Genomic DNA, 57,671 nt, shown 5'->3' with positions numbered 1-57,671 from the left:
GTGAGTGCAGGGCGCCATATTAACGAAGCGAAGCTGAACTTTCTCGCCAAGCATTTATCCCGCAATGTCAGTTATGTGCGTACCCATGACGGCCAAATTAAGATAGTTATCCGCGATTATAATACGGACAAGCAAGCGTTATTTAATTGGTATCACGACAATAAAAGTTATCTTGGTCACCATCATATCTTAGTGATTAATGGTGAGCGCCAGAATATAACCGATAAGGTGTAGAAAATAATGAGTATAGAAGCGATAGGTTCCCGGTTAGCGACAGATCAAGTGAACTCTTTTGATAATACGACCTTATCACAAGAAGATTTTATTCGATTATTTATGGCTCAGCTTAATTTCCAAGACCCTTTAGAGCCGGTAGATAATGCGCAGTTTATGGCTCAGATGGCCCAATTTACATCAGTTGAACAGACTCGGCTGATGAATGAAAAAATGGACAGTTTGCTGACGTTGGGCTCGGTAGAGCAGGCCACCGGACTGCTGGGGCAACATGTAGAAGTGACAGGTATAGGGGGAAATTCTATCGGGACCGTAAAGGCGATTGAATATACCGCTCAAGGCGCAAGACTGACAGTTGATACCGGAAATGAACAATTTCTGAAAGGGGTTTCGATTGCCAATGTCCGTGTCATCACCGCAGAATGAGAACACAACTATGTTTCAGTCTTTTTATAATGGATTATCCGGGCTTTTAAGTTTCTCTAAAGGTCTCAACCAGATTTCAAACAATGTATCCAATATGAACACACCAGGGTTTAAAGCCAAAGACGTGTTCTATTCCAGTGTCAGCAGCGATAGCGGGACATATATCAGTGGCGACACGATTCGTTCCAAGCCGGGCGATATTCGTCGGACGGGGAACGCAACCAATGTTGCCATTGACGGCAATGGGTATTTCATTCTCCGGGGTGAAGGCAAAACCTATTACACGCGTGCAGGGCAGTTTACATTCAATAAAAATAACATTTTAGTCGATGAAACATCCGGATATGCCGTTGCCGGTATTGATGCCAGCGGACGCCTGATTGACATCGATATTAATGCTTATCGATTCCTGCCACCGGAAGCAACAACCGCGATCAAGATGAGCGGTAATATCTCGTCGGATACCCAGTCTTATGCGATTTCTGGTGTCCCTGCCTTTAATCAGTTAGGCGAAAATTTAGGATATAACATCGAGTTTTCTGATCGGTTGGCATTAACCCGGACCGAAAAAGATGCCAATAATAATGACATTGAAATTCCCACCGGTGAAATCAGCTGGACCGTGACGGTTAAAAACAGTCAGGGGGATGTGGTGGCAACCGGTCAGGTGCGTTACGACGCGGAAGGCCGAATCATGTCTGGTTTCGACTCAATTTCAATCGACAATGGTGGTCAGGAGCCCATTGTGCTTGATTTTTCCGGGACGACGGGATTTTCAGCCGGGGATACTTCGGATATGTCAGCATTGGTCAAAGACGGACATGCATTAACCGGCTTAGCCAAAGTCCGGTTTACTGAAACCGGAAAATTAGAACTGACTTATGCCAATGCGGAGAAAAAAACAGTTTTTCAATTGGCATTGGCGAATGTTAACTCTCCTCAGGTACTGCGTCAGGAAAATGGTGCGCTGTTTTCTGTTTTGGATGAACAGGAAATGACGATTGAGCGTCCGGGCAGTGGTGTTATGGGAAAAATTGTGGGTGACAGTATTGAACTGGCTAACGTTGATTTATCTGAAGAGTTTGCCGAAATGATGATTGTACAACGCGGTTATCAGAGTAGCTCGAAGGTATTAAGTATTGCCAATGAAATGATTGAAACACTTTATAACTCAACCCGTTAAGAACGAAATATGAGACCGGTCAGATTTTCAAATCCGAAAGAACTTTCTTTCTTGCAAGAGATGGTAGGCAATATTTTCAGACAGTGGTCCTCAACCTGGGCTTCTTTGTCTGATGTGCCAGTAGGTCTTCCCCGAGGGAAGCAGATTGATGATATCGATGCTCAGCCGCAGTGGTTAAGTTGTCGGATTGGGCGGGGGCGGGTATTTATTGCGCTTTCTGAATCCTATTTAGCGGAGCTGGCGACATTCATTTTGGGCGCAGACATTTCGGAACCAGAACGGCAGATGGTGTTAATTGAGCGATTATTACTCAGTGCTTATCAGGAATTTCTGAGTGAATTATCTCGTGAGTTATATCCATCGGAGGTGATTGATTTTTGTCAGGACAAGGAACCGGTTTTAGATATTTCAGGATTGAAAACCGGTGGATATCATTTTGAAAATCGCTTGCTGAACCTTGTGATTGAAAGTTCGGTTCTGGAGGTTTCTCCTGTCGCTGAATATCACTCAGGGTCAAGAAAAGAATTAGTATCTAGAAAAGAATCGCTGAGAAATATCAAGGTGACCGTCGAAGCTTATTTACCAGCCTCTCGGTTGAATCTTTCAGATATTTTAAAGATGAAAAAAGGCAGTGTGCTGATTACGGACAGTAAAATTGGTAGTGAATTGAATATCAAAATCAATGAACAACCGGTTCATGAAGGCCGACTCGGCAAGAGTCAAGAATATACGGCATTAAAGATTATCAAATAGGCGAATAATGATGAGTGATGTAGCTTCAGTTCAACATGCAATGCGTGACGTGGTTTATGAAGAAATCAAAGATGAAACGCATAAAAGTGCACCGGTTTGGAAAACCAGTGTCATTGAAGATGTGGAAGTGGATGTCGAAATTAAGGTCGGAACAGTAACGGTTAAAATAGACGAGCTTTTTTCTTGGAAGAAAGGCAGCGTCATTCAGCTGAATAATTACATTAATAGTCCGGTCGATATTGTGCTGAATAAAAAGACCATCGGCAAAGGGCTGCTGGTCGCTTGTGGTGACTATTATGGTGTCGAAATCATCGATATTTTGGAGTAGTTGCCATGGTCGAAAATGGTCAGGAAGACGTCAGTCAGTTGGTATTTAAAAGTGCGGGCGATTATCACTTTACGCCACTGCTGATTCTGATTGTTATTTTACTGGTGGGGATTGCATGGTTGTTTCTGTTTAAAAGAAACTGGTTGGCGAAAGCCTTGCCGGTAAAACCACACAACGCCAAGCTAAGTACACTCGAGATAAAAAGAGTCACACCAGAGACAACAGTTATTGTCATGGAAAAAGACGGACGTGAATTCACCATTGTTGAATCTAAACATCATATACAACTGATAACTGATGAAAATAATAAAAATAAACATGATCAAATTTAACTGGAAGATATTTGCTGTTTTTGCATTGGTGTTTTTTTCATCACTTTCATTGGCAGCAAATCAAATAACAACCAGTCCTTCAGCATCTTTGACCGGGAATCTTTTTTCATCACTCGATCAGGATTGGCGAGCACCGGTTAAATATATGGTGATCGTGACCAGCCTGTCGTTTATTCCGGCTGCGGTCATTGCATCGACGTCTTTTGCCCGCATCATTATTGTGCTTTCCATGTTAAGAATGGCACTGGGACTCCAATCGACACCACCGAATGTCGTTATTGTTTTGCTGTCACTATTTTTGACCTTTTTTTCCATGTCCCCCGTTTTCAATCATGTCTACAGTCAGGCCATCACGCCGTATTTAAATGAAACTCAGTCATTGGAACAATCAGTCACCGTTGGTGCCGATGAGTTGAAACGCTTCATGATTGCCCATACCGATGAAGATACATTTAATATGTTGATTGACGCAACAAAAGGGACGCCACCGGATAATCTCTCTGACGTATCTTATATGACGCTGTTACCTGCGTTTATGTTGAGCGAAATAAAAGTGGCATTTCAGATCGGGTTTATTCTGTTCATTCCTTTTATTCTGATTGATTTGATTGTGGCAAGTATATTGATGGGGTTAGGGATGATCATGTTGCCACCGATGACCATTTCAATGCCGATTAAAATACTGGTTTTTGTGTTGGCAGACGGTTGGGCGCTGTTATCAAGTGCCCTGATTAGTAGTGTTTATCAATAGTCGTTGATGAGTCATGTCCGAATCTAATAAAGATACGACCGATATTGTTTTTCTCTATTCTGGCTGGCTCAGAAGAATCGTGAAAAATTTCTATCTTAAATACTATGCACCTGGTGTAGAGTTCAATGACTTTATTCAGTATGGCTCGCTTGGTTTAATTGAGTCGGCCAAGCATTTCGATCAACAGGCATCCGCTAAATTTACCAGTTTTGCTTACCTACGCGTTAAAGGAACCATTCTCAATAATATCTATAAATTTTCAGATTCTGGCAGCTTACTTCATTGGCGATATCGCTTGAATCAGGAGCGGTTAGATAGTTTTCAACAGGAGCAGCCACTGACGGATCTGGAAAGCTACGCTGAGCTTGTCATTGAACTGGCATTTTCGAGTTATCTTGATGAAGAGCAGGAGAATATTTTTTCTGAGGACATCTCTGACGACGGATACCGTCTGTATCAGCAAGATGAAGCCTTGGATATGATCCGCGAATTTATTGAACTCCTTCCGTATCAGCAACGCAAAATTATGACTTTGCATTATTTTCAGTTTGTTTCATTTACGGATATAGCTGAATTAATGCAGGTTAGTAAAGCAAGGGTTTCTCAGTTACATGCAAAGTCAATTCTGGCAATGAAACAGAGATTAGAGAGTGAGAATTTGTATGACTTTTAAGAGAGAGTCTTAGGATGAGCCATGCGGTTGTCGCCACTGTCGCTGATGATATCAGTCGGATCGACTATTTTATACGCTACCATTTGTCTGTTGGGTTTGAACGGATTTATCTCTATTTTGATGACCCTCAAGACCCTGCGATTTATGTTGCGCAGCTCTATCCTCAGGTTTATGTCCAGGTGATGGATGAAGCGTGGAGACAACAATCGATCCTGTTTTTATCTCAGTTCAATCCTTCTGACGCTGCGGCTTATGAAGATGAAGTGATGATCCGACAGGAAACAAATGTTCGGCTGACCATCGAACTGGCAAGAAAAGAGCAAATGCAATGGCTGGTTCATATTGATTCTGATGAGCTTTTCTATACCCGGGAAATTCATATTCAGGCTCATTTTGAGAAGCTTAATCAGAAACAGATTAAAAATGTTATTTATCGTAATCTCGAAGCTCTGATCCATTCCCGGCCGAATACCAAGCCATTCAATCGTCGTATTTATTTTAAGAAAAACTATTTTAAAAATAACGTCTGGGAGTTTTCATCTCAGCAGCGAGAATTTCTGCAAGCACATCAGATCAAACCCGAGTATTACTTCCACTTTTATCAGAACGGTAAGTCGGCTGTGCATCTTTCGGCTGAGATCACGATCGACAGCGTGCACTTTTTTAATACGGAACAAGAGCCGACAGCCGAGTGGCATCAGGATGATACCTGTATTCTTCATTTTCCATGCCCGACACTCGACTCTTTTATCAAAAAATATGAGCGGTTGGGGGATTTTTCCGATCTATGGCGTGGTGAGCCAAGAGCCGGAGATTTTATTAGTCTGCTCCACCTACAAGCCAGAGATACTTATTTGTCGGGCGATAAAGCCTTATTAGCCACGTTATTTGAGCAGAAAATTGCGCTGGATGATGTCAACTTGATTCATGCGCTCGAAGATCATGACTTGCTGTGTCAGATTGATGATGTCGAGCACAAAGTTTATCCCGGAGATTACCTGATTAGTCAGGGCTCCCAACAGCGAGCACCGCTCTTGCAGGCCTGTATTCAAGCCATTACATCGCTTGAACCGCGTGACCTCATGAAACGGATTCAGCATGACTTCTGTCAGCGGTTTCAACGCTTGTGTGAGATTGCTGAAACACTATGTGGTGAATGTGCGCCCCAATTGATCTCCGATGGTTTGCATGTGATCCTGACAAAAGCCGCTCAAGGGCAGTGGAGAGAAGCAACATCACATCATGATCTGCGACAGAACTATTACATCGGTGGCTCGGTTTATCTCGATTTTATTGTTAATCACGAGACGGTTTTATTTGCCAATATCGATTATCTACACCAACTGGGCGTGAATTATATTCAGGTGTACCGGGTTCCGGGCAGTGATGGGGTTGCACCGCAATTATTGACTCAGGCCGTTGCCTATTGTCATCAATACCAGATGTGTCTCTGTTTATGTTTGGAACTTGCAGACATGACGACTACGCCACCGATGGTACGATTCACCACCATCTGTGATGAGGTGTTTGCTGCACTTGCACATCAGCCGGACTGGGTTCAGTTGACAGTGCATCAAGAAGATGCACTGTCGTCGCTATATGGTGAACTCATACATCTTTTGGCTGAAATTTATCAGCCCGGGACATCGGTGATCTGGCATGAGCACGCGATCCCCCGTATTTTCCAGTCACCGACCGGGGTGTCATTACCGGTTCATCACCGCCCCGGCTTAACCGCTGCGTTATGGTATTCACTGATGTCGATGGAGACTTCGCTCCTTCAGGCGCAGACCCGGCAGTTCCCATTGCTTGATCGTCATGCGGCATGGCTGAATCAGGTCAATGATAGTCATGGCATCGTGTGGACTTTCAATGATCGTCTGATTGCAGAGACGCAAGAGCAAGATGTCGAGGCGTTTTACCGTAAGGTTCATCACTTTTATCTCAATCGGCATGATCAATATTTTCCGATTGGATGTGAGTCATTTCAGCGGCATTTGTTGGGATCTACCGCTTCTCTGGCTGGTCTGCTGAAGGCTGTTAACACCCATAATCCGGCCGGTATCGAACGCAGCATACAACGGATTCTGTTGATGTATGCCGTGACCTTTTCTATCGGCGGGTTACCCGTATTATTGCTCGGCGATGAGTCTTTTCCCTATCAGGTGTCTGAGCGATGTCGTTATCAGGCAGAGGATATACACCATGTTTATGACTTCTATCGGCAGTGTAACGATGAGGATTGCACTTCGAAAGCCGTCGCAACGAGCCATACTTCAAACAGACTATACACAGGTCTGAACCAACTAATTCAGGCGAGAAAGTCATTGGCTGAGTTATCCGGTCATGACGTTGATTTTGTGACAAGTCTGGATAAGAGCCATCTTATCTTTCTCAGAAAATCTCAGAAAAATACGTTTCTATTTTTAGGTAATTTTTCGCCAATCAAAAAACGGCTCAGATTGGATCAGTCACACCATGAGCTCATGTCTGCCTTGTGGATGGATATGTTGCAGAATCATGATCAATTCATGCATCTTCCGTCGCACTTGGAACCTTATCAATATTATTGGTTACGCTTCAGTCAATCATAAAATTATTACGGAGAACCCATCATGCAAGATAATACGATGTTACTGGATACAGAGGAACTGATTGCTTTATCCCGCAGTGCTCTTTTAAAAGAAGACTACGATTGTGCGCTGACAAAATTAAAATTAGTTGTGCGTCAGGAACAATTTCCGATTGAGGTTTATTCATTACTTGGCCGTGTTTATGCAGCTTTAGAGTTATTTGATAAATCGGTTGCTGCATTTCAGGAATTTTTGACCCGTCGCCCTGAGGTCGTGCCTGAGCGGTTTCACTTGGGGATGGTTTATCGCAATATGGGAGAGAATACCAAGGCGATACAAGTCTGGGATGAAGTCCTTGAACAAGCACCTATGTTTCCGCCTGCGCTTTATAACAAAGGGTTGTACTATTTGGATGAAGGCAATAAAGAAGAAGCGATCGAATTATTTAACTATATTATCGATCATGTTGATCCGGATGATAGTCATGTGGAAATGGCAAACTATATGTTATCGTCGATGAGTTTATCTGCCTAAACGATTATTTGGGGGATTTATCCCCCAATAATTGTTCGAGAAAATCAGCACTGTGATTGTGATTTAATATCATTTGCGTGACTTTACTGGTAATTTTATGCAGGGTTTCCGCATTGAGTTGATTCCCAAGCGGGTGAGACGCGATAATCCGCCGGTTCAGTTGCTCTACCGCCGCAGCGGGGTCGTGTTTGAATTGTTCTCGAATGGCCTCAATGGCCTTGGGATCCAACGCGTTATTCTCAGCCGTGACTTGTGGTGCCGATTCGACTTTGGTCACCGGTTTGGATGAGGTTGTTTTGGTCGTTGTCCCGATATTGCGCGCTCCCGAGGTTGGGCGCTGGATCTTGGTCATTTGCGATTTATCTTCTATTTATCTTCGATAAGCATTCAGGAAAAAGTCATTATTGACCATGCTTTGCGGTGGCTCCGCCGCAATGTTTTGTTGAGTTACGGCAGAATCCGAAAGCATGTGTGTTTGCTCTGGCATATGCTCGATTGCTTCAATAATATCTTCAATATCATGTCGAATCGGGCTATTTTCATCGAGTTCAATCCCTTGCTTAAATGATGTAATGGCTTGCTCTTTTTGATTATTTTGTACCAGAATGAACCCCTGAGAATATTGTTTGATAAATGCCGGTGCATCTGAGTTCATAATATATTCAAATTGGCTGCATCCTTCAGTGGATAAATATAAAGCGAGTTGTGATAACCCTAACTGAAAACGCGCCATATAGAATTGGGGATCTTGACTGACTGATTTTTTGAGACATTCAACGGCTTCTTCAAACATACCCAACGTTGTATAAGTTGAGCCGAGTAAAAATAAACCATGTTGATGTTGTGGATCCCGGTGAATAAGCTCTTTCAAATATCTGAGTGTAACGTCGGTATTTTTTTGTCTGGCAGCATCGACTGCAACGTGAAATAGTTCTTTATTCGTGATGTTTGACAGCATGTCACTCACCCCTCAATTTATCATCCTCGGATTATACATCCTATTGAGTTAAATATATAAAATATTCTCTGAAGCGGTGCGCTGAATCACGTGATAGGGCCGTGTGGAAATATAATTATTCCGTTCTATTCAAACTGCTTTGCATCGGCACGTCTCACAGAATCCGCATGTTTAAAATAATACGGTATTTGCTGTGAGAATTGCCTGCCCTCTTGACTAATAGGAGAGTGGTTAGGTTTTGAAAACACTAAAACTCTGACTTAAGGATTGGCTGTCTTGCAGCAGTCTCTGACTGGTGTTGCCAATATCCTGTGCGCTTTCGGTGATTTGTCGGCTGTGCTCGGCTAAATTGGTTATGTTATGACTGATATCCTGACTTGCCGAAGATTGCTGCTGACAGGCTGCTGCAATATTTTCGTTGAGAGCCTGAATGGTATGGATTTGCTCATTGATGTCATTGAGCATCTCTTGTGCTTTACGGGTTTCTTGTTGCGTTTCGAGTGACTGTTGTTTGGTTTGAGCCATGGACGAACTTAAATGACTTGCTCGTTTCTGCAAGGCCGTAATGATTTCTTCAATTTCATCGGTACTCTTTTGCGTTCGGGTTGCAAGGGTTCGCACTTCGTCAGCGACGACGGCAAATCCTCGCCCTTGTTCACCTGCGCGAGCGGCTTCAATCGCGGCATTGAGTGCCAGCAGATTTGTCTGTTCAGCGACCCCCCGAATGACGTTCAATACTTCACCGACGTTATCCGCATCTTTAGTCAGATATTGGGTATTTTGTTCGGTTTCAGTCAGTAATTCAGACAAGGAGGTCATATATTGGGAGGCGTTGATGAGAACTTGACTACTCTCTTGGCTCTTTTGACGGGCAATTTGAGCGGAGCGGGCTGCTTCATCTGCCGCTGTTGCAACATCTTGCGTGCTTGACTGCAACTGGTTCATTGCAGAGGCCACGGAATTGGCTGCTTGTAATTGCTGTTCCGATTTTTTGATAGACTGTTCGGCAACCGCGTTGAGGTCTGTTGCGGAATGAGTGAGGTGACTCGAAATCGGAGTGATGTTTTGGATCGCGTCACGAATTTTAATCGTAAACCGGTTGAATGCTGCGGCAATCTGAGAGAATTCGTCTTTACCATTGACGGGGAGCTGGCGGGTTAAATCACCTTCTCCCTGAGAAATATCATCCAGAGCTTGACGGGTTGTATCGCAGGGGCGCGTGATACTGCGGATGATCAATGCTGATAATACGCTCAGGATCAACACAATCAACAATCCAGACCACAAAGCCATTGTTGTTCTCTCTGCAACCAGTTGTTCGACATCATCCACATAAATCCCTGAACCGATGATCCATCCCCAAGGTTTGAATAGTTTTATGTAAGAGACCTTTGCTACATCGGTCTCTGAACCGGGTTTGGGCCACATGTAATGGACTACGCCACCGCCTTGATTCTTGGCAACTTGCACCATCTCTAAAAAGAGCGCTTTTCCGGTCGGATCTTTGGCCTGAGAAAGGTTTTTGCCATCCAGCTGCGGTTTAAAGGGATGCATGATCATTGTGGGAGTGAGGTCGTTGATCCAGAAGTAATCATTTTTGCCATAGCGAAGATGTTTGATGGCTTGTTGTGCTTGTTGTTGTGCGACTTGACGGGTCAGCGTTCCCTCAGTTTCTAATTGGTGATAGTAAGAGAGCAAGCTATAAGTGCTTTCAATTAAATGTTGTGTCTTAATTTGCTTCTCTTCCATGAGATCATGCTTATATTCTATTAAGATTTTGGTAAATAACATCATGATTAATAAAATATTTGCGAAGAGTAGCAGATACAGGCGTGTTCTTATTTTGGTTTGGCGTAGGCTGAAAAACATAACAACAATTCCTCTCTTTATAGAAATAGTGTTCCAACTTAGGTATATCAGAAAATTGTTGTGTAAATGTAAATAAATTACTTTTTTGTTAAGCGGGTAGCGAACTGATTCACTTTGATGCATTTAAGTTGATTCAACCTCTTCACCGCGGTATCACTGGCCGTGTGTTAAAGAATTTTAAACAACTTTTTCAGGATCGGCAGTTCCACATGGCGTTTGGCCGTAATGGCATAAAAGCTTTCGATGACAGAATCTAAGGTGGCATAGCTTTTCAGGGTGCCGGCCTGAATTTCATCCTGTACCACGACTTCGGGAATCACCGCGACAGCTCCGGCATCCCGGGTCAACAGTCGCAACATCGCCATATCATCAACTTCTGCATAAGGGGTGACTGACAACCCATGTTGCTCGCAATACAAATCAAACTGAGTACGGATCTCACTGCCCGGCCCCGGTAGCAGTAATTTGGTGTGCATCAGATCTTGTGGAAATCGTAACGTCCCGAATTCCGGTGTATTGGGCCCGACCAGACAGACCCCCTGTTGTGCAATTAACTTACACCGCCATGGTGTCGTTGAGTCGGAGGCGACAGGGCGGTTGGAGAGAATCAAATCCAGCTTATGCACGCGAAGCTGTTCCAGCAGATCGTCAAAGTTAGAAGAGCACAGTGCCAGTTTGACGTTATCCCGACCAATCACCGGACGCAGAAAGTTCTCCTGAAAGTTCCGCGAAAGCGTTGCCACCGCACCAATCCGCAGCTGTTCGACGCGGTGTTGTTCACCGCTTTCCATCATCGACAGTAACTCACTGCCGAGATTAAAAATACTCTCGGCATATTCCAGCACCAGATGCCCCACATCAGTCAGTAATAACGTGCGTCCTCGGCGATGGAACAGGTTATGGCCGAGCTGTCCTTCTAATTGTTTGATCTGAGAGGAGAGGGCCGATTGAGAGACGTTGAGCTTTTGTGCGGCGCGGGTCAGATGTCCCTCTTTGGCAACAGTCCAGAAGTAGTGCAGATGATGGAAGTTGAGGTTTCTCATTTTATTGTTCACTTAAAAAGAACGGTTTGTGAATATCTATCTATTTTACATCTCATTTTACTTGCTGCAACAATACGCGCCATTCGATGAATATTTTCAGGAGAGATGGTTTGATAGATTCGACACTGGGCGGCTATTGCATTGCCGCCCTGTACGGACTCGGTTTCTTGGGCTGCCTTATTACCCGTACACATCATTGGGCGGTTGCCCGTATCACGTCACGCCTTGCATTACTCGCGAGTATCGGTGTGCCTTTGGGCTCAGGGGTGCTGACTCAAACGTTACCGCCGGCTTTATCGACCCTGATGGGGTTACTGATTACGTTACTCGGGTGGGTGATTATTGATTATGCCTCTCGTTACCTCGAAGGAGACTCCGGCCAGCGTCGCTTTGTGCGGGCGATGTTATTTACACTCGGCTCGGTCGCCTTACTGGTGCAAAGTGACAATCTGTTATTGATGATGCTGGCATGGAGTGCAAGTAGTCTCAGTCTGCATTTTTTGCTCACACATTACCGGGATCGTAAAGCGGCAAAAATCGTGGCACATAAAAAATTTCTGGTCAGCCGCATGGCCGATGTCTGTTTAATCGCTGCGTTGTTCCTGATGTATCAAACGCTGGGGAGCTTCTCGCTGCCGATACTCAATCAGCAACTTGGACAGATGACGACACTCCCACCGGAATTAAATATTGCGGCTTGCTTATTTGCTGTTGCTGCGATTCTCAAAACCGCGCAATTACCCTTGCATGGCTGGTTAATTCAGGTGATGGAGGCACCGACACCGGTGTCAGCTTTACTTCATGCCGGGGTGGTGAACATGGGCGGCTTCGTACTGATTTCGCTGGCAGCGCTGCTGAATCTTGCCCCGTTGGCACAGTCAATGTTGGTGATTGTCGGTAGTACCACGGCTTTACTGGCCGGATGGGTGATGATGACACGCATCAGTATCAAGGTGCGTCTGGCATGGTCAACCTGTGCGCAAATGGGATTTATGCTGATGGAAATCGGCCTTGGACTGTACGAACTGGCACTGCTCCATCTGATTGCCCACTCCGTTTACAAAGCGTATAGCTTTCTCAGTGCGGGAGAGGTGGTTGCTCAGACGGTGTATCGGGATTACTTCCCGCAATCGGTTCGCATTCAAGGTGTTTTCGGGTCGGTATTACTCTCTGCTGCGGTGGTTATCGGCATGCCGATGCTATGGCAGCAGTGGCTACCGAGCTTGTCGTTACCGCTTTCTGCCAGCGTGATTCTGATCTTGGGCTGTGCACCGCTGTTTTGGTGTGCAGGCAATACGGCACGAGCGGGGATGGTGAGCGGTGTGCTGCGCAGCAGCTTGGTCTTACATCTGTACCTGTTATGGCACAGCGTATTTGCGCATGTTGCACCGCCAGCCGGCCCTGAACAGACAGGATTACTTGGATTTGTCGCGGTGATCTTCGCCTTGCTCTATCTTGGTCAGATCGGGATTCGTTGTTATCCGCACAGCCGCATGGTGAAACGCCTTTATCCCTGGATCTACAACGGATTTTATCTCGATGAGATGTCTACCCGTTTCACCTTCAAAGTCTGGCCGGTAAAACTGACGCTTGAACAAGCTCAGACGCAGGTCAACCGCAAGCATTCCATCGTCGGAGAACCCGTATGACAGCATTACTTGGTGATGAACCTAAGATAACCGATACGCTGAATGCAGCGATTGAGACGGCGTGCGACAGTATTGCGCCCAACTGGCCGCTGGATCGGATGATTGCCGTGAACCCATATTGGTCATGGATTGACCGTCCTTTCTCGGAGGTGGCACATCATCTTGCCCAGTTTGCGGGCTCAGCGATGGCAATGTCGTTAGATTATTACCGCGAGCGCTGGGAAAACGGCACCATTACTCATGCGGATCTGGCGCAAGCGCTGGCATCATTCAAGTTGGCCGAAGGTTGGGATGTCGCAGCAGCAACCGCTGCATTGCAAGCGGATGATCTTCCTCCGACGCCGGCACCTTTGCTGTGCGATATGCTTGACAGCCAGCGCCACCTGAACCACGAGCCTGCGTGGTGCGATACCATCACCCATCAGATTGCTCAGTTTTGTGCCGCTTATTTCGATCAGGATCAGGCCGACTGGCACCCGCATAGTGAGGTGGGATTGTATCAAAGCTGGCGTGATACCCTGTGTCACGATCACAGCGTTGCGTTACTGATGAAAGCAGCCCATATTCCCCATCGGGCTACAGAGATGGCAACCACCCCGCGTGAGCAGATTGGTCAGGTGTTAACACTGCTGGATATTGCCCCTGAACAGTGGCAAGACTATTTGCAAGCGGTGATTTACCGGGTCAGTGGCTGGGCGGCATGGTGTGCCTATCTCAAGTGGCAGGCGCAGTTATCGCAACAAAATGACGAGACGCTGATCGATTTACTGGCAATTCGCTTAAGCTGGGAGTGGCTGGTGGATGATCAAGCACGCCATTCCGGCTCAGTCTGGCAGCGTTGGCAGCACCGTTGGCACCAGCATTTTCAGCAATATCAGCCAGAGACCATCAACCGGCGGCTGATTTGGCAACGGGCGCATGAAATCAGCTATCAGCGTCAGCTCAGCCAAGCCGTCACCCGGCCGACCCCGATGTGCACACATGCCCCGAAAGTTCAGGCGGCATTCTGTATTGATGTGCGTTCCGAAGTGATTCGGCGTCATTTGGAAGCACAAGGGGAGGATATTCACACCCTTGGATTTGCAGGATTTTTCGGTTTGCCGGTCAGTTTTACCCCGCTTGGCACCGAGATAAAACGTCCGCAGCTGCCCGGATTGCTGGCTCCGTCATTGACCATAGGCGAGAGTGTCGGCTGTGGTGAACAAGATGCGAAGCTGGCCGGGCAAAGACAGGCGGCATTGCAGCGCGAATCGGGTTGGTCGTGGTTCAATACCATGCCGGCCTCCACCTTCACACTGGTTGAAGCTCTGGGGTTAGGCTATGTCGGTAAACTGATTAAACGGGCTCTGCCGCTGCACGGACATTCGGCTAAAGCACCGGGACTGTCGGCCGCCAATGCCAACCAGCTTCGCCCGACATTACTCGCTGCTCCTGAACAACAAGTGACGCTGGCTGAAAACATATTGAAAGGGATGGGGCTCACCACCGAATTCGCGCCCATTGTCCTGTTGATCGGTCACGGCAGCGAAAGCGCTAATAATCCACACCGTGCCGGTCTGGACTGCGGTGCGTGTTGTGGTCAAACCGGGGAGGTGAATGTCCGGGCTTTGGCCCAAATGCTGAACCTGTCGAGCGTGCGTGAAGGTTTAGCGCAACGTGGTATTCAAATACCTGATTCAACCCGCTTTGTGGCCGGATTACACAACACCACCACAGAAGCGCTGTCGCTGTACGATACCGACATTTTTGATGAGCAGGTTCAACTCACGCTGCAAACATTGCAAAAGCAACTGGACGCTGCATCTCTTGCAGCGCGGATGGAGCGCGCACCACAATTAGGATTGACACATCATTCCCGGAGCACGCTCCAAAAGCGGTTCAACCGACGTGCCAATGACTGGGCTCAGACGCGGCCTGAATGGGGGCTGGTCAATAACGCGGCGTTTATTGTTGCTCCGAGACAAAGGACTCGTGGTATCAAGCTCGACGGACGAACTTTTCTCCATGAATACCACGATGAGCAGGATCCGGATGCAAGCGGTCTGGCGCAGATTATGACCGCACCGATGATCGTCACCAACTGGATTAACATGCAGTATTACGCTTCAACGGTGGATCATCACCGCTATGGCTCCGGGAATAAAACCTTACATAACGTGGTTGCAGGGAGACTGGGTGTATTTGAGGGCAACGGCGGAGATTTGCGCATCGGCCTGTCTCGTCAGTCGCTGCACGATGGTCAACAGTGGCGCCATGAGCCGTTACGCTTAACGGTGGTGATCGATGCGCCGGAAGCAGCGATTGAGTCGGTGATGAGCCGCTATCCGATGGTCAAACAACTGGTGGATAACCAGTGGCTTTATCTTGCCCGGTTTGACCAACACCAACTGGCTTTCTTCGATAATGGTGTATGGACTGTGAGAGGCCGGACATGAAAACAGAGATTCTCAACGCACAAATTCCGGCAGCGCTACAGCGTGGCGGAGAACTCTTAAAGGCCGGTCAACTGGTGGCTGTGCCGACCGAAACCGTTTACGGACTGGCGGCTGACGCCAGTAACCCGGAGGCGGTTGCGGGTTCGTGATCATCAGACTGCAATTTTATGTTGCGGGCCCGTTATCCGCCGCAGATCTCCAGCCTTATTTGCCGTTTCCGATCAGTGTGCCGCACAGCTGGTTGAGGCTGATGAGATTGGGGGCATAACAAATGAAATAAATGTCGATGTTGTGAAAATGAGCGCAATATGGTCTCGTGTGTGAGGGGGAATTTCGATATCCTGCGCTGATATCGTCACCAGTTTTACTCATATACGGGGCGTAAGTGGCAGCGCATAATACTGTATTGTCATGGGGCATTGAATTGAATGTTGCGCCTTGCTGTAAATCTATTCAGAAAAGGGGGCCAATTGAATTTTCCTACTTTGTATATATTTTCAGGCCTTCCAGCGTCTGGAAAATCAACATTGGCTAAGTTACTTTCGCGAAGAACAGGTGCAATGTATGTCCGTATCGACACGATTGAACAAGGGCTTAGAGATCTGTGTCATCTTCAGGTTGAAGGAGAAGGATACCGGTTAAGCTACAGAATTATCAGAGATAATCTCGCTCTCGGTTTAAGTGCTATTTCTGACTCATGTAATCCAATTGAATTAACGCGCAATGAGTGGCAAGCCGTCGCTGAAAGTGTTGGTGCTCAGTTCGTAAACATTGAAATTCGCTGTTCAGATACGGCAGAACATGAGTATAGGGTTAACACACGAGAGAGTGATGTGGCTAACTTAAATCTGCCCGGCTGGCTACAGGTTCAAAATCGTCACTACGAACCGTGGCGTTTGACTGACGTGATTCAAATCGACACTGCCGGTCAAACTATTGAAGAGTCGTTTGCCGAACTAGTGAAAAAATTGGGTATTTGAAAATTAGTTTCATTGATTCCCTTGCATATGGTTCTTTGTCGCTGAACGTACGGCTCTGATCGATCGGGTCAAAGAGCTTGTGCCATTGAAGCGCTTAGGGACACCACTTGAATTGGCAAAAGTAGCAGTTTTTCTCGCCTCTGATGAGTCTTCTTATATGCTCGGGTCTGAACTGCTTGTTGATGGCGGTGTCGTCCCCTTGCAGATAAACAAACGCGTTCATCGCGATATGTTAGCTGGCTTCTGCCAGCTTTTTTATATGGGGTGCTGACGCGGTGCTCACGTCACAATTAGACGTTTAATTCTTTTTGTAACCACGATTTAAATGCATTGACTCTCAGAACCCGTGAAGATGAAGGATCACTAATGACAGAATAGCGAATTCCGGGGTTTAGCCCGATATTGAATGGCTTAACTAACAGGCCTCGTTCAACAAAGTCTGCCGAAATACTTTCAGTCGCCAGACATGCGCCGTGTCCGGCGACGACTGCATTGATCGCCATATCAAAGGTACTGACTTCCATCCATTGAATCCCTTCTCTTTTTGCACTGACATTTGCAATGCGAAACCATTGCTCCCAACTAAAAGGAGCAGCGTGAAAATCAATTAACCAACAGCTCAGGAGTTGCTCTGGGCTATCGAACTTCATTGATTCCGCGAGTTGCGGAGAACAATAAGGGTAGATGTCTTCTTCAAATAGTGTCTCTTGATCTAAATCCAGATGCTTTACATTTTCATTTCCTTGCCAGATTAATACATCAGTTTCGGTGTGGCGAATATCGATTTCCTTCACGCTTTGTACCCGAATCGGGACATGTGGGAACGCCATAGTGAACTTCCACAGTCTAGGCATTAACCAACGTGTGGAGAATGAACGAGGCGCACTGACGTTCAGCATGCCTTCGAGTGGTTCATTTTGAATTCTGTTTAATCCAGTGATGATGTTTTTAAAACCGTCATTGACATGCTTTTGAAGTATTTGTCCCTTATCGGTCAGATGCATTTCACGTCCACGACGGATAAATAATTTACATCCCAGACGGTCTTCAAGTTGTCGTAGCTTTTGGCTGATGGCTGCCTGTGTGACACACAGTTCTTCAGCCGCTTTACTATAGCTTTTCAGACGAGAAGCCGATTCGAAAAAACGCAGTGCTGAAAGATAACGGAGTCGATTGTCCATAAGTTGTACTTATAGTTCCTGTAATGAATCGTTGTTCGTAACGGAAGTGATTAACATCGATAATAGCGGCATCTAACCAGTAATCAAGAGTAATACGATGCTGTTAACCGTACTTTACAAAAATAGTTTTCTTATCAAGATATTGAAATTTATATCTTTTAATATTTTTCCTGATAAGGGTAGCCATAAGATTACTGCTATGAATAATCATCTTAAAAAAGATATTGGATTATGCCCTGAAGAGCAAGATGATCACCATCACTCAAGGTTTTTATAATCTGAAATAATGGGAGAGTTAGCTTAGCTTCAGATGACAGATTCAGTGTAATGGTTGATTATAGGCGTTGGTTCATCAGTAAAGATTATAAGTGGAGATAAGCTAATGATGGATATTATTATTGATGACTTATCGAGTGATGCTGTCATTAAACTGCTCGAAGAGCACCTCGCTGATATGTACGCGACTTCCCCCCCGGAAAGTGCTCACGCTCTTGATGTCGATGGCCTTCAATCTCCTGAAATTACATTGTTTAGTTGTTGGGTTAACGATGAGTTACAAGGTTGTTTAGCAATGAAACAACTAACGCCAGAGCACATCGAACTGAAATCTATGAGAACGTCTAATACGGCCAGACGGTCTGGTATTGCGAGTCATTTACTGACACATGTTTTGAGTATTGCGAGTGAAAAGGGGTATCGGCGGGTAAGTTTAGAGACAGGGTCTCAGGCGTTTTTCAAACCAGCCAGAAATCTATACAAAAAATTTGGGTTTCGTTATTGCGGGCCTTTTGCCGATTATAAGGAAGATCCCCATAGCCGCTTTATGACAAGAGAGCTTGGTTAATCCATAAATATGTTGATATTTCATGCGCTCTATCCCTGACAGAACGCTATGAGAAGCAATGTTGGGGAAGAACCCTTCACAAGCCGCGTTATCTGCACAATGGCCTACAGCGCTCATGCTGCTGGTTAGGCTCTTTTGCTTGAGAAAGCGCTGATAGTCTCCGCTGGTAAATTGTGTGCCTGTGTTCTGTGAGCGCCAAGCACAGGTATTTAAACCCTACTATGAGCTTTCTGTTGACCAAACCACCGGAGCAGTGAAAATCAGCCAATATTGTGATAACGAATTGGTCAGGGCTTTAAAAGGGGTGATGACTGCCGGACGTGAATTAATCACCCGTGTTTTTGCGTGGCGGATTGAGTCCGGCCTTGCACCTTCTTTTAACTTGGAGTTCTGTGAATAAGTGTATTTTGCGTTAATTCATAACAGTTTTAAGTGAGTATCAATAGTCTTTAATACCAATAGGAAAAGCGAATAAATTTGAAAGTGTGATCATACTATCGCTACGCAAGTAACGCATATAGAGAAAAGTAAAATCACAGATAAGTGTGTGATTTTAGATCGTAAAAGTGCATATCTGAGTTGATTCAGTATCATATTCAGTGGTAGATCTACATAGAATATTTTACATATGGAGAGCCAATATGACCATTAGTGAGCAAATCAATACGTTTATCAAACTGAATGAAACATTTATTGCTTTAAGAATCACTGATCCGGATACAGAGGAAAGAGAGATCCTATCAAACATGCCTGATAGTTATAAGGAAATTTACTATAGCAACCATTATAATGAAATTGATGATACTTTTGATTTTACAGAATCTAACCCAGCAGCAATTAATTATCCGAATACCGAAGGAAATTATAGTTCTGATTATATTCGCATAATGGAATCACACGGTTACTACAATCTGGCTTCATTCTCATCTAAGGGGAAAAAAGAACTCAGCTGTATTGTCACTGTTCCCAAAAAACCGCATGATCCTCAACATACTTTCAATGCAATTAAAAAAGATTTAGTTAATGATATAGAAAAGATTGTCACTAACCTAAGCAAGATCGCTACTGTTTCTGATTTCAACTTTTCTACCATTACGAATGTCAATCAGTGATGTTGCGATAATTAGTAAAGTACCAATAACGAGTTTCATTGTGTCAAACTCACCATGCCACAACACGACATTGACAATCATTCCAGCAGGAATTAATAAATTGTTCATGATCGCAAGCTGAGTTACAGAAACTCGTGTTGAACCTTTATTCCAGAGATAGTAACCAATACCAGAGGCAACCACACCCAAATAAAATAGTGTCATAATTTCCGTTGGTGTGGTTGGTAACTTACTTTTATCTCCCAAAATTATGAATGCAACCAGAGAAATGAAAAATGCGCCACAATAAAAATAAGGGAAAACGGTTGATTGCTTTATTCCTGTAGAGATATTTTTCTTATATAAAACTTGTCCCATACCAAAACAAAAGTTGGCTCCTTGAATAAGAAAGAAACCTTTTAAAGTCGCCTCTTCGATGTTGGTCTGCCGGATGACGTAAGCCCCAATAACGGATATCATAACTAAAAACAAACTCTTAAGAGAGAAACCATCATAAATCAATTGATTAATAATTATTATGTATATTGGCGTAAATATAGTAAATAATAGTATGTTGCTAACACTAATAAATCGGAATGCATTAAAATAAAAACAATACATGACTCCTAACTGGATTGCACCAATAAATATGAATTTTACATGCTGTTTTGAAAAGTTATTTCTTATGAAAGGTAAAAATATCAAAAAGGAAAGAAACGTTCTAATTACAACAGATAAATAAGGGTCAACATGAGTTAACGCACTACCAATCAGTGAAAAAGAGAATGCCCAAATAAAAGTGGCAGCAATTAAGTAAGTCACGATATCCACCCCATACTTAAAGCTGTCATCGTAGCATCAATTGTTTTATTTGCTTGCAGTTTAACTCTACTATTTTTTAAATTACTCTTTACTGTATTAATTGTATATCCAGTTAAATTTGATATTTCTATCATACTTAAGCCTTCTTTTGCTAGTGATAAACAAACCAACTCCCCATAATTAGGTTTTTCTATTTGCTTGTCAGTGAACAATTTATCAATAAAGTAATCGACTGAAATGTTTATTGGAGACATTTTTATTTCAGATAAATCTTGAGATATATCATGTCTATATTTACGAATCATGAACTTTGAAAATTCAATAATACGACTATCAAGGCTATTGTTAAATTGTGGATAATGAGAACTTTTACATCCTAAAACGTAGGATACTTTTGTTGAACCAATAATACTTGACCTGGCATATACATTATGCACAGAAAATTTAGATTTAATCTTTTCAGAAAAATTCTGTTCTTTTTCATCTCTTCTCATCATAAATAAACCATGCTTCTGATTACGAATCATAGGATCTTCATAGAAAAGATTTTCATCTCTGTAAATTAACTTCATATCACAAGGAAGATTGGAAACAACTGATAAGTTTCTGGGTGTTTCAATATAGATAGAAATGTAATCCATACCTAGTTGCTGTAAGAATTCTCCATCTTTTCGAATTTCATTGTCTTTTTTTATTGAAGTTGAGTTTATTGATTTATTTGTCATGTTTAATATCACTTTTGATTGGGATGCATACCTTTAAAGTTACCTACTTTTGGGGGTTTCATATAAAGAAATAGTAACCATAATAAAATCAACAAATAGATTTAACAACGTCGCAGATAAACATAAACAACTCGTAATATTTAATCAACCGTTAATTTTATTTACATTTAAATCAATAATACTTGGCTAAATTATGAATCATGACCACTTTAAAACAAATTTAATTGACTCAGACCAGTCTGTTAAAAATTTTATGGCATCTCTTTATGAAACCTTCAGCGCTCAGCTAAAACAGCAAGATGACCCACGGGTTAAAATTGAATACTTTGGTGGGGTGATAGAAGTTCAGCTTGTCTCTTTTGACGGGGTTTATGAACGACCAAAAGCTGAGAAATAGCATCAACGTGATTACTATTCATCAATAAGGTAGTAAATCCCCCCTATTTATGGAATGTAAACCATATTAACCGTTTGATTCTATTGATAATGGATTATCTGTTATTGCGCTGTTGTACAATGCTCCTCCTATATCGATATGAACTGAATTCATACATAAACAACGTCAAATGAACTATCAAACCATTCAAATCTACAACCTGATGGCGAATGAATTTGCTCAGGTTGAAGGGGATTTTTTATCCCTGCGCGAATCGGATATCAAATCCGTGATGCCTTCCGGAATGCGCTGTTCTGATTTTCTTGAACAACTTCGCAGCGGCCATCAAGTCTTACTCACTGATACGCCATCCATCCCCTTATTGATTCGGGAGCGGGATGAGTGGGGCAATCAATACTGGCGGGTCAATCCTGTGATTGAATCCGATATCGATGTGTTGGCCCATAGAGCTTATACCGCAAGAGTTGAGTTAGTGAATCATGGCATTGGTTCATTCTATTCCGGGAGTGTGAATGCATCGGTTTATACCGAGCCTTACGTTGAGCGGGAACCCGTGAAATTATCCCTGAAAGAACGCTATGCGAAACAATGTCAGGAAAACCATCTCAATAGTGAAAAAACGTGGACCATGCTTCAGGAGCGAAAGGCACAAGAAAAAGCACAGACACAGCAATTTTCTCTGGGATGGATGCAGGTCGAGTCAACTCAATCTCAGCAGGATTTATGGGCGATTCTGTTTACTTCTGACACGACGACAACACAAAAGCAACTAGTTAAAAAGTATAATGCCCATCTGAATGAACCGATTCGTCAGGGTGAGATTGTTATACTACCGACCGCAGAGCCTAAAACCAATGCGGATAAGCAGAAACTCTCTGCGCTAGCAGATGATGCAGTCGCAGCAAGTCAGGCTTTGGCAAGATTGGATGAAGATGAAATCGCAACAGTTAACCGATATTTTGAGTTACTTGATCACTATGCTTCAAAAGTTTGGGAAGATGGTAAACCTAGTGATGCTTATGCATATACGAGTGTAGGTGTTGGTGCTATTGCTGCAAGTACAGAAAAACATTTGAAGAAAATTGGCGATATTATTCAAGAAATAAATACGTTATATGTTCAAGATGTTGCTTCGGCTAGTCGTACTAGTGGCATTCACTATGATACGTTTATCTCTAAACGGGCAAAATTGTTTAAAAAATTAGATCAATCCCTCGCTAGGTTATCAACACGAGGGATAAAGGTTCCGGTTCTACGTCAAGTGAAAAAAGCCTTGAAGCTTTCAACTCGCTCTGTCGTCCATCATGCCGATGAGATCGTCGCTGAAGGTGTTGTGCCTAATTTGGGCAAAAGGATGGCGAATATTTCTTCTGGTATTAGTGGCGCAAAATCAGTTGGATATGTAGGACTATTGTTCTCTGCTGCAAGTGGTTTGAATAATGTTCATGATGCTTGTGTAATGCAAAAAAATGGTCAATGTGGAAAAACTACTACTCGTGAAATGTTTGGTTTTTTCGGTGGTTGGGCTGGTGGTGAGCTTGGTGGTGGCACTGGTATTGTGATTGCTATAGGTATCGTCGGTGCAGCGGCATCCGCTCCTGTTCTGGCTATTGCAACAGTTGTCGGAGCTGCTGTTGGAGGACTTGTTGGCGGTACGCTTGGGAACAGTAGCGGTAAGTATATTGGGGATGTTATTTATGAGTTTGGTGAATCAGTTGTTGATATGTTCGAAGAAATTTTCTGATTCGTCGCTGGACCGCGATTAAATTTGAATGGATATATTATGAGTTTTGTATTTGCTGGCATATCTATCGTTGCACTCGTATTTATTGCTATCTGGATAGGACCTTATTTATTTTTTGGCATCAGGGCCGGATATGGAAGCCTTTCTCATATCCAGTTTTTGGACTCTCAGTTGGCGAAAGATAAAAATAAATCCCATTCTATTATTTCTTTCATGATAACGAATCGTTACAACTGGTATTGTCTGGCATTTCCATTCATTCGTCATAGAGCAACAACGACATCTAAATCTTTCTGGGTTGTGATGTGGCTGAATTCACTTTGGATTTACACGACGTTCTTCGTTTTTATATTAGGAATGTTAAAAAGAGCCTCTCTTCTTGGTTTTATGCCATAGCCTCAGTATGACAACTGCAGGAACGTCTATATACAAGGGTGTGCAAAATTTATTGTGTGTAGCAAAAACAAAAACCCGAAGCGGATTTCTCTACTTCGGGCTTTAAATTCAAATGGTTAATGAACAGTGATTAGTTCATGCCGTACTTTTTCAGTTTCTTGCGAAGTGTTCCGCGGTTGATACCCATCATGGTTGCTGCGCGGGTTTGGTTACCGCGAGTGTACTGCATGATCGTATCGAGCAGCGGCTGCTCAACTTCAGCTAGAACTAATTCGTATAATTCACTTACTTCTTGGCCATTTAACTGGGAAAGATAGTTTTTAAGAGATGCTTTAACGGAGTCACGCAGAGGCTTCTGAGTGATTTGGTCTTGTGAAGTAACGGTAGTAACGGTTAAAGCTTCTGAAGTCAGATTTTGTTCGAACATATTCGGTCTAGCTCTTCTCTTAATTTTATGATGCAACGTTATCAAAATAACCTTCGAGTGCTTCCAGCTGCAGCGGGGCTGCTTCTATGGCATTGAAGGTCCGTCGAAACCCACTTGCCTGTTCATGCTCTTTGAGATACCACCCCACATGTTTCCGTGCGATTCGTGGCCCCAGATACGCTCCGTAAAACTGATGGAGTGCTTGTACATGACCAAGCAAAATGCTTTTGACTTCCTTAACCGGAAGCGCAGGCATTGTGGTGCCGGTTTCCAAAAAATGTTGGATTTCCTGAAAAATCCAGGGTCGTCCTTGTGCCGGGCGACCAATCATTAATGCGTCAGCGCCGGTATATTCCAGTACATATTTGGCCTTTTCCGGACTATCGATGTCACCATTGGCGATCACCGGAATCGAGATGGCCTGTTTGACCGCTCTGATGCTGTCATATTCTGCCATGCCGCGATACAGACAAGCCCGGGTCCTTCCATGAAGGGCGAGTGCCTGAATGCCGCAGTCTTCGGCCAGCTTTGCGATGTGAACACAGTTCTTATGCGCTGTATCCCAACCGGTCCGTGTTTTTAGCGTCACAGGCACACGAACGGCCTGAACTACCGTGGTGAGGATATTCTCAATTAAATCCGGGTAGCGTAACAGGGCGGAACCTGCCAACTTCTTATTCACTTTCTTTGCCGGGCAACCCATGTTGATATCGATGATTTGCGCACCGTTCTCAACGCTGAATTGCGCAGCTTCTGCCATTAACTGTGGGTCGGAACCTGCGATTTGAACCGAACGAATCCCGGATTCGCCCTCATGGACCATGCGCTGTTTCGACTTTGACGTTTTCCACAATGCCGGATTGGATGACATCATTTCACTGACAGCCATGCCGGCACCATAGCGAAGACATAACTCGCGAAAAGGTCTGTCGGTGACGCCAGCCATAGGAGCAACGATCAGACTGTTCTTGAGTTGGTGGTTTCCGATTTTTAACACGTCATTACAGTTATAAGGCAGCAAGGGCGCGCATTTTACGCATTTTTTTGCGGTGTGAAAAGACTAATATTTGAGCATTTACAATTTGTTTTTGTAAATCGTCGATTTTTCAGTCAATTAGTCAGTTACATTCGCGGTGGTTATTTTTTTCGACCAGAAATTCGGCACCATTCGTTATTTTCAATAATGGGGTCGATGTCAAACTGGTTGCGATAGAAATCGGCAACATCTTCGGCCTGTGTCTCTAACACGCCGGACATCGCCAGTTGTCCACCCGGGCGAACCAGAGACTGAATCACCGGAGAAAGCTCTTTGAGCGGGCCGGCCAGAATGTTTGCCACCACGATATCTGCACTGAGATTGTCAGGTTGATTTTGCGGTAGGTAGACCTCTAGCTGGTTTTCAACACCATTGCGCTGAGCGTTATCTTTGGAAGCGAGTAAGGCTTGTGGGTCAATATCGACACCAATCACTTGCTTCGCGCCTAGCTTGATTGCTGCAATCGCCAGAATGCCGGAGCCGCAGCCGAAATCAATCACGGTTTTTCCGCTGAGATCCAACCCTTCCAGCCATTCTAAACATAAGGCGGTTGTCGGGTGTGTACCGGTGCCGAAGGCCAAGCCGGGATCAAGCATCACATTGACCGCATCCGGGTCTGGGATCTCTTTCCAGCTCGGACAGATCCACAGACGGCTACCGAATTTCATCGGGTGGAAATTATCCATCCATTCCCGTTCCCAGTCTTTGTCTTCAATCTGTTCGACTTTATAAGAGAAGCTCTCAGGCAGTAGTTGACTGGCTTTGATTTGTGCCACGATGGTATCGGTATCCGCTTCCGCATCATAGAGCGCGAGCACATCGGTATCTCCCCAGAGGCGAGTTTCTCCCGGCAGGGGTTCAAAGACGGGGGTGTCTTTCGCGTCCAGAAATGTGACGGATAACGCGCCTGTGTCTTCCATCAACATATCACCGATAGTTTCGGCGTTGTCGTTGTTGGCATTGAGTTTTATTTGAATCCAAGGCATGTGATTGACTCTTTCCGTGGGTTGAATGGCCGAGAGTGTAGCAGATATTCATGTTTTGAATAGGGCTCACCCTGAACAAAAAACCTCCCCGAAGGGAGGCTTAGACTTTTGTTCATCTGCCGAACGGATTAGTGATTGATGCCGAGTTTTTTCTCCAGATAGTGGATATTGGCACCACCATGCTGGAAGTTTTCATCATTCATAATCTTCAGTTGAAGTGGGATGTTGGTTTTGATCCCTTCAACAATCATTTCGTTGAGTGCATTCTTCATCCGCGCGATCGCGACGTCACGGTTTTCACCATAGGCGATCAGTTTACCGATCATCGAATCATAGTGCGGAGGCACGGTATAACCCGAGTAGATGTGAGATTCCCAGCGAATCCCCATACCGCCGGCTGTGTGAAAGCGCTCAATTTTACCCGGTGACGGGAGAAAACGTTCCGGATCTTCAGCATTGATACGACATTCAATCGCATGGCCGCGTAGCTTGATATCATCCTGTGTGAATGACAATGGCTGACCTGCTGCAACGCGCAGTTGCTCTTTGATCAGATCGACACCGGTGACCATTTCGGTAACAGGGTGTTCAACCTGAATCCGAGTGTTCATTTCAATGAAATAGAATTCACCGTTTTCATAGAGGAATTCGAATGTACCCGCACCGCGGTAGCCGATTTCAACACAGGCGCGTGTACAGCGTTCACCGATGTATTTACGCATTTCTTCGGTAATGCCCGGTGCCGGTGCTTCTTCGACGACTTTTTGGTGACGACGTTGCATTGAACAGTCACGTTCGCCCAAGTGGATTGCGCCACCCTGACCGTCGGCAATGACCTGAACTTCAACGTGACGTGGGTTTTCCAGGAATTTCTCCATGTAGACCATATCGTTGTTGAAAGCGGCTTTCGCTTCGGTACGGGTCATGGTGATGGACTGAATCAGTTCAGCTTCACTACGAACCACACGCATACCACGACCACCACCGCCACCGGATGCTTTAATGATCACCGGATAGCCGATGCGTTTCGCAATGGATTTATTTTTCTCGACATCATCCCCGAGTGGGCCATCTGAACCCGGTACACAAGGCACACCAGCTTTTTTCATGGAGGCGATCGCAGAGACTTTATCCCCCATCATGCGGATGGTTTCAGCTTTCGGACCGACAAAAATGAAGCCTGATTTTTCAACTTGCTCAGCAAAATCTGCATTTTCAGACAGGAAGCCGTAGCCCGGGTGAATGGCAACTGCCCCCGTGATTTCTGCTGCTGAGATAATGCGTGGAATATTTAAGTAGCTATCAATACTACGTGCCGGTCCGATACAGATGGACTCATCAGCAAGTAAGACATGTTTGAGATCCCGGTCTGCTGTGGAATGGACAGCGACCGTTTTGATACCTAGCTCTTTACAGGCGCGAAGAATACGGAGTGCAATTTCACCCCGGTTCGCGATGACAACTTTATCTAGCATAAATCTGACCTCAATTATTCAATGATAACGAGAGGCTGATCGAATTCGACAGGCTGACCGTTCTCAACAAGGATTGCTTTGACGACACCAGCTTTATCGGATTCGATTTGGTTCATCATTTTCATGGCTTCAACGATACACAGTGGTTCGCCGACAGCGACTTTCTGGCCAACTTTTACGAATGGTGCTGAATCTGGGCTCGGAGAGCTGTAGAAAGTACCGACCATTGGTGAAAGCACTTGATGACCTGTCGGTTGTGGTGCTTCTGCCGGTGCACTGGCTACTTCTGCTACCGGTGCTGCAGCAGGTGCCGGTGCAGCAACTGGCGCAGGTGCATATTGTGCATATTGGACTGGTGCCGGTGGTGCACTGTGACGGCTGATGCGTACGGATTCTTCACCTTCAGAAATTTCCAGCTCAGCAATGCCTGACTCTTCAACTAATTCGATAAGTTTTTTTATTTTACGAATATCCATTGTCTTTTCTCTTTGATCTTGTGAATAAGACAACCCGAACAACTGCCGCGGGATGTCGAGTGTTTATTTTGCCTGCAGTTTTGTGATAGCTGCCGACAACGCAAATTCATAGCCTTGAGCTCCTAAACCGCAAATCACCCCCTCTGCCTTGTCTGACAAATAAGAGTGGTGACGGAAAGGTTCGCGGGCATGAACATTAGAAAGATGTACCTCAATAAAAGGAATATTAACCCCCAAAAGCGCATCCCGCAGTGCAACACTGGTATGGGTGAATGCGGCTGGGTTGATAATGATGAAGTCAATGTTCTCGTGTGCCTGATGAATGGCTTCGATCAGTTCATACTCACGATTCGATTGCAGATGCTCTAGTTCAACACCAGCTTGGGCGGCCTGTTGACGGAGTTGATCAATGATCTGAGGCAATGTTTGAGAACCGTAATGTGCCGGTTCACGCAGGCCCAGTAAATTCAGGTTAGGACCATTTAGCACAAGAATGCGTAATTTTGTCGTCATTGTGTCGTCATCTTACTCAATAATGAGGTCTTATTTACATATTCCCATATTTTAGGTTTTTTCACACAATTTTTTTTCAAGAAAATCAAAAAACGGTGAATTGCTCCTGATTATAGCTAATTCAACACAAATGGCAGCAAATTACTGGTCTAATCACCGTTTCGGATAATGTGAAAGGGTGTTGAGCCCAAGGTTTACGCGCTTTGCGGAAAATTGATAATTATGTCGTTATCGTCTTATGACCATGAAGATCAGAAATGGTTTTGTCGAAACTACAGCAAATCGGTCTACAGAGGTACGGCACAGAGAGTCACGGTACAGACCGAACATCGGTGAGAAGAAACCATTACATTGGTTTTTTCGTGCGAGCGGAATGGTGATTTAGCGATAAAAAGGCATTGAATTCAGAAATTGTGATATGCATTCAGGTGGGTAATGTTGAGAATGGTTGGTAAACCTGATCATGTGTTGTTCTAGTCGCCTTAAAAAGTGAAGCCATCGGAGGGATGGCTTCGCGGTTCAGGACGTTCGTTTGCACTTCAGGCGGTTTTAACTGAGTGCTGCTTTTTCTGCAATCAGTTTATCCACCACACTTGGGTCAGCGAGCGTTGAGGTATCGCCCAGATTGCTGGTGTCTCCGGTGGCAATCTTACGCAGAATCCGACGCATGATTTTCCCGGAACGGGTTTTAGGCAGCGCATCGGTCCAGTGCAGTACATCCGGTGTGGCAATCGGACCAATCTCTTTACGCACCCATTCTTTGACTTCTTTATGCAGTTCAGAAGAGGGATAGATGCCATCATTGAGTGTGATATAGGCATAAATCGCCTGACCTTTGATGTCGTGTGGAATCCCGACGACAGCCGCTTCTGCAATTTTATCGAATGCCACCAGTGCGGATTCGACTTCTGCGGTCCCCATGCGGTGGCCGGAAACATTGAGGACGTCATCGACCCGTCCGGTAATCCAGTAATAGCCGTCTTCATCGCGGCGGGCACCGTCACCGGTGAAATACATTCCCTTGAAGGTGGAGAAATAGGTCTGTTCAAAGCGGTCATGATCACCGTATACCGTGCGCATTTGGCCGGGCCAGGAGTCGAGAATCACCAGATTCCCTTCGGCTGCACCGTCAATGAGATTACCGACATTATCGACCAGTGCCGGCTGAACACCGAAAAATGGTCGGGTGGCAGAGCCCGGTTTTAATTCTGTCGCACCGGGAAGCGGGGTAATCAGAATACCGCCGGTTTCTGTCTGCCACCAAGTATCGACAATCGGGGATTTTTCATTGCCGATAGTCCGATAATACCATTCCCATGCTTCCGGATTGATCGGCTCGCCCACTGACCCCATGATGCGCAAACTGTCACGTGAGGTGCCGTCGATGGCTTCATTACCTTTGGCCATCAGTGCCCGGATTGCTGTCGGTGCCGTGTAGAGAATATTCACCTGATGTTTATCGACTACCTGACTCATTCGGTTCGTGTTCGGATAGTTCGGTACGCCTTCAAATAAAATGGTTTTCGCGCCATTGGCCAGCGGGCCGTAAACCAGATAGGTGTGACCGGTGATCCAGCCGACATCCGCGGTACACCAGAAGACTTCGCCGGGCTGATAATCGAAAACATATTTAAAGGTCATGGTGGCATAAACCAGATAGCCGCCGGTGGTATGTAATACGCCTTTGGGTTTGCCCGTGGAGCCGGAGGTGTAAAGGATGAACAGCGGATCTTCTGCTTTCATCGCTTCTGCCGGGCAGTGCTCTGATGCTTTGGCTGTGGCTTCGTGCCACCAGATATCCCGGTGATCATGCCAGTCGATACTGCCGCCGGTGCGTTTGAGAACCACCACTTTGCTGATGGTTTTGACTTCAGGGTTGGTGAGGGCTTCATCGACATTCTTTTTCAGTGGTACCGCTCGTCCGCCCCGAACGCCTTCATCTGCGGTAATCACCATTTTTGCGTCGGAGTCGATAATGCGTCCCGCAAGTGCTTCCGGAGAGAACCCGCCGAAGACCACCGTATGTACCGCACCGATACGAGTACAAGCCAGCATTGCCACTGCAGCTTCCGGTACCATCGGCATATATAGACAAACGACGTCACCCTTACGGACGCCTTGATCTTTCAGTACATTGGCAAAGCGGCAGACTTCTTGATGGAGTTGATTGAAGGTGAGCGTTTTATCTTCAAGCGGGTTATCGCCTTCCCAGATGATCGCCACCTCATCGCCACGCTCCGCAAGGTGGCGGTCAATACAGTTGGCCGAGACGTTCAGGGTTCCATCTTCAAACCAGCGGATACCCACATGGCCGGTATCAAATGAGGTGTGCTTGACTTTGGTGTAAGGGGTGAACCAGTCAACGATCTGCCCGTGTTCTCCCCAGAATCCTTCGGGGTCGCTTACTGAGCGTTGGTACATTGATAAGTAAGTGTCGTTATCCGCGTGGGTATGTTCTTTAATATTGTTCTTGACCGGATAAACATGAACATCACTCATAGCTTCTTCTCCTTTTGAATGCAGGGACCGCTCCGGTTCATCATGATTGATTGGGCTTATAATAAATATTTCCGGAGGATCTGAAATTCTTGTACCCAAATATGAACTCGAACTCACCCTATCGGAGTGCTTTGAGGTTACCTAGGTGTAATAACTCTTGTTCAGATACCAAGATTGCACAATTAGACTTTAGGCTAAATGAGATCTGTGAGTAAAAAATCATTGCGATTCAAGGTGTCACACCAGTGGGGGCTCGGTTTGTTGTGAGTGGTTGCGGTGGAAAACGACAACAACATTCAGGCGGAAGAGAAAGCGGGCAGATCACCTTGAGTCAAACGGACAAACACCAACGCCGCAGAGAGTGCATCTTGTAAGGCGTCATGTTTATTTTGCAGTGGCAGATCCAAATGATGGCAAATCGCTTCCAGACTGAGGTCGCAGTAGGCATTGGGCAGCATTTTTTCCAGTTGTTCATGATAGAGCTGACTCACTTCAATCAGGCGATTCGGCAGCGGAAAACCCAGATGTTTGCGGCAGGCGATATCGAGAATGGTTTTATCATAACGGATGTGATAGCCAACCAGTGGCCGATTACCGATAAAATCCAATAGCTGGATCAGGGCTTGTGCTTCTGTCAGACCATCACTGAGATCCTGATGACGGATCTGGTGAATCCGGACTGAATCGGCATTCAGCGTTCTGGGTGCACACAGCTTCACTTCAAAGGACTGACTGGTCAGAATACGGTTGCCGATAATTTTGGTGGCGGCAATGGAAACCAGTTCTGCCTGTTGCGGATTGAGACTGGTTGTTTCGCAATCCAGTGAGACGAATTCCTGATGGTCCGGTGGTAAGAACAGGCTCCGGTAAGCGGAATCTTTGAGTTTGTAATACCAGTATCGGCGTGAGATTCGGTTCATGGGCTTATTCTCTAATCTGATAGTGGTACGACAACCACTGCTTGAATTTTTTAACAATATGCAAGCTGTGACGCAATAAGTCCCGTTCGGTGCTGTCGAGAGATTTGATGTCCAGATGATTATTGCGCTCCGGTTGTTGAAGCTGTTGAGTGAGCCGGAGCTTAAAGAAGAGTTTCAGCGCTTCACTCAGATTGTCTGCGGTCTGTTGTTCCAGCACCCGTTTTTGGGTGAGCGCTTCGATACGCTTAAAGGTATTTTGCTCTGCAATGCGGTACTCAAGGCTCAAGGCCCGGATGCCGTGGACAATCGGAAAAATCCCCCCTTGTTTGATATCCAGTCCTGATTTGGAGGATTTGACGTTGCCGAATAAGGTCAGTGGCAGGGAGAAATTCAGGGCAGGACGGGTGAAAGCTGACAAGATCAGTTCTTGGTCGGCCATCAACCCGGAGAGGTGCTCCCGAATGGGGTGCAACAGCGCCCGATTGCCGGCGACGGCCTGAGCATCTGCCATAATGGCGATATGCATAATTTGTTCTGGTTTGGCTTGAGTGACCCATTGGGAGAGAGCGGCTTGCCAGTTCCGTTGAGATTTCACCCATTGTGGATTGTTGACCATCACTTTGCCCGGGCAGACCGGATAGCCGAGTTGGAGAAGTGTATGGGTCAGTTTGTCCATCACACGCTGACAATCCGGCCAGTCGGTATCATCTTTGATGATTAACGCGTTGTCCTGATCGGTTTTAAGAATCTGTTCACCACGCCCCTCTGAACCTAAGACCAGCAGGCAGCACTGTTGTTGCATCACCGGTGGCACCGTGAGTTCAAACGCTTTTTCAATAATCTGTTCATTGATTGCGGCGATCAGTTCCATCATGAAACGGGTTCTGATGCCATTGCTGACGAGGTTTTCGACCAATTTGTGTTGTTGGTTGGAAGCGATAGTCAGCTCTTCGATACTGGATGCTCTGGCAATGCTCAGGGTCAGCACGTGGGAGTGGGTGGAAAAGGTGCTGAGAATCTGGGTCATATCCAGCATGCCCACCGCTTGGTTGCCGTCACATACCATAATCCGCTTGATCCGGTTACGGATCATCATCACCATCGCATTAAACAGAAATTCCCCGTCATTGACGTGAAATACCGGGAAGGTTGCAATTTGACCGACCGGCGTGTTGACCGGCTGCGCGTCTAATGTCACAGCATGGAGCATGTCCGTCCGGGTGACAATCGCATACGGATGCGCATGGGTGGTTTGCGTAAGTCGCACGTCGTTCTCTGGCAGTTGCACTAATGCTGCATCGCTATTGTTGTCTTTGAGCAGCCCGGCGACATCAGCGATGGTTTGTGCCGGGGTAACGATGATCGGTGGATGATAAATCGCCCGATCCACTTTGGTCAGAATAAACTCGGCGAGGTTTTGCTGCTGTTGCGCATTTTCCAGCAGAGCCTGGCGGGTGGCGAGATTACTGTCGAAATACGCGGCAAATTCGCCATTCTGATGATAAAAATCGACAAAAACCGACTTGGGTAATTGATAGACCAGTGTATCTTCCAGTGCCACGTATTGATGTTTGACCGTTCCTTCCAGCAGGGACCTGACATCAAAAATATCTTCGCTCGCATAGTGGGCAAAGACTTCCTGACCATCTTCTGAGCGCTCTTCAACCACCCCTTTGATGAGAATGTGCAGATATTGTCCACTTTCACCGCAGCGCAACAAGGTGTCCCTCGACCGAAAGTAGGCGACATCCAGCGCTGAGAGGAGTTGCTGCTGTTGCGCCGGGGTCAGGCGATCGAACGGGGGTGACTGAAGATTGAACTTATCCGGCATAGCAACCTTTCTGGGCAAGGGTATCTGCTTTAATTTTGGCTGAAATCTGATTTGCCTCCAGACGACTTTGGTCTAATGTCATCAACGATGCCTGAATGGATTGAATTGTGAGGGGAAAATATCAGACTTAGAGGAAACAGAGTGTTGAGCAATATTCCCTTTTTCTTATATGGCATTCAAAGCATAATAGGCGCGGTTAGTTACATCATCCGTCATCCGTCGCTTTTTGCATCAGTAGGTCGTTATGCTCAGTGTTTCTCCGTTCCGCTGGATTTCTCAGTATTATTTCGGTTTTTTCTTTGTCTATGGCATCTATACGCCATTTTGGGCGTTGTGGCTCAAAAGTGAGGGGGTCGCATCAACCGATATCGGTCTGATTATGGGGCTCGCATTCGGTACTCGCTGTCTGGCCAATTTACTGGTGACGCCGAGAGTCCACCGAGCTGAATGGTATGTGCCGATGTTGAGAGTGCTGACCCTATTGGCAATCGGGTTCATTGCTGTGCATATTTTTGCCGTGCAGCATTTGCTGTGGATTGCGCTGGCAACTGTCCTGTTTAATGCTTGTTTCGGGCCGATCATTCCGCTGTCGGACACGTTAGCGAATTACTACACCAATATGAAAATGCTTGATTACGGCCGCACTCGACTGTGGGGATCCGTTGCCTTTATCGTTGGTTCGCTGGTGGTCGGCTGGATTGTCGCGCATTGGGGCAATGACTGGATTCTGTATACGGCTTTATTGGGGATGAGCGTGACATTTTTAATCAGTCTGCGCGCACCCAATCCCGAACCGGTGACGCAAACAGAAACTGAGGTGGTACGTCCTAAACTAATCGAAATGCTCAGAGACAAGCATGTGATTAAGTTCTTAGTGCTGGTGTCGTTGATTCAGGGCAGTCATGCGGCTTATTACAGTTTTAGTTCCGTGTACTGGAAATCGGTCGGACATTCAGAAGAAATCATTGGTTATCTGTGGAGTTTGGGCGTCATTGCGGAGATCTGTATTTTTGCGCTCAGTCGTCGCCTGTTCGGTTTGTGGTCGATCCGTGCGATGTTTTTGCTCTCTTCCTGTGCGGTTGTCGTGCGTTGGGGATTAACGGCTTTCACCACGCAGCTTGCAGCACTGGTGTTCATTCAATTACTCCACAGCCTGACATTCGCGGTCGCACATCTGGCGACCATTCGTTACATTCAACAAGCGGTACCGGAGAGAATGATCGCATTGCAGTCGTTGTACAATGCGATTCCTCTGGGAGCGGTGATTGCGACAATGACGGCAATCAGTGGTTGGGGATTTGAGCACTGGGGCGCTCAAGTTTTCTGGGTGATGGCGCTGATGGGGGTTGCGGCGCTGTTTGTCCGGCTCGAACCGAGTGGTTCGGTGCGGCAACACCGTTTAAATTCCATGCCTGAGCAGGGGTAAGGAAAGTCTCTTTACGTCATGTAAAGAGACTTTGAGCTGCCCGTGACACGGGCAACGTTCTGGCATAGATCTAGCCTAGAGAATATCTAACCTAAAAAGCCATTCACCACATTGCACCGGGGTTATTTTAGTGTCGGCCAGAAGTCTTTATTGACCTCAATCAGGTCGTCTAAAATAGCCTTGGCCACGGAAGCACTCGGGACGGTTTTCGAGAGCGTAATGGCTTGCCACAGTTTCTGATAGGATTTTTCGATCCAAGCTTCAACGACCAGTTTTTCGACGGCAACCTGTTGGCTCATCATGCCGTGTTGGAAGGTCGGGATGGCCCCGACCCGCAGCGGTTCCGGTCCGTTACTGCCGACCAGACAAGGAATTTCAACCATCGCATCGGTGTTGAAGTTTTCAATTGAACCTTGGTTTTCCACGATCAGTAACATGCGTTCTTTGGTGTTAAAGGCTATCGCCCTTGCCAAGTCAACAATATAAGATGCGTGTTCATCGACTTCTAAGGCACATCCTGCGCCAGTTTTTTGCTCAATCACCTTACGACATTCGCCGAAGACATGTTTTTCTCTGCCTTCCATCACTTCATTGGCCCGGGTGTGTGTTGGATCGGAATGAGCAACGACCTCATCCGGGAACAGATAATATTTCAGGTAAGTGTTCGGCAACGTTTCCGTGTCGAGTGCATACACATCTTTGGCCTTGGCAAAGGTATCATTCCAACTGGCTTCAACATGTTGACCGGCTTCCGGTGTCGGTGGCACATAACCATGCTGGGCGACATAAGCTTTGAGCTTCGGCATTAAGTCTTCCCCTTGCTTATTGGTAATCGTTTTCCACCAGCCGAAGTGATTGAGCCCGTAGTACATCACCTCGAAATCTTTACGGGACGAGTAACCCAGAATATTGGCCATCCGATTCTCGATGCCGATCGGCATATCACAGATATTAAGAATTTTACTCTGAGGGCAGAGTGCCCGGGTTGCTTCTGCTACAATCGCCGCCGGATTGGAGTAGTTCAGCATCCATGCATTCGGCGAATATTGTTCCATATATTTGACCAGTTCGAGTACGCCCCCGATAGAACGCATGCCATAAGCGATGCCACCCGGTCCGCAGGTCTCTTGACCGAGTACGCCATGTCGCAGCGGAATTTTCTCATCCAGTTCGCGCATCGGATATTTGCCGACGCGAATATGTGCCATGACAAAATCAACGTCGGTAAATGCGGTTTGTGGATCTGTGGTATAGGAAAAGTCGATTTGCGGTGCTTTCTCTTGCAATAAAATTTTACAGGCTTCAGCAATGACTTCTTGCCGGGCTCCGTCATTGTCATAAAAGGTCAGACGACGAATCGGGAAGCGGTCGATGTTCTCCAGAAGCATCAGTACGATGCCGGGAGTAAAGGTGCTTCCACCACCGGCAATGACGATTGAAAACTGTTTCATGTTGATCTCCTTTTGGTCATATTTTTATGTGCTTTAAATGTGTTTGTTCATGTCTTTGTTGAGAAGCAGCGATTCTTTCAAGCTGCGCGTTTCAGATATGCAGTAGCCCCTCACACTCTTCTCTGACTTGGGGGACGCTGAGCCCGATAATAATTTGTATGGCTTTGCCGTTGCGGACGACACCGTGTGCGCCCATATCTTTGAAGATTTGATCATCGACAATCAGCATCGGATCGATGACCGTCACTCGCAGACGTGTGGCACAGTTATTGAGTTGATCGATATTCGTTTGTCCGCCAAGGGCCTCGATAAGGCGACTGGCAAGGCTGTCGGCCGGATGTGTTTCGCCACTGGTTTTCGCTTTGTAATCCGATTTTTTGTACAACTTCACTTCACTGTTTCTACCGGGCGTTTTCAGGTCGAATCGGATGATCAGCATTTTGAACAGGAAGAAATAGATGACGGTGAAACAGAGCCCGACCGATATCTGGGTCAACATGACGTAAGCATGATGGTTGTACATCGGGAGCCAGTTTTGTGAGACGATTTCGATCAGCCCGCCGCCCATATTGCCGACAACACCGAGGCTATACATGATGGCTGACATGGTGGCGGCCAGAATGGCATGAATGACGAACAGAAACGGCGCAACGAACAGGAAAGTAAACTCAAGCGGCTCGGTAATACCGACCAGAATGGATGTTAAGGTGGCCGGAATCAGCAATCCGGCGATTTTGCTTTTATTCTCTTCATCGGCTGTCATATAAATGGCAAGTGCAATCCCGACTGAACCGAACAGTTTTGAATTACCGTGCAGAGCAAAACCACCGGCGGGGAATAGCGTTTTCAACGGTAATGTCGATTGGCTGAATTCCTGAATGTGTTGTGCCCAGTTCATCATGATACCGTTTTCTACGGCAACCGGGCCGAAGATGAACGGACCGTAGATAAAGTGGTGTAATCCGGTCGGGATCAGAAGGCGTTCTAAAAATGTGTATAGCCAGACCCCCAGAGTGCCGGATGCCAGCATCAGTCCTTGCAGAGAACTGATAGCTGCCTGAATTTTCGGCCAGATCATTAATGTGGCCCATGCGCAGGGGAGCATGGCAAAGAAAGCAAGAATGGCAATGAATGCGGTTCCCTGAAAAATACCGAGATAATCCGGCAATTTGGTGTCAAAGAAACGGTTATGCAGATACGTCACCAGACTGGCGATGAATATGGCACCGACAATACTGGTATCGAGTGTTTTGATGCCGCCGATCAGGGTCAGGCCGCTGACCCCTCCGGGTGCCTGAGAAAAATCAACACCGAAGTAACTGCCCCAAACGGCTGCCATAGCTGCAATGAAGTAGTTGTAGGTCAGATAGGAGAGAAATACCACGAGGCAGGCCCGGGCATGGGCTTTTTGCGCCAAACCTATCGGCAGGGCAATGGCAAAAATCAGTGGCATGTTACGGAAGATGGTCCATCCACCTTCCTCCAGTATGTTCATCAATTGAAAAAAAGTGCTGTTGGTATCGGCAAGTGATCCCATAAAATCAGGATTTTTTAGTACGATGGACAGCCCCACAATAATCCCTGCAAAAGGGAAGAGGAGGACCGGTGTAAACATCGCTCCACCGAATCGCTGTATTTGACTTAACATGGTTTACCCTTCCAGTATGCTATCGCTGTAAAGCGAAGTATTGGTTCCCTTTATATCCTCTGAATTTGAAGTTTCAGTCTTCACCGAACAAGTGGTGAAGCGATGTGCATCGGGAGACTGGTTGGTCATCCCGCTGAAACATCAATGTTTCGGGAATATATTTTCACGTCGATTTGGATTGTTTTTTTGTTTGCCGGCGAGTTCAGAATAGAAATTAATAGTTGAGAATTATCTGTTCAGGGAATTGGAATGTGATATTTATCACTTATAAGTGTGTGGATGTTTTGTATAAGTAAACTCTGTTTATTAGACCTGTTTAGTTTTTATTTATTTTTAAAATCGAATATTTATTTTAATTTATTGATATATATTATTTTTATTTGTTTCTGTGAAATAGACAACCAAACAATAATAGGTATAAAAGTGATCTATATATTAATCGCCAATGACTTGAGAAAACGAATTAATTCTGATGAATTTTGTTTGAACCAGCCATTACCAAGAGAAGTGATGCTGGCCGAAGAATATCAGGTTTCCCGGATGACACTCCGGCGTGCAATTGATTGTTTGGTTGAGGATGGACTGATTGAGCGCCGTCACGGTAGCGGAAATTTTGTCATCGATAAAGAGGTAGCTCATGAGAATAAAGGGCTCAACAGCCTGACGGAACTGAGTCAGAAAAATAATAAATCGATAGCGAGTCAGGTACTCAGCTTTTCGATGATTCCGGCTCCGGTTAGTGTCGCTCAGCGACTCAAGATTCAACATGGTGAATTGGTCTATTACATTATTCGTGTCCGTTATCTTGATGAGCGGCCGGTGCATTATGAAGAGTCTTATCTCCCGGTTAAACTCTATCCCACTTTGTCTGTTGCTCATCTGGAAAAATCAAAATTTGATTATATTGAGAAAGAGGCAGGATTCGTCATTGAGGGAAACTATTTTACCTTTTTGCCGATTTTAACACCGGCTTCAATTGCCGCTTACCTGAAGGTCGAAGAAGGCACGCCGACAATGCAAGTCACTTCAATCAGTAATGCGCCTGATGGAACCATTCTCGACTTTTCCATTACGACTGAAAATATCCACCATTATCAGTCCACCTATTATTTCCGGAGAACCCGGTAAGCAACCAATCTATGCGGATGGGATCTCATTGGGTTGTCACCGTGCTGCAACGTCAATGATTTTCGGTATAAAATTGTTTTGATTTCAGTGATTCAGAAAATTAAGCCATCTATTCTTACTTTCTGACTTGGCGATTAAGGAGCACTTCATGCCGTCATGGATTGTCATTCCGGTTTTATTTCTTTATTTAGGACTGCTGTTCTTTATCGCTTGGTATGGTGACAAAAACCTGAACTGGCTGGCACGCTTCCGGCCTTGGATTTATAGCTTATCGATTGGGGTGTACTGTACTTCGTGGACGTTCTACGGCACAGTCGGGCAGGCAACCAATCATGCTTGGTCATTTTTACCGATTTATCTCGCCCCCATTCTCGTCTTTGTCTTTGGCTGGCGGATATTAGCCCGCCTGATGTTGATTGCTAAACGCGAACATATTACCTCCATTGCTGATTTTATCGCTGCACGTTATGGCAAATCTCAAGGGCTTGCTGTGGCTGCAACGCTGATTGCGGTTGTTGGCATTCTGCCTTATATCGCCCTGCAACTTCGTGGTGTGACGATGGGAATCCATGTCGTGACGTCAGATTTTCCTTTCCCTGAGCAGTTGACGGAAAGTCATATTTCTTGGTTTGTCGTCGTGGCACTTGCGGTGTTTACCATGTTGTTCGGGACGCGTCATATTGATAATACCGAGCACCACCGTGGGATGATGATGGCGATTGCTTTTGAATCGTTGGTCAAGCTGGTGGCTTTTTTATGGGTCGGCCTGTTTATCGTCTATATCGGTTGGCATCAGACATCATTCGATGTGAGTGATATTGTGCTCGAATCGTTCGTTACCCCGCACTGGCCGACCCTGCTCATTCATCTGGTGTTGACTATGCTGGCGATCATCTGCCTGCCGCGCCAGTTTCATACCATGGTGGTTGAGAATGAAAAACCGCAGGATCTTCATATGGCCCGGCGGATATTTCCGGTTTACCTGATTCTGATGGGGCTGTTTGTGCTGCCGATATCATGGGTCGGCAAAGGGATGATAGATGTTAGCTTGGCGGATACATTTGTGATTAGTATCCCCAAGGCGGTTGATTCTGATTTCATGGCGATGATTGCATTTTTAGGGGGAACATCGGCAGCAACCGGGATGGTGATCGTCTCAACCATTGCACTGACCATCATGGTTTCTAATGATTTGGTGGTGCCTTTTTTGCTCCGGCGGATGCGGTTTTCTCATCAGGGCCATCGTCATTTTTCCCGCTTGTTACTCAGAATCCGGCGCGGCTTGATTTTAGTTTTACTGGCTTGTGCGTGGGGATTTTATCGCGTTTTGGATGCCGTACCGTCGCTGTCTGCGATTGGATTTCTCTCTTTTGCTGCGATTGCGCAGTTTGCCCCGGCGTTGATCGGTGGGATCTACTGGCGTGACGGCAATAAAAAAGGCGTCTATGTCGGTTTGGCGGTCGGATTTTCACTCTGGCTGATTACCTTAATGGTTCAGACCCATTTATTGGCCGGTGATGCGCAGTCTAACCCGCTCATTTGGCTGATTAGTCCTCCGGAGGCGATTGCCGGTCTTGGTATATCAAGGTCCGACTGGGGGATGATCCTCAGCGTGGTGCTCAATACCCTTTGTTATTGGAATATTTCTATCATCACACGTCCGAGCCTGAGTGAGCGCTTACAGTCTGCCACATTTGTCGGTACGCCATTCCCCGATAACGAAAATATGACGCTCTACCAGAGCCGGGTGTCGGTCGCGGAACTGGAAATGCTGGTCGCCCGTTTTGTCGGGCGAGGGCGGATGAAGACGGCTTTCGAGCAATTCTGGGTGCAGCAGCACAAGCGTTATTTACCCAATCAGCAGGCACCTGCGGCCCTGATCCGTCATGCAGAGCGGGTATTGGCCGGGGTTTTTGGTGCATCCTCGGCGAAGTTAGTACTTGCTTCTGCGTTGCAGGGGAAAAACATGCACCTTGAAGAAGTTGCCGCGATTGTGGATGAAGCGTCAGAGCTGTATGACTTCAGCCGTAGCCTGCTTCAAGGGGCTATTGAACATATCGGGCAGGGATTGGCGGTGGTCGATAAACAGTTACGTCTGGTGGCTTGGAATCAGCGGTATCTGGAGCTGTTTTCTTATCCTCAGGGATTGATTCAGGTTGGCCGCCCGATTGCCGATATTATTCGCCACAATGCACGGCAAGGGTTGTGTGGGCCGGGAGATGTGGAAACCCATGTTCGCAAGCGGGTCGAACACTTAGAGAAAGGGACCCGGCATACCTCCTCACGAGTCAGACCGGACGGGAGAGTGGTTGAAGTGCAAGGCAATCCGATGCCCGGTGGTGGGTTTGTCATGAGTTTTACCGATATTACAGCGTTCCGGGAAGCGGAAGATGCCCTCAAGCAGGCCAATGAGTCACTGGAAGAGCGCGTGCACCAACGGACTAAGGAGCTGGAAAAACTGAATCGCCAGTTAGTGCAGGAGACACAACGGGCAGAACGTGAATCCCGTTCAAAATCTCGTTTTCTGGCGGCGGTGAGCCATGATCTCATGCAGCCGCTCAATGCCGCCCGGCTGTTTGCATCATCTCTGTCGGAAATAGCCCGGGAAGCTGAAGTGCAACGACTCTCTGCGCATATTGAAAGTGCACTGGGGGCGGCCGAGGAATTAATCGGGGATTTGCTGGATATCTCCAGACTCGAATCAGGAAAACTGGATATCAATATTCACAGCTTTGCGGTTCATGATGTGCTGGTGAATTTGAATGCCGAGTTTCATGCGATTGCCAAACAACAGGATATCGATTTTACGATGGTCCCTTCGTCGGTGGTGGTTCAGTCGGATCCGAAGTTGCTCCGACGGATTATTCAGAACTTCCTCACTAATGCGTTCCGCTATGCGCCCCATGGGAAAGTCGTACTCGGCATTCGTCATGTCGGTACGCAGATCCGGATTGAAGTATGGGATAACGGGATCGGGATCGAGCCGGATAAGCAGCATGAAATTTTTGAAGAGTTTAATCGTGGCGGGCAGGTTCGTTCTGAGCAGGGGCTAGGGCTCGGATTGGCGATATCGAAAGGGATTGCTTATGTGTTGGGACATGAAATTTCAATGCGCTCGTGGCCCGGACATGGCAGTGTTTTTTCGTTATCCCTGCCGCGCTCACATCCCCGGGATGTCGCAGAAAAAGTTATGCCGGCTGCCTATGACATGACGGATTTGTCGCAAATTAAAGTGTTATGTGTCGATAATGAAGTGGATATTCTGGTGGGTATGTCGGATCTGTTATCTCGTTGGGGATGTGATATCCGCACTTCAACCAATTTAGTCGAGAGCCTGAGAGCATTAGATGATGCATGGATACCGGATGTCATCTTGTCCGATTACCGGTTGGATCAGGGGCGTACCGGGTTGGAAGTCTTGCAACAGTGCCGTTTACGTTTCGGCCATCAGTTTGAAGGGATTATTATCAGTGCTGACCGGACACAAGAGATGATGGATGCGATTCAGTCAAACGGATTTGGTTTTTTACCCAAGCCGGTGAAACCTTTGAAATTACGGGCGGTACTCAATCGCGTGCGCCAGCAAACCCGAACGTAATATCGAGGTAGACAATGCGGGTTGATTCAATACGGACCAGTGAGTCGGGGGCTTGTTTGGAAATGGTTTTTAGCCGGAGCTAAAAACCATCTAGTCGTTTAGGCGTGGGCGATGACTTCCAGTGGCCATCCCATATCGGTTTGCCGGTTTGCTTCGATTTCCAGCTCGGCTTTGGTGAGCGGGTTGGCATCGAGCCATTGGGCAGCAAGAGATAATTGGAGAGTGTCTTCCGAGCTCGTCAGCTTCACATGAGGTTCGAGCGCCGAATTGCGTCGGTGACTGAGTAAAACCGCGAGACGTAAGAGCCTGAGTAAGCGTTTACTACTGGCTCCTGAAAGAGCGTATTGTTCTGGCATTGAGGTGATATTGTCGCGATAACGACGAACCAATTCACCCAGACAATAACGCTGTGCGCGGGTAAAGCCGGGCAGTTCCGAGTGCTGGATCAAATAAGCACTGTGTTCACCGCCTTTTTTGTAATCCACCGCTAAACCGATTTCGTGTAACTGTGCGGCAGCTCTGAGCAGCATTTCGGCCTGTGGTTCGACGATCCATGCCGTGCCACCACACTGGTCAAACAATTTGCTGGCGAGGTCTGAGACCTGAGCAGCGTAAACCATATCGATTTGATAGCGGTTTTGAATACTGTGGATTGTCCGCTCTCGGATATTATCCTGACGTAATCCATCAATCATTTCATAAACCAGACCTTCCCGAAGCGCACCGCCTGCCAGTGTCATTGCTTCGATCTGGAATTCCTCAAATATGGCAATCAGGATCGACAGACCGCTTGGGAAAACCAGCGCTCTTTCTAACGTTAGTCCTTCGATTTCCAGTTCTTCGAGATGATCCGCCCGCATCGCCTGATTTTGTAGACGCTTCAGTTTGGTCAGGGTAATGACCTCGTCCATCCCTTGAGCCAGCATAATCTCCTGTAATGCTTGTACCGTACCGCTGGCACCGACACAGATATCCCAACCGATGGTGCGATATTGTTGCAGGATCGGCGTGAGCATTTTTTTCGCGTCTTCGATCGCATGTTCAAAATTTTCTTTAGAGAGCTGACGATCTCTGAAGTGTTTTTCGAGCCAAGTGACACAGCCCATTTTTAAACTGGTTAAGGCTTTGGCTTCGAAGCCTTCACCAATAATCAGTTCGGTACTTGCGCCGCCGATATCAACCACAAAGCGACGTCCACTTCCACCGGAGGTATGGGCAACCCCTTTATAAATGGTGGCCGCTTCTTCTTCACCTGAAATGGTTTCGATCGGATGGCCGAGTATCTGATTGGCCTGACGCAAAAATACATCGACATTGATAGCAGTCCTAAGAGTTGCTGTCCCGACAATGCGGATATTCTTCCGGGGAATATCCTGTAATCGTTCTGCGAACAGACTCAGGCAATCCCAACCACGTTGCATCGCCTCCTGACTGAGTGAATTGTTTTCATCCAGTCCGGCGGCAAGTCTTACTTTACGTTTAATTTTGGCCATCGTCTGTATACTGCCTTCAACATGACGGACAATCAGCATATGAAAGCTGTTTGAACCGAGATCGATGGCAGCATAGAGTGGTGAAGATACGGCGCTCATAGATTCACTCAGCTATTTCTATTCTGGTGGTTGTTTTGTCGCGGACGTTTTCTGGATGAATTATTACCACGTCCATTCTGACGTCCGGACCGCGAACCACCAGTATTGGTTCTTCTTGATGTGTTGGATGAAGCAAGTCTTAACGGACTGGGTAAGTCAGTCAATAGTGCTGATGCATCATAATCAGAAACCGGAATGGAATGTTCAATATAGGTTTCTATTCCCGGTAAATTGATAGCATATTCTTCGCAGGCGAAGCTAATCGAATAACCGCTCTCTCCGGCTCTGCCCGTCCGGCCAATCCGGTGGACATAGTCTTCACTGTCATCCGGTAAATCATAGTTAAAGACGTGAGTCACCTGAGGTATATGCAGTCCTCGCGCAGCCACATCGGTCGCGACTAAAATATCCAATTGACCCTGAGTAAATTGCTCCAGAATGCGTTCCCGTTTTTTCTGTGGCACATCACCGGTCAGTAGCCCGACGCGATGACCATCGGCAGCCAGATGTCCCCAAACCCGTTCACACTTATGTTTGGTATTGGCAAAAATGATTGTTCTGTCTGGCCACTCTTCTTCAATGAGGGTTTGCAACAAAGCCATTTTGTGCTCATTCGATGGGTAAAACAGTTCTTCCTTAATTCGATGTCCGGTTTTTTGCGACGGTTCGACGACAACATGTTCCGGATTGTTCATGTGCTCAAATGCTAGTTCCTGAACCCGATAGGAGAGGGTGGCGGAAAATAACATGTTCAGCCGATTCTTCGGTGGCGGCATTCGACGGAACAGAAAACGAATATCCTTGATAAAACCAAGATCAAACATTCGGTCCGCTTCATCAAGAACGACAACCTGAATATGGTTCAGATGAAAGACTTTTTGCTTGTAAAAATCGATAATCCGACCGGTTGTTCCGATAAGAATATCAACACCTTGTTGTAGTTTTGACTGCTGTTTATCGTAACTTTCACCACCATAGGCCAGTGCGACTTTTAAGCCGGTACTTTGGACGAGTGGTTCTGCATCGTTAAAAATTTGTATCGCTAATTCACGAGTTGGTGCCATAATAATCGCTCGTGGCTGAGTTGGCTCCCGTTCTTCTTGAGCAGGTGCAGTTAGCAGATGATTAAAGGTTGCAGTAAGAAACGCAAGCGTTTTACCAGTCCCTGTTTGGGCCTGGCCTGCAATGTCACGGCCGGAGAGCACTACCGGCAGCGCCAAGGCTTGGATAGGGGTGCAATAAGCAAACCCTTTTTGTTCCAAACCTGCTGTAACTTGAGGGTCTAATCCCAAGTCGGCGAATTTTTGCTCTGTGATATGCGTCTTTTTCATCACTATAGAATATCAGCTTAAGCTTGCAATACGGAAGTAAATACATTCCAATAGAGCATCAAAATTACTGGTTGTTATGCAACTGGTCCAAGAAAATACATTGGAGTTAAAGATGAGTGATAAGATTTTGCAACTCACCGATGACGCGTTTGAAAGTAGTGTAATCAATGCTGAAGTCCCTGTACTTGTTGATTTCTGGGCAGAATGGTGTGGTCCATGCAAAATGATTGCGCCGATTTTGGATGAAATTGCTGATGAGTACGAAGGTAAGCTCACGATCGGTAAATTAAATATCGATCAAAATGCGGGTACGCCACCAAGATTTGGTATTCGTGGTATCCCAACATTACTTCTGTTTAAAAATGGTAATGTGGCAGCAACAAAAGTTGGCGCGTTGTCAAAGACTCAGCTCAAAGAGTTTTTAGACGCCAATTTATAATGGCTGAAAACCGTACATAGAGATATGTACGGTTTTGCACATGGAAATAAAACAAAATCTAGACTAGTCTGATAAATAGTGCTAGGTTATCGCACACTAATGAATCATATGTTCACTTCTTGGTCAATCCTGAGGCCAAATCCATCTTAACACTACTAAACAGATCCTAATTTTGACTAAACAAGTATCCACCACAATGAATTTAACAGAATTAAAGAACAAACCTGTGTCTGAGCTCGTGCAGCTGGGTGAGAGTCTGGGGCTTGAAAACCTGGCGCGTTTAAGAAAACAAGACATTATCTTCTCTATTTTAAAAGCTCACGCAAAAAGTGGTGAAGACATCTTTGGTGATGGCGCATTAGAAATTCTCCAGGACGGCTTTGGTTTTTTGCGTAGTGCAGACAGCTCTTATCTGGCTGGACCGGATGATATTTATGTGTCACCGAGTCAGATTCGTCGTTTCAACCTGCGTACAGGTGATTCGATTGCTGGGAAGATTCGGCCACCGAAAGAAGGTGAACGCTACTTTGCATTGCTGAAAGTCAATACCGTCAATGACGATAAACCGGATAACGCCCGAAATAAGATTTTGTTTGAAAACCTGACACCGCTACATGCCAACGAACGAATGGTGATGGAGCGAGGCAACGGTTCGACTGAAGATATTACCGCTCGTGTCTTGGATTTAGCATCACCGATCGGAAAAGGTCAGCGTGGATTGATTGTCGCACCACCGAAGGCTGGTAAAACGATGCTGCTGCAAAATATTGCTCAAAGCATTGCTTACAACCATCCCGAGTGTATTTTGATGGTGCTGTTGATTGACGAACGTCCGGAAGAAGTGACAGAAATGCAACGTCTGGTCAAAGGTGAAGTGATTGCTTCTACTTTTGATGAACCGGCATCTCGCCACGTTCAAGTGGCAGAAATGGTGATTGAGAAGGCGAAACGTCTGGTTGAACACAAGAAAGACGTTGTGATCTTATTGGATTCAATTACACGTTTGGCGCGTGCATATAACACGGTTGTTCCTTCTTCGGGCAAGGTCCTGACAGGTGGTGTGGATGCGAATGCGCTTCATCGCCCTAAGCGTTTCTTCGGTGCGGCTCGTAATGTCGAGGAAGGCGGCAGTTTGACAATTATCGCGACAGCGCTGGTTGATACGGGTTCGAAGATGGACGAAGTCATCTACGAAGAGTTTAAAGGGACAGGGAATATGGAATTACACCTGAACCGTAAGATTGCAGAAAAACGTGTATTCCCTGCGATCGACTTCAACCGTTCAGGAACGCGTCGTGAAGAGTTACTGACTAAAACCGACGAGTTACAGAAAATGTGGATTTTGCGCAAAATCGTTCACCCGATGGGAGAAAGCGATGCGATGGAATTCCTCATTGATAAACTGGCGATGACAAAGACCAATGATGAGTTCTTTGATGCTATGAGACGCCAGTAACAAAGACTGTTCTGACAATGAAAGCGCCACCGGAAACGGTGGCGCTTTTTCTTGCATTTCACAAAATATGCACCGAAAATGAAAATTAGATGTTACATGGAGGTTAACACATGCCACAAGGAACGTGGGTACCGCAACTCCTGCTCTGTTTCTGTTTCATTTGCTTTTCGGTTTCTGCGCAATCATTGGATGCACAAAGCCGTAATCAATTGTTACAAGCTCCTACAATTCAGCACCAAGTGGCTGCGTTCAAACAGCTGATTGCTGATGATAAAATCGATTCGCTCAATTTTGCTTTGCAGCGGCTGGCCTTGCCTCAGCAAGAAGCTGTTCGTTTCTTGTTACTTCAGACCCTCGAACAAGAAAAAACCATCTTTTCTGTACAAGTAGAACGCTTTGTCGAACAACAGCGTTTGATTCCACCTGTTTATTATCTTACTAACCAGGGTGAAGGATTCGAATTTTCCACACCAGCATTTGATTACCCTTCGGTTGCCAGCCGTTTAGTCAAAACCTGGCAGCAGGAAAAAAGTGTCCTTGACTTCGTGTTAAAAGTTGAACGGCATGAGCTGCCTTTACAACAATGGTTGTCCGAAAATAAACGCCAGCGTCATGCCCGGGAATCTTTGTTAATTCAGGAACTGGGGAGCTTATCGGAGCCGGGATTGAACTATTTGGCAAAGCAGGTGATTGATGCAAGCGTTCGTAGCTGGTTGCCTTCAACGCGCGTCATGGTTGCATTGGCACGAACCAGTCAAAATCAAGATGTGTATCGGCTATTGTGGTTGATGAAATCAGATGATAACTCTGAAGCGGAATTGACCCGCTTGTCTGGTTTGAAGGATGATTTTTCTGTGCAGCAAGTGATGGCGGCGAGTAAGAACCCGAGTTTGAGATCACAGGCAATTGAGGCTCTGATTCGCCTTAATCCAATGCCTGAACAGGTCAAAACGTATTTGGTTCAGGAGTTGAGTCAGGAAGAAGCCCCCTATGTTGCACAGGTCTTAGTCAATGCCGGATATGGCAATTGGCTGGATGAATTAGTCAAAGCAAACCGTCAAATGAAGCTTCGTGTACTGAGCCAAGTATTGAGATAGTCATGCCATTATTTATAGCATAGCGTACCTGTATTATGGCAACACCACTGAAGAGCATTAACACAATAGAAAAAAGAAAATTCAGAGTTGTTTCGTTTTTGTTATACTGCCTTCGATATAACATTCAGGCAGAAGTCTTATGATTTTTAAGGATTTACGCGATTTTATCGACTATTTGGAAAAGCATGGTCAATTGAAACGTATTCAGCATCCGATTGACCCTCAATATGAAATGACCGAGATCTGTGATCGGACTTTAAGAGCTGGTGGGCCTGCACTTTTATTTGAAAATCCAGTTGGCTATGACATACCGGTACTGACAAATCTGTTTGGTACACCGCAACGCGTCGCGATGGGGATGGGACGTGTTGATGTCAGTGAGCTGCGTGAAATCGGTCAGTTGCTTGCTTACCTGAAAGAGCCTGAACCGCCTAAAGGCTTTAAAGATGCGCTCGATAAGCTCCCGGTTTTTAAACAGGTCTTGAATATGCCGGTGAAGCGTTTGAAAAAAGCGCCCTGTCAGGAAATCATCTGGCAAGGCGATGATGTTGATTTGGATAAAATTCCAGTGATGCGTTGTTGGCCGGGTGATGTGGCTCCGCTGTTGACCTGGGGACTGACTATCACCAAAGGACCAACGAAAAAACGGCAAAACTTGGGGATCTACCGGCAACAGAAACTCAGTAAGAATAAAGTGATTATGCGGTGGTTTCAGCATCGTGGCGGAGCTCTGGATTTCCGAGACTGGCAGGTTGAGCATCCCGGGGAACCATTTCCGGTCTCTGTCGCTTTCGGCGCTGATCCGGCAACAATTCTGGGCGCAGTGACACCTGTGCCCGATACGCTTTCCGAATATGCATTCGCCGGACTGTTGAGAGGCAGTAAAACCGAAGTTGTTCAATCCATTAGCAATGATCTGGAAGTGCCGGCCAGCGCTGAAATTGTACTCGAAGGATATATTGATCCGAATGAGTATGCAGACGAAGGACCTTATGGCGATCATACCGGCTATTTTAATGAAGTTGAGCGTCATCATGTCTTTACTGTCACCCATGTGACAATGAGAAAGCAGCCAATCTATCATAGTACTTATACGGGAAGGCCACCGGATGAACCCGCCGTTCTCGGGGAAGCATTAAACGAAGTTTTTGTGCCCATTCTACAAAAGCAGTTTCCGGAAATTGTCGATTTTTATCTTCCCCCTGAAGGCTGTTCTTATCGAATGGCTGTCGTTACGATCAAAAAGCAGTATCCCGGTCATGCCAAGCGAGTCATGATGGGGGTTTGGTCTTTCTTACGTCAATTTATGTATACCAAGTTTGTGATTGTCTGTGATGATGATATCAATGCACGAGACTGGAAAGATGTCATCTGGGCGATTACCACGCGGATGGATCCAGCCCGGGATACAACGATGGTTGAAAGCACGCCCATCGATTCTCTGGATTTTGCATCACCGGTTTCAGGGCTTGGCTCTAAAATGGGATTGGATGCAACCAATAAGTGGGAAGGCGAGACAGCCAGAGAGTGGGGTAAAGAGATCCGTAAAGATCCGGAAGTTGTCAGCAAGATCGATGCGATCTGGGATGAGTTAGGAATCTTATGACCTTTACGGTACGATTGCTGCCCGAGAATATTGAATTTACCGTGGAACGCGGCCAAACCGTGTTGGATGCGGCAATTCGTCAGCAAATCCCTTTCCCACATCGTTGCCGGGTTGGTGCGTGTGGGATGTGTTTGTGTAAAAAACTTTCGGGAGTCGTTTCCTATCAACTCGAACCGATGCTGACGGAAGAAGAGCAGTCGCAGGGATGGATATTTTCCTGTCAGGCTTATGCTCAAAGTCATTTAGTCCTTACTTGGGATGAGTAAGGAAGAGGAATCAGAATGATCATAACATGTAAAGTAAACTCAGTTCAGCCTTTAGCCAGCAATACCTATCGTATTCTTCTCCAACCGGAGTCACCCGTTGATTTCCATGCGGGTCAGTATCTGATGGTGGTGATGGCAGAGGGAGATAAACGTCCGTTTTCGATTGCCAGTAGTCCATGCCGGAAAGGTGGCGAACTTGAATTACATATTGGGGCCGCTGAACATAACGCCTACGCCAGTGAAGTCGTTGATGCGATGAACGCAGCATTGCAGCATGATGGTGAAATCACTATCGATGTACCTCATGGGGATGCTTGGCTCAAAGAAGATACGACGCGTCCTTTGTTGTTGATTGCCGGTGGGACAGGATTCAGTTATGTACGTTCGATTCTGGATCACTGCCTGAACCAAAATATTCAGCGTGATATTTTTCTGTATTGGGGAGCAAAAGATGTCCTCCAGCTCTATGCGTTAGACGAATTACGTGATTTAGCCTCTCAACATGCCAGACTCACATTTACACCCGTTGTGGAAATATCTACTGATCCGCTTTGGGACGGGAAAGTCGGTAATGTGTTGCAAGCGGTCAGTACTGATTTCGAATCGTTGGAAGAATTTGATATCTATATCGCAGGCCGGTTTGATATGGCGGGTGCAGCTCGGGAACAGTTTACTCAAAATAAGCACGCGAGAAGTGAACGTATCTATGGCGATGCATTTGCGTTTATCTGATTTGATCTGTCATGATGTGTACGAAAAAGCCTCCGGACGGAGGCTTTTTAATGGGTTAAACGGACGTTTGAAACAATCTAAAGAATCTGTTTTAAAATCCGGTCGGCTTTTACCCGACGAATCCGTTTCAGTAAGCGCTGAACCTCAGCCGGATAGTTTTCTAAATCTTCCAATTGCTTATAAGTACAGACTAATTGCGTGTGCTGAAGAATATTGTCGAATTCGTGTTCAAACTGGGTCTGAAGGTGGGCATGGTGATCCTGAATCAGGATGCCGTTTTCCAGATCAAGTTTCCACGCTCTGGGATTGAGATTACTGCCGGTGATAAGCATATAACGTTTATCGACCCATACCCCTTTCAAGTGAAAACTGTTGTCATCATGTTTCCATAAATGAATCGATAATTGCCGACTGGCAATTCTGGCTTCGTTTGATTTTGCAAAACGGCGCAGATTCAATTCATATAAATAGGGTAACCCACCAATTGTTTTAAAGGTTTCTTCTGGTGGAATGTAAAAATCATTGGCTGTTTTATCGCCGACGATAATGTGAATTTTCACCCCTCGTCTGAGTGCTTTTTTCACCTGATTAGCAATATTATTCGGGAAATTAAAATAAGGCGTGCAGATAATAATTTCTTCTTGCGCTTGGGCAATCAGGTGACTGATATATTGGTTCAGTCGATTACTTCGCTTACCAAGCCCAACCAATGGGGTCAGACCGATCTGTTCCGGTGTGACAGGCTGATCAGGTACCTGATAGGTTGCTTGTGCCAACTGGGTCCTGAACTGGCGAATCATCGTTTTCAAATCTTTGGTTGCAGGACGTGACGGATTGGCCAGATTATTGACTGCTGGATGAGACAATAAGTGATCGCAGATAAATTTGACCATCGAGTCGGCAAGATGTCGGTTGTGAAATGAGTGGTAGCGGTCAAAGCGGTAACGATTCTGATAATGCAGATAAATGTTGTTCAGACTTGCGCCACTATAGATAACTTCATCATCGACAATGAAGCCTTTGAGATGTAATACACCGAACACTTCCCGCCCTCGGACCGGGATACCATAAACCGCGATGGGATGTTCACTGTCTTGGGCAAATGATTCATACATCACAGCATTTCCCTGAGACTGCTTCGCACCGATCAGGCCTCGTTGAGCACGGTGCCAGTCAACACAGACCACAATATCGAGCTGAGGGTTTCTTTGTTTGGCTGCATAAAGCTCAGAAAAAATTTCCTGACCGGCATCATCAGCTTCAAGGTAGAGTGCAACAATATAAATTCTGTGATTGGCTTGTCGAATCGCCTGAATCAAGTGATGCCGAAATTGTTCTGCAGAGTACAGGACTTGAAAATCTTTCGGCTCTAGCGCAATAGTGGGTAGCTGTTCGAATAGATTTCTACGAGCAATCATCGTGGATGCGGTACCTTCAATTCAAGTGGATGCGATATAGCAAAGCCCTGATACTATCAAATTCGATGAATGAATGGCTATATCTAAGTCACTTCAGACTGATCATTTCCGCTTGTCCGCAAAAAATGAACAGAAAATGACGGGGTTTTACTTCTGACGCGACGGGAAATATCGCATCGGAAGTATATCTCTGCCTTGGTGGCGATAACGTTGATAGAGATGATTGATTTCTATCGGCAGCGCCTGTGGTGATTGAACTTTAAAATGGTGTTGATGATAAAAATTTTCTAAATGGCGATAAGCAAAACAGAAGACATGCTGATTGAGCACATGTGCGTCACAATAGTTCAATAGCTGATGACCGATGCCTTGAGCGCGCAATTCTGTAGCCACTGCCATGCCCGTTAAAAGCAGATGTGAAGTACCAATGGGACGAAAGCGCACTACGGCACATAGTTGATTGGCAAGGCGCGCAGTATAAATGTGTTCATTACGTTTTGGTTTTGCTGTCGGGTAGTGCTGTTTATAAAAGCGTTGCACCAAAGGAAATTTGAGTGGATCTAACATTTCGAAAGATAAATGATCCATAGAATGTCTGAATGGTCTTCATCTGATATAGAATAGCCGTAGTCTATGTGATTTAAAGAAAACCATGCAAATATATCTCAACGAAAATCTCAGTGCTTATCATACGTTTGGTATCGAGCAGTCTTGTCAGGTGTTAGTGACGGTCAATACGGTTGCAGAATTAATGGATGTTTATCGTGATCCACAATGGCAATCGCTACCGAAAATGGTGCTCGGTAAAGGCAGTAATGTGTTGTTTACTGAGTTCTATGAAGGTGTTGTGATTCTCAATCAGCTACGGGGCATTGATGTAAGGGAAGATGAAAGCCACTATTTTCTGCATGTTCAGGGCGGTGAAGGCTGGCCTGAATTGGTGGAATGGTGTGTGTCGCAGCAAATTCCCGGACTTGAAAATTTAGCCATGATTCCCGGATGTGCCGGGAGTGCGCCAATTCAGAATATCGGTGCTTATGGCATCGAATTTCAGGATGTGTGTGACTATGTTGATTATCTTTGTCTAGAGACGTTTCAAGTCATTCGTTTGAATCGTGCCGAATGTTTATTTGGTTACCGTGATTCGATTTTCAAACATCAGCTTTACCAGCAGGCGGTTGTGGTTGGGGTCGGCTTAAAGCTTACTAAAGCATGGCAGCCTCGTCTGAAGTATGGGCCATTGCAACAGTTAGCGAGCAACTGCTCACCCGCCGAAGTATTTGACTGCATCTGTGATATCCGCATCCGTAAACTTCCCGATCCGTCATTGATTGGTAATGCCGGTAGCTTTTTTAAGAATCCGGTGCTGACGGAGGCGCAGTTTCGGACACTGGCCGCGAATCATCCTGATGTTGTGAGTTATCCAGCTTCATCAGGTGTGAAGGTCGCAGCCGGCTGGCTAATTGATCAATGTGGTTTGAAAGGTTTTCAAATCGGTGGGGCTGCAATTCACGCACAGCAGGCGTTAGTCCTGATTAACCGTCAACACGCGACAGCTTTGGATGTGATTCAGCTTGCAGCGCATGTATATCGTAGCGTCTACGAAAAGTATGGTGTTACTTTGGAGCATGAAGTGCGATTTATCGGGCGCAGCAGCGAAGTTTATTTGGATATGTGGCTGAAGGAGCAACAATGATGAAAGAACATCATGCCAAGCTGACGATCCTGTCAACCTTAGCCGATGGCGGTTTTCATTCCGGTGAAGCATTGGGGACCACTTTAGGAATCTCCAGAGCTGCCATCAGCAAACATATCCGCGGGATTCAGGATTGGGGGGTTGATGTATTTCGCGTGCAGGGAAAAGGCTATCAGCTAGCCCAGCCTATGCAGTTATTGGATCAACACTATATTCAGAGCCACGTTTCTACACCGGTCCATTTACATCCGATTATTGATTCGACCAACCAGTATCTATTGGATCGTGTCGGTGCATTAACCTCAGGAACGGTTTGCCTTGCTGAATATCAGCAAAAAGGCCGGGGACGACGGGGGAGACACTGGGTCTCTCCATTCGGGACGAATCTGTATTTCTCGATGTACTGGCGACTGGATGCAGGTATGGCGGCTGCTATGGGGCTGAGTCTGGTGGTCGGCGTCGCAGTTGTTGATGCACTGAAAACGCTCGGTGTTGATGAGATTAAACTGAAATGGCCCAATGATTTGTACTATCAGGATAAGAAACTAGCCGGTATTTTGGTTGAAGTGTCAGGGCAAGCCGGTGAAGCTGCGCATCTCGTCATAGGTATGGGCATGAATTTATCCATGGCACCGCAGACGCAACAGATTGATCAGCCCTGGAGTAGTCTGTCTCAGGTGATCGGCAAAAATCATATTGATCGTAATGCGCTGGCAGTTGCATTAATCCAGTCTTGGACTCGCACGCTTGAAACCTACGAGCGTGAGGGGATGGGGAACTTTGTCGAAAGATGGAATCAAGTCGATAACTTCATTGATCGTCCCGTTAAACTATTAATGGGAGAGCGTGTAATTACAGGTATCGAACGAGGTATCGATGCCCATGGTGCCGTGTTATTGGAAACAGAACGGGGCATTGAAAGTTATGTCGGCGGGGAGATTTCTCTGCGCGGTAATGAGCATCCTGCAGTGTCCTGAATTATGTAGCGATTGAGATGATTTCAGTCATGGGGGCGTATGTTTGCTCTGGGTAACATGTGAGCCCCACTTAACACTGTTTCGCAGCAGAATTACTGTCGCAGCAGAATTTCTTCAACGGTGTGGTTGATGCCCTTACGGAGTATCAGTTGCGCTCTTTCCCGCGTTGGTAAAATATTTTCCTGCAAGTTTTTCCCATTGATCGCTTGCCAGATATTTCTCGCGATAGAGCTGGCTTCCGATTCACTCAGTTTAGTGTAGTGACTAAAATAGGAGCCCGGTCTTTTAAAGGCTCCATTGCGGAACTTCATAAAGCGTTCGATATACCATTTTTCAATGAGAGATGATTCAGCATCGACATAGATGGAAAAATCCAGAAAGTCTGAAATAAAAACGCGGTGTGGGGCATGGGGATAATCCATCCCGCTTTGTAGAACATTGAGACCTTCAATCAGCAAAATATCGGGTGCATCAACTGTTTTAACTTCGCCGGTGATGTCATAAGTCAGATGAGAATAAACGGGAGCTGAGATGTTTTTCTTTCCTGCTTTGACATCAGAAACAAACTGTACCAGACGTTTGATATCGTACGACTCCGGGAATCCTTTTTTCTGCATAATGCCTTTTTCTAACAGCACTTCATTGGGATAAAGGAATCCATCGGTAGTAATGAGTTCAACTTTGGGATGGTTGTGCCAGCGAGACAATAGTGCTTTGAGCAGTCTTGCTGTTGTACTTTTTCCGACAGCAACACTGCCTGAGATACCAATAATAAACGGTGGTGCAATGTCGGTATGGCCTAAAAATTGGTTTAAAATGGTATTGCGGCTTTGTCTGGCTGCAACATAGAGGTTCAGTAATCGCGCTAATGGCAAGTAGATTTCAACAGCTTCTTTCATACTTAATGATTCATTGATGCCTTGTAGCTCAACTAAATCATCTTCTGACAAAGTCATGGGAACGGAATTACGAAGATCCGACCACTGGCGTCTGTCGAATGAGAGATAAGGATCCATAATCTTTCCAACGGTAGAAATCGGATAAAAGAGCAACATACCTCAAGAAGAAGATAAAGCAACAAAGAATGGCGATATATTTCGTTAGTTCCTACGAAAACTGCTTGAAAAAACAACAAATAGATAAAAACGAGATAAAATTGTATTTTTTTTTCTTTAAACACTTGCAAGCAAAGAAATCATTCAATAGAATTCGCCCCACTTATGCGCCGACTTAGCTCAGTAGGTAGAGCAACTGACTTGTAATCAGTAGGTCGCCAGTTCGATTCCGGCAGTCGGCACCATCTTTTCTCTACTATATAAAGAGAGAAGATTTGAAATTTGGAGGGGTTCCCGAGTGGCCAAAGGGAGCAGACTGTAAATCTGCCGGCACTGCCTTCGATGGTTCGAATCCGTCCCCCTCCACCATATTCTTAAGGAAATAGCTCTTAGGGTTAAATACGTGTGCGGGCATCGTATAATGGCTATTACCTCAGCCTTCCAAGCTGATGATGCGGGTTCGATTCCCGCTGCCCGCTCCAATCTTTCCGAGTGCTGATATAGCTCAGTCGGTAGAGCGCACCCTTGGTAAGGGTGAGGTCCCCAGTTCAAATCTGGGTATCAGCACCACTCTAAGCAAATATTTCCTTTTGTTATATACTTTACTACCAGTAAATTTTGGTTGCGTGGTCATGAAAGCCACCTTAATCCGTACCTAGAGGGACAACTGA

53 protein-coding genes, 4 tRNA genes and 3 pseudogenes (1 of these 60 cut by a window edge) are annotated in these 57,671 nt (G+C 45.9%); 36 read left to right on the top strand and 24 right to left on the bottom strand.

Annotated elements, in window-relative coordinates:
• The 10 genes in view from VRK_RS18245 to VRK_RS18200 are tightly spaced (at most 21 nt apart) and all read left to right on the top strand, a layout consistent with a single transcriptional unit that may run on beyond the window.
• A protein-coding gene (locus VRK_RS18245) for a hypothetical protein (RefSeq protein ID WP_059122933.1) crosses the window boundary here: on the top strand, nt 1-234 show its final stretch. 570 nt of this gene lie to the left of the window's left edge; only the last 234 of its 804 coding nucleotides appear in the window; its start codon lies beyond the left edge, outside the window; the stop codon is at nt 232-234.
• A 6-nt stretch (nt 235-240) separates the two neighbouring features.
• Entirely contained in the window at nt 241-660 is a 420-nt protein-coding gene (locus tag VRK_RS18240) for a flagellar hook assembly protein FlgD (RefSeq protein WP_059122932.1), read from the top strand.
• On the top strand, nt 635-1,843 hold the full coding sequence (flgF, locus tag VRK_RS18235) for a flagellar basal-body rod protein FlgF (protein WP_082671468.1): 1,209 nt from the start codon (nt 635-637) through the stop codon (nt 1,841-1,843). The genes VRK_RS18240 and flgF overlap by 26 nt, the downstream gene beginning before the upstream one ends.
• Nucleotides 1,844-1,852: 9 nt before the next feature.
• Nucleotides 1,853-2,596 (top strand): FliM/FliN family flagellar motor switch protein, encoded by a 744-nt coding sequence (locus tag VRK_RS18230; protein WP_059122930.1) that lies wholly within the window; start codon nt 1,853-1,855, stop codon nt 2,594-2,596.
• Nucleotides 2,597-2,603: 7 nt separating this feature from the next.
• Complete coding sequence (locus VRK_RS18225; RefSeq protein ID WP_059122929.1) at nt 2,604-2,924, top strand: FliM/FliN family flagellar motor switch protein; 321 nt, start codon at nt 2,604-2,606, stop codon at nt 2,922-2,924.
• Nucleotides 2,925-2,929: 5 nt separating this feature from the next.
• Entirely contained in the window at nt 2,930-3,256 is a 327-nt protein-coding gene (locus VRK_RS18220) for a hypothetical protein (RefSeq protein WP_059122928.1), read from the top strand.
• Nucleotides 3,243-4,007, top strand: a complete 765-nt coding sequence (gene fliP, locus VRK_RS18215) for a flagellar type III secretion system pore protein FliP (protein ID WP_082671467.1) — start codon at nt 3,243-3,245, stop codon at nt 4,005-4,007. The genes VRK_RS18220 and fliP overlap by 14 nt, the downstream gene beginning before the upstream one ends.
• Before the next feature lie 13 nt (nt 4,008-4,020).
• Nucleotides 4,021-4,680, top strand: coding sequence for a sigma-70 family RNA polymerase sigma factor (locus VRK_RS18210; RefSeq protein ID WP_059122927.1), 660 nt, complete (start codon nt 4,021-4,023; stop codon nt 4,678-4,680).
• A 14-nt stretch (nt 4,681-4,694) separates the two neighbouring features.
• Nucleotides 4,695-7,274 (top strand): glycosyltransferase family 2 protein, encoded by a 2,580-nt coding sequence (locus VRK_RS18205; RefSeq protein WP_059122926.1) that lies wholly within the window; start codon nt 4,695-4,697, stop codon nt 7,272-7,274.
• A gap of 21 nt (nt 7,275-7,295) precedes the next feature.
• Nucleotides 7,296-7,787: a tetratricopeptide repeat protein gene (locus tag VRK_RS18200; protein ID WP_082671466.1), complete on the top strand. Its 492-nt coding sequence runs from the start codon at nt 7,296-7,298 to the stop codon at nt 7,785-7,787.
• A 4-nt stretch (nt 7,788-7,791) separates the two neighbouring features.
• Here the strand turns inward: VRK_RS18200 and VRK_RS18195 are convergent, their stop codons facing one another.
• The 4 genes from VRK_RS18195 to VRK_RS18180 form a co-directional block, all read right to left on the bottom strand.
• Nucleotides 7,792-8,139 carry a hypothetical protein gene (locus VRK_RS18195; protein WP_059122925.1) on the bottom strand — a complete coding sequence of 116 codons (348 nt, stop codon included), beginning with the start codon at nt 8,137-8,139 and terminating at the stop codon, nt 7,792-7,794.
• Nucleotides 8,140-8,157: 18 nt separating this feature from the next.
• Nucleotides 8,158-8,745, bottom strand: coding sequence for a tetratricopeptide repeat protein (locus tag VRK_RS18190; RefSeq protein WP_059122924.1), 588 nt, complete (start codon nt 8,743-8,745; stop codon nt 8,158-8,160).
• A 231-nt stretch (nt 8,746-8,976) separates the two neighbouring features.
• Complete coding sequence (locus VRK_RS18185) at nt 8,977-10,614, bottom strand: methyl-accepting chemotaxis protein (protein WP_059122923.1); 1,638 nt, start codon at nt 10,612-10,614, stop codon at nt 8,977-8,979.
• Nucleotides 10,615-10,781: 167 nt separating this feature from the next.
• Nucleotides 10,782-11,657 (bottom strand): LysR family transcriptional regulator, encoded by an 876-nt coding sequence (locus VRK_RS18180; RefSeq protein ID WP_059122922.1) that lies wholly within the window; start codon nt 11,655-11,657, stop codon nt 10,782-10,784.
• A 167-nt stretch (nt 11,658-11,824) separates the two neighbouring features.
• On the opposite strand from VRK_RS18180, the gene VRK_RS18175 reads away from it, so the two are divergent.
• The 5 genes and pseudogenes from VRK_RS18175 to VRK_RS20755 all read left to right on the top strand — a co-directional run bounded on the left by VRK_RS18175 (nt 11,825) and on the right by VRK_RS20755 (nt 16,992).
• The gene (locus VRK_RS18175; RefSeq protein WP_443083493.1) at nt 11,825-13,306 is read left to right on the top strand and encodes an NADH-quinone oxidoreductase subunit L; all 1,482 of its coding nucleotides are present in this window, start codon (nt 11,825-11,827) and stop codon (nt 13,304-13,306) included.
• Nucleotides 13,303-15,741 (top strand): YbcC family protein, encoded by a 2,439-nt coding sequence (locus VRK_RS18170; RefSeq protein ID WP_059122920.1) that lies wholly within the window; start codon nt 13,303-13,305, stop codon nt 15,739-15,741. The genes VRK_RS18175 and VRK_RS18170 overlap by 4 nt, the downstream gene beginning before the upstream one ends.
• Nucleotides 15,738-15,878 (top strand): annotated as a pseudogene (locus VRK_RS20760) (Sua5/YciO/YrdC/YwlC family protein); the annotation flags it as partial. The gene VRK_RS18170 and the pseudogene VRK_RS20760, both read left to right, overlap by 4 nt.
• Before the next feature lie 333 nt (nt 15,879-16,211).
• Nucleotides 16,212-16,721 carry a P-loop nucleotide/nucleoside kinase family protein gene (locus tag VRK_RS18165; RefSeq protein WP_059123223.1) on the top strand — a complete coding sequence of 170 codons (510 nt, stop codon included), beginning with the start codon at nt 16,212-16,214 and terminating at the stop codon, nt 16,719-16,721.
• A gap of 25 nt (nt 16,722-16,746) precedes the next feature.
• Nucleotides 16,747-16,992: an SDR family oxidoreductase gene (locus VRK_RS20755; RefSeq protein ID WP_157372011.1), complete on the top strand. Its 246-nt coding sequence runs from the start codon at nt 16,747-16,749 to the stop codon at nt 16,990-16,992.
• Nucleotides 16,993-17,011: 19 nt separating this feature from the next.
• Here VRK_RS20755 and VRK_RS18160 read toward each other — a convergent pair whose 3' ends face one another.
• Nucleotides 17,012-17,902, bottom strand: coding sequence for a LysR substrate-binding domain-containing protein (locus VRK_RS18160; RefSeq protein WP_059122919.1), 891 nt, complete (start codon nt 17,900-17,902; stop codon nt 17,012-17,014).
• A gap of 385 nt (nt 17,903-18,287) precedes the next feature.
• Here VRK_RS18160 and VRK_RS18150 point away from each other — a divergent pair, with 385 nt between their 5' ends.
• Entirely contained in the window at nt 18,288-18,746 is a 459-nt protein-coding gene (locus tag VRK_RS18150) for a GNAT family N-acetyltransferase (RefSeq protein WP_059123222.1), read from the top strand.
• Nucleotides 18,747-18,812: 66 nt separating this feature from the next.
• On the opposite strand, the pseudogene VRK_RS21150 reads toward VRK_RS18150, so the two are convergent.
• Nucleotides 18,813-18,926, bottom strand: a pseudogene (locus tag VRK_RS21150) (IS3 family transposase); the annotation flags it as partial.
• Here VRK_RS21150 and VRK_RS18145 point away from each other — a divergent pair.
• Nucleotides 18,922-19,146 (top strand): hypothetical protein, encoded by a 225-nt coding sequence (locus VRK_RS18145; protein ID WP_157372009.1) that lies wholly within the window; start codon nt 18,922-18,924, stop codon nt 19,144-19,146. The pseudogene VRK_RS21150 and the gene VRK_RS18145 sit on opposite strands and share 5 nt — an antisense overlap.
• 241 nt (nt 19,147-19,387) lie before the next feature.
• Nucleotides 19,388-19,858, top strand: a complete 471-nt coding sequence (locus tag VRK_RS18140) for a hypothetical protein (protein ID WP_059122916.1) — start codon at nt 19,388-19,390, stop codon at nt 19,856-19,858.
• Here VRK_RS18140 and VRK_RS18135 read toward each other — a convergent pair.
• Both VRK_RS18135 and VRK_RS18130 read right to left on the bottom strand, forming a co-directional pair.
• Nucleotides 19,796-20,659 carry an EamA family transporter gene (locus VRK_RS18135; RefSeq protein WP_197413180.1) on the bottom strand — a complete coding sequence of 288 codons (864 nt, stop codon included), beginning with the start codon at nt 20,657-20,659 and terminating at the stop codon, nt 19,796-19,798. The genes VRK_RS18140 and VRK_RS18135 overlap by 63 nt on opposite strands.
• A complete protein-coding gene (locus VRK_RS18130; RefSeq protein WP_059122914.1) occupies nt 20,656-21,384 on the bottom strand; it encodes a helix-turn-helix transcriptional regulator in 729 nt (242 codons plus the stop codon). The genes VRK_RS18135 and VRK_RS18130 overlap by 4 nt, the downstream gene beginning before the upstream one ends.
• 193 nt (nt 21,385-21,577) lie before the next feature.
• Here VRK_RS18130 and VRK_RS18125 point away from each other — a divergent pair, with 193 nt between their 5' ends.
• The 3 genes from VRK_RS18125 (at nt 21,578) to VRK_RS18115 (ending at nt 23,921) form a co-directional block, all read left to right on the top strand.
• On the top strand, nt 21,578-21,781 hold the full coding sequence (locus tag VRK_RS18125) for a hypothetical protein (RefSeq protein WP_059122913.1): 204 nt from the start codon (nt 21,578-21,580) through the stop codon (nt 21,779-21,781).
• A 169-nt stretch (nt 21,782-21,950) separates the two neighbouring features.
• On the top strand, nt 21,951-23,525 hold the full coding sequence (locus VRK_RS18120) for a hypothetical protein (protein WP_059122912.1): 1,575 nt from the start codon (nt 21,951-21,953) through the stop codon (nt 23,523-23,525).
• Nucleotides 23,526-23,564: 39 nt separating this feature from the next.
• On the top strand, nt 23,565-23,921 hold the full coding sequence (locus VRK_RS18115) for a hypothetical protein (protein WP_059122911.1): 357 nt from the start codon (nt 23,565-23,567) through the stop codon (nt 23,919-23,921).
• Nucleotides 23,922-24,051: 130 nt separating this feature from the next.
• Here the strand turns inward: VRK_RS18115 and fis are convergent, their stop codons facing one another.
• The 9 genes from fis to VRK_RS18070 all read right to left on the bottom strand — a co-directional run bounded on the left by fis (nt 24,052) and on the right by VRK_RS18070 (nt 34,084).
• Entirely contained in the window at nt 24,052-24,348 is a 297-nt protein-coding gene (gene fis, locus VRK_RS18110; RefSeq protein WP_021021668.1) for a DNA-binding transcriptional regulator Fis, read from the bottom strand.
• 25 nt (nt 24,349-24,373) lie between these two features.
• Nucleotides 24,374-25,345, bottom strand: coding sequence for a tRNA dihydrouridine synthase DusB (gene dusB, locus VRK_RS18105; protein WP_269431953.1), 972 nt, complete (start codon nt 25,343-25,345; stop codon nt 24,374-24,376).
• 140 nt (nt 25,346-25,485) lie between these two features.
• A complete protein-coding gene (gene prmA / locus VRK_RS18100) occupies nt 25,486-26,370 on the bottom strand; it encodes a 50S ribosomal protein L11 methyltransferase (RefSeq protein WP_059122909.1) in 885 nt (294 codons plus the stop codon).
• Between the two features lie 128 nt (nt 26,371-26,498).
• Nucleotides 26,499-27,845 (bottom strand): acetyl-CoA carboxylase biotin carboxylase subunit, encoded by a 1,347-nt coding sequence (gene accC, locus VRK_RS18095; RefSeq protein ID WP_059122908.1) that lies wholly within the window; start codon nt 27,843-27,845, stop codon nt 26,499-26,501.
• 14 nt (nt 27,846-27,859) lie between these two features.
• On the bottom strand, nt 27,860-28,321 hold the full coding sequence (gene accB, locus VRK_RS18090) for an acetyl-CoA carboxylase biotin carboxyl carrier protein (RefSeq protein WP_059122907.1): 462 nt from the start codon (nt 28,319-28,321) through the stop codon (nt 27,860-27,862).
• Nucleotides 28,322-28,384: 63 nt separating this feature from the next.
• Nucleotides 28,385-28,834, bottom strand: a complete 450-nt coding sequence (gene aroQ, locus VRK_RS18085; protein WP_059122906.1) for a type II 3-dehydroquinate dehydratase — start codon at nt 28,832-28,834, stop codon at nt 28,385-28,387.
• Between the two features lie 549 nt (nt 28,835-29,383).
• On the bottom strand, nt 29,384-31,333 hold the full coding sequence (gene acs, locus VRK_RS18080) for an acetate--CoA ligase (protein WP_059122905.1): 1,950 nt from the start codon (nt 31,331-31,333) through the stop codon (nt 29,384-29,386).
• A 296-nt stretch (nt 31,334-31,629) separates the two neighbouring features.
• The gene (locus tag VRK_RS18075) at nt 31,630-32,253 is read right to left on the bottom strand and encodes a 3'-5' exonuclease (protein WP_059122904.1); all 624 of its coding nucleotides are present in this window, start codon (nt 32,251-32,253) and stop codon (nt 31,630-31,632) included.
• A 4-nt stretch (nt 32,254-32,257) separates the two neighbouring features.
• Complete coding sequence (locus VRK_RS18070) at nt 32,258-34,084, bottom strand: DUF294 nucleotidyltransferase-like domain-containing protein (RefSeq protein WP_059122903.1); 1,827 nt, start codon at nt 34,082-34,084, stop codon at nt 32,258-32,260.
• 244 nt (nt 34,085-34,328) lie between these two features.
• Between VRK_RS18070 and VRK_RS18065 the strand changes: the two genes are divergently transcribed.
• A complete protein-coding gene (locus VRK_RS18065; protein WP_059122902.1) occupies nt 34,329-35,510 on the top strand; it encodes a 3-phenylpropionate MFS transporter in 1,182 nt (393 codons plus the stop codon).
• A gap of 122 nt (nt 35,511-35,632) precedes the next feature.
• Here VRK_RS18065 and VRK_RS18060 read toward each other — a convergent pair whose 3' ends face one another.
• Together VRK_RS18060 and VRK_RS18055 are read right to left on the bottom strand one after the other, a co-directional pair.
• On the bottom strand, nt 35,633-36,961 hold the full coding sequence (locus VRK_RS18060; protein WP_059122901.1) for a 6-phospho-alpha-glucosidase: 1,329 nt from the start codon (nt 36,959-36,961) through the stop codon (nt 35,633-35,635).
• Nucleotides 36,962-37,052: 91 nt separating this feature from the next.
• On the bottom strand, nt 37,053-38,609 hold the full coding sequence (locus VRK_RS18055; RefSeq protein WP_059122900.1) for an alpha-glucoside-specific PTS transporter subunit IIBC: 1,557 nt from the start codon (nt 38,607-38,609) through the stop codon (nt 37,053-37,055).
• A gap of 423 nt (nt 38,610-39,032) precedes the next feature.
• Here VRK_RS18055 and VRK_RS18050 point away from each other — a divergent pair, with 423 nt between their 5' ends.
• Nucleotides 39,033-39,737, top strand: coding sequence for a GntR family transcriptional regulator (locus tag VRK_RS18050; RefSeq protein ID WP_059122899.1), 705 nt, complete (start codon nt 39,033-39,035; stop codon nt 39,735-39,737).
• A 148-nt stretch (nt 39,738-39,885) separates the two neighbouring features.
• Entirely contained in the window at nt 39,886-43,335 is a 3,450-nt protein-coding gene (locus VRK_RS18045; RefSeq protein ID WP_059122898.1) for a PAS-domain containing protein, read from the top strand.
• A gap of 98 nt (nt 43,336-43,433) precedes the next feature.
• Here the strand turns inward: VRK_RS18045 and gppA are convergent, their stop codons facing one another.
• A complete protein-coding gene (gppA, locus tag VRK_RS18040) occupies nt 43,434-44,927 on the bottom strand; it encodes a guanosine-5'-triphosphate,3'-diphosphate diphosphatase (RefSeq protein ID WP_059122897.1) in 1,494 nt (497 codons plus the stop codon).
• Between the two features lie 8 nt (nt 44,928-44,935).
• Complete coding sequence (rhlB, locus tag VRK_RS18035) at nt 44,936-46,258, bottom strand: ATP-dependent RNA helicase RhlB (protein WP_059122896.1); 1,323 nt, start codon at nt 46,256-46,258, stop codon at nt 44,936-44,938.
• Between the two features lie 112 nt (nt 46,259-46,370).
• On the opposite strand from rhlB, the gene trxA reads away from it, so the two are divergent.
• From trxA to fre, 6 genes and pseudogenes are all read left to right on the top strand, one after another.
• Nucleotides 46,371-46,697, top strand: a complete 327-nt coding sequence (gene trxA, locus VRK_RS18030) for a thioredoxin TrxA (RefSeq protein WP_059123221.1) — start codon at nt 46,371-46,373, stop codon at nt 46,695-46,697.
• 196 nt (nt 46,698-46,893) lie between these two features.
• Entirely contained in the window at nt 46,894-48,153 is a 1,260-nt protein-coding gene (rho, locus tag VRK_RS18025; RefSeq protein WP_059122895.1) for a transcription termination factor Rho, read from the top strand.
• A gap of 110 nt (nt 48,154-48,263) precedes the next feature.
• Nucleotides 48,264-49,250 (top strand): hypothetical protein, encoded by a 987-nt coding sequence (locus VRK_RS18020; RefSeq protein ID WP_059122894.1) that lies wholly within the window; start codon nt 48,264-48,266, stop codon nt 49,248-49,250.
• Nucleotides 49,251-49,389: 139 nt separating this feature from the next.
• Nucleotides 49,390-50,808, top strand: a pseudogene (ubiD, locus tag VRK_RS18015) (4-hydroxy-3-polyprenylbenzoate decarboxylase); the annotation flags it as partial.
• A gap of 44 nt (nt 50,809-50,852) precedes the next feature.
• Nucleotides 50,853-51,122: a 2Fe-2S iron-sulfur cluster-binding protein gene (locus tag VRK_RS18010; RefSeq protein ID WP_059122892.1), complete on the top strand. Its 270-nt coding sequence runs from the start codon at nt 50,853-50,855 to the stop codon at nt 51,120-51,122.
• A gap of 15 nt (nt 51,123-51,137) precedes the next feature.
• Complete coding sequence (gene fre, locus VRK_RS18005) at nt 51,138-51,854, top strand: NAD(P)H-flavin reductase (protein WP_059122891.1); 717 nt, start codon at nt 51,138-51,140, stop codon at nt 51,852-51,854.
• 77 nt (nt 51,855-51,931) lie between these two features.
• Here the strand turns inward: fre and pssA are convergent, their stop codons facing one another.
• Complete coding sequence (pssA, locus tag VRK_RS18000) at nt 51,932-53,272, bottom strand: CDP-diacylglycerol--serine O-phosphatidyltransferase (protein ID WP_059122890.1); 1,341 nt, start codon at nt 53,270-53,272, stop codon at nt 51,932-51,934.
• 147 nt (nt 53,273-53,419) lie between these two features.
• The gene (locus VRK_RS17995; RefSeq protein WP_059122889.1) at nt 53,420-53,860 is read right to left on the bottom strand and encodes a GNAT family N-acetyltransferase; all 441 of its coding nucleotides are present in this window, start codon (nt 53,858-53,860) and stop codon (nt 53,420-53,422) included.
• A 64-nt stretch (nt 53,861-53,924) separates the two neighbouring features.
• Here VRK_RS17995 and murB point away from each other — a divergent pair, with 64 nt between their 5' ends.
• Both murB and birA read left to right on the top strand, forming a co-directional pair.
• Nucleotides 53,925-54,968, top strand: a complete 1,044-nt coding sequence (gene murB / locus VRK_RS17990) for a UDP-N-acetylmuramate dehydrogenase (protein WP_059122888.1) — start codon at nt 53,925-53,927, stop codon at nt 54,966-54,968.
• The gene (gene birA / locus VRK_RS17985; RefSeq protein WP_059123220.1) at nt 54,968-55,945 is read left to right on the top strand and encodes a bifunctional biotin--[acetyl-CoA-carboxylase] ligase/biotin operon repressor BirA; all 978 of its coding nucleotides are present in this window, start codon (nt 54,968-54,970) and stop codon (nt 55,943-55,945) included. Before murB ends, birA begins: the two co-directional genes overlap by 1 nt.
• Nucleotides 55,946-56,037: 92 nt before the next feature.
• Here birA and coaA read toward each other — a convergent pair whose 3' ends face one another.
• Nucleotides 56,038-56,961, bottom strand: coding sequence for a type I pantothenate kinase (gene coaA / locus VRK_RS17980; RefSeq protein WP_059122887.1), 924 nt, complete (start codon nt 56,959-56,961; stop codon nt 56,038-56,040).
• Between the two features lie 208 nt (nt 56,962-57,169).
• On the opposite strand from coaA, the gene VRK_RS17975 reads away from it, so the two are divergent.
• The 4 genes from VRK_RS17975 to VRK_RS17960 all read left to right on the top strand — a co-directional run bounded on the left by VRK_RS17975 (nt 57,170) and on the right by VRK_RS17960 (nt 57,570).
• Nucleotides 57,170-57,245, top strand: a tRNA-Thr gene (locus VRK_RS17975).
• Nucleotides 57,246-57,284: 39 nt separating this feature from the next.
• Nucleotides 57,285-57,369 (top strand) — tRNA-Tyr (locus VRK_RS17970).
• A gap of 38 nt (nt 57,370-57,407) precedes the next feature.
• Nucleotides 57,408-57,482 (top strand) — tRNA-Gly (locus VRK_RS17965).
• Between the two features lie 12 nt (nt 57,483-57,494).
• Nucleotides 57,495-57,570 (top strand) — tRNA-Thr (locus tag VRK_RS17960).
• Nucleotides 57,571-57,671: the final 101 nt, after the last annotated feature.

The sequence above is a fragment of the Vibrio sp. MEBiC08052 genome, assembly GCF_001506075.1.
Taxonomy (GTDB): Bacteria; Pseudomonadota; Gammaproteobacteria; order Enterobacterales; family Vibrionaceae; genus Vibrio.
Note: the sequence above shows the minus strand (reverse complement) of the source record. Positions and strands in the feature narration are given on the sequence as shown.

Bases quoted from the DNA above. Each gene is read 5' to 3' on its own strand.
- VRK_RS18240 (WP_059122932.1), top strand. From the start codon at position 241: ATGAGTATAGAAGCGATAGGTTCCCGGTTAGCGACAGATCAAGTGAAC.
- flgF (WP_082671468.1), top strand. From the start codon at position 635: ATGTCCGTGTCATCACCGCAGAATGAGAACACAACTATGTTTCAGTCT.
- VRK_RS18230 (WP_059122930.1), top strand. From the start codon at position 1,853: ATGAGACCGGTCAGATTTTCAAATCCGAAAGAACTTTCTTTCTTGCAA.
- VRK_RS18225 (WP_059122929.1), top strand. From the start codon at position 2,604: ATGATGAGTGATGTAGCTTCAGTTCAACATGCAATGCGTGACGTGGTT.
- VRK_RS18220 (WP_059122928.1), top strand. From the start codon at position 2,930: ATGGTCGAAAATGGTCAGGAAGACGTCAGTCAGTTGGTATTTAAAAGT.
- fliP (WP_082671467.1), top strand. From the start codon at position 3,243: ATGATCAAATTTAACTGGAAGATATTTGCTGTTTTTGCATTGGTGTTT.
- VRK_RS18210 (WP_059122927.1), top strand. From the start codon at position 4,021: ATGTCCGAATCTAATAAAGATACGACCGATATTGTTTTTCTCTATTCT.
- VRK_RS18205 (WP_059122926.1), top strand. From the start codon at position 4,695: ATGAGCCATGCGGTTGTCGCCACTGTCGCTGATGATATCAGTCGGATC.
- VRK_RS18200 (WP_082671466.1), top strand. From the start codon at position 7,296: ATGCAAGATAATACGATGTTACTGGATACAGAGGAACTGATTGCTTTA.
- VRK_RS18195 (WP_059122925.1), bottom strand. From the start codon at position 8,139: ATGACCAAGATCCAGCGCCCAACCTCGGGAGCGCGCAATATCGGGACA.
- VRK_RS18190 (WP_059122924.1), bottom strand. From the start codon at position 8,745: ATGCTGTCAAACATCACGAATAAAGAACTATTTCACGTTGCAGTCGAT.
- VRK_RS18185 (WP_059122923.1), bottom strand. From the start codon at position 10,614: ATGTTTTTCAGCCTACGCCAAACCAAAATAAGAACACGCCTGTATCTG.
- VRK_RS18180 (WP_059122922.1), bottom strand. From the start codon at position 11,657: ATGAGAAACCTCAACTTCCATCATCTGCACTACTTCTGGACTGTTGCC.
- VRK_RS18170 (WP_059122920.1), top strand. From the start codon at position 13,303: ATGACAGCATTACTTGGTGATGAACCTAAGATAACCGATACGCTGAAT.
- VRK_RS18160 (WP_059122919.1), bottom strand. From the start codon at position 17,902: ATGGACAATCGACTCCGTTATCTTTCAGCACTGCGTTTTTTCGAATCG.
- VRK_RS18150 (WP_059123222.1), top strand. From the start codon at position 18,288: ATGGATATTATTATTGATGACTTATCGAGTGATGCTGTCATTAAACTG.
- VRK_RS18140 (WP_059122916.1), top strand. From the start codon at position 19,388: ATGACCATTAGTGAGCAAATCAATACGTTTATCAAACTGAATGAAACA.
- VRK_RS18130 (WP_059122914.1), bottom strand. From the start codon at position 21,384: ATGACAAATAAATCAATAAACTCAACTTCAATAAAAAAAGACAATGAA.
- VRK_RS18125 (WP_059122913.1), top strand. From the start codon at position 21,578: ATGAATCATGACCACTTTAAAACAAATTTAATTGACTCAGACCAGTCT.
- VRK_RS18120 (WP_059122912.1), top strand. From the start codon at position 21,951: ATGAACTATCAAACCATTCAAATCTACAACCTGATGGCGAATGAATTT.
- VRK_RS18115 (WP_059122911.1), top strand. From the start codon at position 23,565: ATGAGTTTTGTATTTGCTGGCATATCTATCGTTGCACTCGTATTTATT.
- fis (WP_021021668.1), bottom strand. From the start codon at position 24,348: ATGTTCGAACAAAATCTGACTTCAGAAGCTTTAACCGTTACTACCGTT.
- prmA (WP_059122909.1), bottom strand. From the start codon at position 26,370: ATGCCTTGGATTCAAATAAAACTCAATGCCAACAACGACAACGCCGAA.
- accC (WP_059122908.1), bottom strand. From the start codon at position 27,845: ATGCTAGATAAAGTTGTCATCGCGAACCGGGGTGAAATTGCACTCCGT.
- accB (WP_059122907.1), bottom strand. From the start codon at position 28,321: ATGGATATTCGTAAAATAAAAAAACTTATCGAATTAGTTGAAGAGTCA.
- aroQ (WP_059122906.1), bottom strand. From the start codon at position 28,834: ATGACGACAAAATTACGCATTCTTGTGCTAAATGGTCCTAACCTGAAT.
- acs (WP_059122905.1), bottom strand. From the start codon at position 31,333: ATGAGTGATGTTCATGTTTATCCGGTCAAGAACAATATTAAAGAACAT.
- VRK_RS18075 (WP_059122904.1), bottom strand. From the start codon at position 32,253: ATGAACCGAATCTCACGCCGATACTGGTATTACAAACTCAAAGATTCC.
- VRK_RS18070 (WP_059122903.1), bottom strand. From the start codon at position 34,084: ATGCCGGATAAGTTCAATCTTCAGTCACCCCCGTTCGATCGCCTGACC.
- VRK_RS18065 (WP_059122902.1), top strand. From the start codon at position 34,329: ATGCTCAGTGTTTCTCCGTTCCGCTGGATTTCTCAGTATTATTTCGGT.
- VRK_RS18060 (WP_059122901.1), bottom strand. From the start codon at position 36,961: ATGAAACAGTTTTCAATCGTCATTGCCGGTGGTGGAAGCACCTTTACT.
- VRK_RS18055 (WP_059122900.1), bottom strand. From the start codon at position 38,609: ATGTTAAGTCAAATACAGCGATTCGGTGGAGCGATGTTTACACCGGTC.
- VRK_RS18045 (WP_059122898.1), top strand. From the start codon at position 39,886: ATGCCGTCATGGATTGTCATTCCGGTTTTATTTCTTTATTTAGGACTG.
- gppA (WP_059122897.1), bottom strand. From the start codon at position 44,927: ATGAGCGCCGTATCTTCACCACTCTATGCTGCCATCGATCTCGGTTCA.
- rhlB (WP_059122896.1), bottom strand. From the start codon at position 46,258: ATGAAAAAGACGCATATCACAGAGCAAAAATTCGCCGACTTGGGATTA.
- trxA (WP_059123221.1), top strand. From the start codon at position 46,371: ATGAGTGATAAGATTTTGCAACTCACCGATGACGCGTTTGAAAGTAGT.
- rho (WP_059122895.1), top strand. From the start codon at position 46,894: ATGAATTTAACAGAATTAAAGAACAAACCTGTGTCTGAGCTCGTGCAG.
- VRK_RS18020 (WP_059122894.1), top strand. From the start codon at position 48,264: ATGCCACAAGGAACGTGGGTACCGCAACTCCTGCTCTGTTTCTGTTTC.
- VRK_RS18010 (WP_059122892.1), top strand. From the start codon at position 50,853: ATGACCTTTACGGTACGATTGCTGCCCGAGAATATTGAATTTACCGTG.
- fre (WP_059122891.1), top strand. From the start codon at position 51,138: ATGATCATAACATGTAAAGTAAACTCAGTTCAGCCTTTAGCCAGCAAT.
- pssA (WP_059122890.1), bottom strand. From the start codon at position 53,272: ATGATTGCTCGTAGAAATCTATTCGAACAGCTACCCACTATTGCGCTA.
- VRK_RS17995 (WP_059122889.1), bottom strand. From the start codon at position 53,860: ATGGATCATTTATCTTTCGAAATGTTAGATCCACTCAAATTTCCTTTG.
- murB (WP_059122888.1), top strand. From the start codon at position 53,925: ATGCAAATATATCTCAACGAAAATCTCAGTGCTTATCATACGTTTGGT.
- birA (WP_059123220.1), top strand. From the start codon at position 54,968: ATGAAAGAACATCATGCCAAGCTGACGATCCTGTCAACCTTAGCCGAT.
- coaA (WP_059122887.1), bottom strand. From the start codon at position 56,961: ATGGATCCTTATCTCTCATTCGACAGACGCCAGTGGTCGGATCTTCGT.